Origin of the sequence: Actinophytocola glycyrrhizae, assembly GCF_042653545.1 — a bacterium.
Taxonomy (GTDB): Bacteria; Actinomycetota; Actinomycetes; order Mycobacteriales; family Pseudonocardiaceae; genus Actinophytocola; species Actinophytocola glycyrrhizae.
In genome coordinates this window covers 1-57004 of the sequence record NZ_JBHSIS010000011.1, presented here as the reverse complement: position 1 = coordinate 57004, position 57004 = coordinate 1, and the positions used below count along the sequence as shown (strand labels likewise).

The 57004-nt window shown below is 69.1% G+C and carries 54 protein-coding genes, 2 tRNA genes and 1 other RNA gene (1 of these 57 cut by a window edge); 25 read left to right on the top strand and 32 right to left on the bottom strand.

The annotated features are described in order from the left end of the window. Window positions 1–594, top strand: partial view of a glutamate--tRNA ligase gene (locus tag ACFPCV_RS25230; RefSeq protein WP_378058808.1) — the final stretch only. It extends 1071 nt beyond the left edge of the window; 594 of the gene's 1665 nt are visible here — the last part of the coding sequence; its start codon lies off the left edge, out of view; it ends in the stop codon at window positions 592–594. A gap of 86 nt (window positions 595–680) precedes the next feature. Here the strand turns inward: ACFPCV_RS25230 and ACFPCV_RS25225 are convergent, their stop codons facing one another. Further along, window positions 681–1349 (bottom strand): class I SAM-dependent methyltransferase, encoded by a 669-nt coding sequence (locus tag ACFPCV_RS25225; RefSeq protein ID WP_378058807.1) that lies wholly within the window; start codon window positions 1347–1349, stop codon window positions 681–683. A 317-nt stretch (window positions 1350–1666) separates the two neighbouring features. Between ACFPCV_RS25225 and ACFPCV_RS25220 the strand changes: the two genes are divergently transcribed. From ACFPCV_RS25220 to ACFPCV_RS25185, 8 genes are all read left to right on the top strand, one after another. Next, on the top strand, window positions 1667–2107 hold the full coding sequence (locus ACFPCV_RS25220; RefSeq protein ID WP_378058806.1) for a hypothetical protein: 441 nt from the start codon (window positions 1667–1669) through the stop codon (window positions 2105–2107). Between the two features lie 522 nt (window positions 2108–2629). Beyond that, complete coding sequence (locus ACFPCV_RS25215; protein ID WP_378058805.1) at window positions 2630–3100, top strand: DUF397 domain-containing protein; 471 nt, start codon at window positions 2630–2632, stop codon at window positions 3098–3100. Between the two features lie 178 nt (window positions 3101–3278). After that, window positions 3279–4088 carry a Scr1 family TA system antitoxin-like transcriptional regulator gene (locus tag ACFPCV_RS25210; protein WP_378058804.1) on the top strand — a complete coding sequence of 270 codons (810 nt, stop codon included), beginning with the start codon at window positions 3279–3281 and terminating at the stop codon, window positions 4086–4088. Window positions 4089–4105: 17 nt separating this feature from the next. After that, complete coding sequence (locus ACFPCV_RS25205) at window positions 4106–5053, top strand: SAM-dependent methyltransferase (RefSeq protein ID WP_378058803.1); 948 nt, start codon at window positions 4106–4108, stop codon at window positions 5051–5053. 212 nt (window positions 5054–5265) lie between these two features. Beyond that, on the top strand, window positions 5266–5598 hold the full coding sequence (locus ACFPCV_RS25200; protein WP_378058802.1) for a hypothetical protein: 333 nt from the start codon (window positions 5266–5268) through the stop codon (window positions 5596–5598). Window positions 5599–5666: 68 nt separating this feature from the next. Continuing rightward, a complete protein-coding gene (locus ACFPCV_RS25195; protein WP_378058801.1) occupies window positions 5667–6473 on the top strand; it encodes a hypothetical protein in 807 nt (268 codons plus the stop codon). Continuing rightward, window positions 6467–7297: an ESX secretion-associated protein EspG gene (locus ACFPCV_RS25190; protein WP_378058800.1), complete on the top strand. Its 831-nt coding sequence runs from the start codon at window positions 6467–6469 to the stop codon at window positions 7295–7297. The genes ACFPCV_RS25195 and ACFPCV_RS25190 overlap by 7 nt, the downstream gene beginning before the upstream one ends. After that, window positions 7291–8601: a hypothetical protein gene (locus ACFPCV_RS25185; RefSeq protein ID WP_378058799.1), complete on the top strand. Its 1311-nt coding sequence runs from the start codon at window positions 7291–7293 to the stop codon at window positions 8599–8601. The genes ACFPCV_RS25190 and ACFPCV_RS25185 overlap by 7 nt, the downstream gene beginning before the upstream one ends. A gap of 551 nt (window positions 8602–9152) precedes the next feature. On the opposite strand, the gene ACFPCV_RS25180 is transcribed toward ACFPCV_RS25185, so the two are convergent. The 5 genes from ACFPCV_RS25180 to ACFPCV_RS25160 all read right to left on the bottom strand — a co-directional run bounded on the left by ACFPCV_RS25180 (window position 9153) and on the right by ACFPCV_RS25160 (window position 11612). Further along, window positions 9153–9446: a hypothetical protein gene (locus ACFPCV_RS25180; protein WP_378058798.1), complete on the bottom strand. Its 294-nt coding sequence runs from the start codon at window positions 9444–9446 to the stop codon at window positions 9153–9155. Between the two features lies 1 nt (window position 9447). Further along, window positions 9448–9882, bottom strand: coding sequence for a hypothetical protein (locus ACFPCV_RS25175; protein WP_378058797.1), 435 nt, complete (start codon window positions 9880–9882; stop codon window positions 9448–9450). 38 nt (window positions 9883–9920) lie between these two features. Then, window positions 9921–10637: a WXG100 family type VII secretion target gene (locus ACFPCV_RS25170; RefSeq protein WP_378058796.1), complete on the bottom strand. Its 717-nt coding sequence runs from the start codon at window positions 10635–10637 to the stop codon at window positions 9921–9923. Between the two features lies 1 nt (window position 10638). Beyond that, window positions 10639–10992: a hypothetical protein gene (locus ACFPCV_RS25165; protein ID WP_378058795.1), complete on the bottom strand. Its 354-nt coding sequence runs from the start codon at window positions 10990–10992 to the stop codon at window positions 10639–10641. Window positions 10993–11243: 251 nt separating this feature from the next. Further along, window positions 11244–11612, bottom strand: a complete 369-nt coding sequence (locus ACFPCV_RS25160) for a hypothetical protein (protein ID WP_378058794.1) — start codon at window positions 11610–11612, stop codon at window positions 11244–11246. 659 nt (window positions 11613–12271) lie between these two features. Here ACFPCV_RS25160 and ACFPCV_RS25155 point away from each other — a divergent pair. Beyond that, a complete protein-coding gene (locus ACFPCV_RS25155) occupies window positions 12272–12481 on the top strand; it encodes a hypothetical protein (protein ID WP_378058793.1) in 210 nt (69 codons plus the stop codon). Between the two features lie 27 nt (window positions 12482–12508). Then, the gene (locus tag ACFPCV_RS25150; protein WP_378058792.1) at window positions 12509–12637 is read left to right on the top strand and encodes a hypothetical protein; all 129 of its coding nucleotides are present in this window, start codon (window positions 12509–12511) and stop codon (window positions 12635–12637) included. A gap of 173 nt (window positions 12638–12810) precedes the next feature. On the opposite strand, the gene ACFPCV_RS25145 is transcribed toward ACFPCV_RS25150, so the two are convergent. Further along, window positions 12811–12883, bottom strand: a tRNA-Ala gene (locus ACFPCV_RS25145). Window positions 12884–12974: 91 nt separating this feature from the next. Between ACFPCV_RS25145 and ACFPCV_RS25140 the strand changes: the two genes are divergently transcribed. Next, the gene (locus ACFPCV_RS25140) at window positions 12975–14300 is read left to right on the top strand and encodes a phenylacetate--CoA ligase family protein (RefSeq protein WP_378058791.1); all 1326 of its coding nucleotides are present in this window, start codon (window positions 12975–12977) and stop codon (window positions 14298–14300) included. Window positions 14301–15120: 820 nt separating this feature from the next. On the opposite strand, the gene ACFPCV_RS25135 is transcribed toward ACFPCV_RS25140, so the two are convergent. The 3 genes from ACFPCV_RS25135 to ssrA all read right to left on the bottom strand — a co-directional run bounded on the left by ACFPCV_RS25135 (window position 15121) and on the right by ssrA (window position 17147). Beyond that, entirely contained in the window at window positions 15121–15984 is an 864-nt protein-coding gene (locus tag ACFPCV_RS25135) for a DsbA family protein (protein ID WP_378058790.1), read from the bottom strand. 5 nt (window positions 15985–15989) lie between these two features. Then, window positions 15990–16502 (bottom strand): MauE/DoxX family redox-associated membrane protein, encoded by a 513-nt coding sequence (locus tag ACFPCV_RS25130; protein ID WP_378058789.1) that lies wholly within the window; start codon window positions 16500–16502, stop codon window positions 15990–15992. Window positions 16503–16772: 270 nt separating this feature from the next. Then, window positions 16773–17147, bottom strand: a transfer-messenger RNA (tmRNA) gene (gene ssrA, locus ACFPCV_RS25125). A gap of 166 nt (window positions 17148–17313) precedes the next feature. Between ssrA and ACFPCV_RS25120 the strand changes: the two genes are divergently transcribed. From ACFPCV_RS25120 to ACFPCV_RS25110, 3 genes are all read left to right on the top strand, one after another. Further along, complete coding sequence (locus tag ACFPCV_RS25120; protein ID WP_378058788.1) at window positions 17314–18030, top strand: sensor domain-containing protein; 717 nt, start codon at window positions 17314–17316, stop codon at window positions 18028–18030. 179 nt (window positions 18031–18209) lie between these two features. Continuing rightward, window positions 18210–19292 (top strand): sensor histidine kinase, encoded by a 1083-nt coding sequence (locus ACFPCV_RS25115; RefSeq protein ID WP_378058879.1) that lies wholly within the window; start codon window positions 18210–18212, stop codon window positions 19290–19292. Beyond that, window positions 19280–19924: a response regulator transcription factor gene (locus ACFPCV_RS25110; RefSeq protein ID WP_378058787.1), complete on the top strand. Its 645-nt coding sequence runs from the start codon at window positions 19280–19282 to the stop codon at window positions 19922–19924. The genes ACFPCV_RS25115 and ACFPCV_RS25110 overlap by 13 nt, the downstream gene beginning before the upstream one ends. A 60-nt stretch (window positions 19925–19984) precedes the next feature. Here ACFPCV_RS25110 and lon read toward each other — a convergent pair whose 3' ends face one another. The 7 genes from lon to ACFPCV_RS25075 form a co-directional block, all read right to left on the bottom strand. Continuing rightward, entirely contained in the window at window positions 19985–22354 is a 2370-nt protein-coding gene (gene lon, locus ACFPCV_RS25105; RefSeq protein WP_378058786.1) for an endopeptidase La, read from the bottom strand. Window positions 22355–22482: 128 nt separating this feature from the next. Next, entirely contained in the window at window positions 22483–23397 is a 915-nt protein-coding gene (locus ACFPCV_RS25100) for an amidohydrolase family protein (RefSeq protein ID WP_378058785.1), read from the bottom strand. Continuing rightward, window positions 23394–23870, bottom strand: coding sequence for an SsrA-binding protein SmpB (smpB, locus tag ACFPCV_RS25095; RefSeq protein ID WP_378058784.1), 477 nt, complete (start codon window positions 23868–23870; stop codon window positions 23394–23396). Before smpB ends, ACFPCV_RS25100 begins: the two co-directional genes overlap by 4 nt. Window positions 23871–23902: 32 nt before the next feature. Further along, a complete protein-coding gene (ftsX, locus tag ACFPCV_RS25090) occupies window positions 23903–24805 on the bottom strand; it encodes a permease-like cell division protein FtsX (RefSeq protein WP_378058783.1) in 903 nt (300 codons plus the stop codon). 48 nt (window positions 24806–24853) lie between these two features. Continuing rightward, window positions 24854–25543, bottom strand: a complete 690-nt coding sequence (gene ftsE / locus ACFPCV_RS25085; protein WP_184811623.1) for a cell division ATP-binding protein FtsE — start codon at window positions 25541–25543, stop codon at window positions 24854–24856. A gap of 463 nt (window positions 25544–26006) precedes the next feature. Next, window positions 26007–27110 (bottom strand): peptide chain release factor 2, encoded by a 1104-nt coding sequence (prfB, locus tag ACFPCV_RS25080; protein ID WP_378058782.1) that lies wholly within the window; start codon window positions 27108–27110, stop codon window positions 26007–26009. A 51-nt stretch (window positions 27111–27161) separates the two neighbouring features. Next, complete coding sequence (locus tag ACFPCV_RS25075; protein WP_378058781.1) at window positions 27162–27662, bottom strand: PadR family transcriptional regulator; 501 nt, start codon at window positions 27660–27662, stop codon at window positions 27162–27164. 965 nt (window positions 27663–28627) lie between these two features. Between ACFPCV_RS25075 and ACFPCV_RS25070 the strand changes: the two genes are divergently transcribed. Next, window positions 28628–28704: transfer RNA gene (locus tag ACFPCV_RS25070), tRNA-Met, on the top strand. 342 nt (window positions 28705–29046) lie between these two features. Further along, entirely contained in the window at window positions 29047–29454 is a 408-nt protein-coding gene (locus tag ACFPCV_RS25065; RefSeq protein WP_378058780.1) for a histone-like nucleoid-structuring protein Lsr2, read from the top strand. Between the two features lie 297 nt (window positions 29455–29751). Here the strand turns inward: ACFPCV_RS25065 and ACFPCV_RS25060 are convergent, their stop codons facing one another. Next, on the bottom strand, window positions 29752–32703 hold the full coding sequence (locus tag ACFPCV_RS25060) for a UPF0182 family protein (protein WP_378058779.1): 2952 nt from the start codon (window positions 32701–32703) through the stop codon (window positions 29752–29754). A 135-nt stretch (window positions 32704–32838) separates the two neighbouring features. Between ACFPCV_RS25060 and ACFPCV_RS25055 the strand changes: the two genes are divergently transcribed. After that, a complete protein-coding gene (locus ACFPCV_RS25055) occupies window positions 32839–33363 on the top strand; it encodes a PPA1309 family protein (protein WP_378058878.1) in 525 nt (174 codons plus the stop codon). A gap of 83 nt (window positions 33364–33446) precedes the next feature. On the opposite strand, the gene ACFPCV_RS25050 is transcribed toward ACFPCV_RS25055, so the two are convergent. Further along, window positions 33447–34562 carry a YlbL family protein gene (locus tag ACFPCV_RS25050; protein WP_378058778.1) on the bottom strand — a complete coding sequence of 372 codons (1116 nt, stop codon included), beginning with the start codon at window positions 34560–34562 and terminating at the stop codon, window positions 33447–33449. Window positions 34563–34642: 80 nt separating this feature from the next. Here ACFPCV_RS25050 and ACFPCV_RS25045 point away from each other — a divergent pair, with 80 nt between their 5' ends. Continuing rightward, window positions 34643–35971, top strand: coding sequence for a zinc-dependent metalloprotease (locus ACFPCV_RS25045; RefSeq protein WP_378058777.1), 1329 nt, complete (start codon window positions 34643–34645; stop codon window positions 35969–35971). A gap of 248 nt (window positions 35972–36219) precedes the next feature. Here the strand turns inward: ACFPCV_RS25045 and ACFPCV_RS25040 are convergent, their stop codons facing one another. Next, on the bottom strand, window positions 36220–36750 hold the full coding sequence (locus ACFPCV_RS25040; RefSeq protein WP_378058776.1) for a M48 metallopeptidase family protein: 531 nt from the start codon (window positions 36748–36750) through the stop codon (window positions 36220–36222). Window positions 36751–36873: 123 nt separating this feature from the next. Here ACFPCV_RS25040 and ACFPCV_RS25035 point away from each other — a divergent pair, with 123 nt between their 5' ends. The 3 genes from ACFPCV_RS25035 (at window position 36874) to ACFPCV_RS25025 (ending at window position 40272) form a co-directional block, all read left to right on the top strand. Next, the gene (locus ACFPCV_RS25035; RefSeq protein WP_378058775.1) at window positions 36874–37992 is read left to right on the top strand and encodes a TOMM precursor leader peptide-binding protein; all 1119 of its coding nucleotides are present in this window, start codon (window positions 36874–36876) and stop codon (window positions 37990–37992) included. After that, a complete protein-coding gene (locus ACFPCV_RS25030) occupies window positions 37982–39289 on the top strand; it encodes an ABC1 kinase family protein (RefSeq protein WP_378058774.1) in 1308 nt (435 codons plus the stop codon). Before ACFPCV_RS25035 ends, ACFPCV_RS25030 begins: the two co-directional genes overlap by 11 nt. Window positions 39290–39390: 101 nt before the next feature. Next, on the top strand, window positions 39391–40272 hold the full coding sequence (locus ACFPCV_RS25025; RefSeq protein WP_378058773.1) for a hypothetical protein: 882 nt from the start codon (window positions 39391–39393) through the stop codon (window positions 40270–40272). Window positions 40273–40384: 112 nt separating this feature from the next. Here the strand turns inward: ACFPCV_RS25025 and ACFPCV_RS25020 are convergent, their stop codons facing one another. From ACFPCV_RS25020 to ACFPCV_RS24995, 6 genes are all read right to left on the bottom strand, one after another. Next, window positions 40385–40576, bottom strand: a complete 192-nt coding sequence (locus tag ACFPCV_RS25020) for a hypothetical protein (RefSeq protein WP_378058772.1) — start codon at window positions 40574–40576, stop codon at window positions 40385–40387. A 16-nt stretch (window positions 40577–40592) separates the two neighbouring features. Next, entirely contained in the window at window positions 40593–41480 is an 888-nt protein-coding gene (locus tag ACFPCV_RS25015; protein ID WP_378058771.1) for a class I SAM-dependent methyltransferase, read from the bottom strand. Window positions 41481–41504: 24 nt separating this feature from the next. Beyond that, complete coding sequence (locus tag ACFPCV_RS25010) at window positions 41505–42089, bottom strand: DUF742 domain-containing protein (protein WP_378058770.1); 585 nt, start codon at window positions 42087–42089, stop codon at window positions 41505–41507. Between the two features lie 913 nt (window positions 42090–43002). Then, window positions 43003–43230, bottom strand: a complete 228-nt coding sequence (locus tag ACFPCV_RS25005) for a hypothetical protein (protein ID WP_378058769.1) — start codon at window positions 43228–43230, stop codon at window positions 43003–43005. Then, a complete protein-coding gene (locus ACFPCV_RS25000; protein ID WP_378058768.1) occupies window positions 43227–43598 on the bottom strand; it encodes a WhiB family transcriptional regulator in 372 nt (123 codons plus the stop codon). Before ACFPCV_RS25000 ends, ACFPCV_RS25005 begins: the two co-directional genes overlap by 4 nt. A 452-nt stretch (window positions 43599–44050) precedes the next feature. Beyond that, window positions 44051–46147: an ATP-dependent DNA helicase UvrD2 gene (locus tag ACFPCV_RS24995; RefSeq protein WP_378058767.1), complete on the bottom strand. Its 2097-nt coding sequence runs from the start codon at window positions 46145–46147 to the stop codon at window positions 44051–44053. A 98-nt stretch (window positions 46148–46245) separates the two neighbouring features. Between ACFPCV_RS24995 and ACFPCV_RS24990 the strand changes: the two genes are divergently transcribed. Then, on the top strand, window positions 46246–46974 hold the full coding sequence (locus tag ACFPCV_RS24990; protein WP_378058766.1) for a DUF4191 domain-containing protein: 729 nt from the start codon (window positions 46246–46248) through the stop codon (window positions 46972–46974). A gap of 62 nt (window positions 46975–47036) precedes the next feature. Continuing rightward, window positions 47037–47630, top strand: coding sequence for a Uma2 family endonuclease (locus tag ACFPCV_RS24985; protein ID WP_378058765.1), 594 nt, complete (start codon window positions 47037–47039; stop codon window positions 47628–47630). Here ACFPCV_RS24985 and ACFPCV_RS24980 read toward each other — a convergent pair. Both ACFPCV_RS24980 and ACFPCV_RS24975 read right to left on the bottom strand, forming a co-directional pair. Next, window positions 47608–49623 (bottom strand): sensor histidine kinase, encoded by a 2016-nt coding sequence (locus ACFPCV_RS24980; RefSeq protein ID WP_378058764.1) that lies wholly within the window; start codon window positions 49621–49623, stop codon window positions 47608–47610. The genes ACFPCV_RS24985 and ACFPCV_RS24980 overlap by 23 nt on opposite strands. Before the next feature lie 69 nt (window positions 49624–49692). Continuing rightward, window positions 49693–50169, bottom strand: a complete 477-nt coding sequence (locus tag ACFPCV_RS24975) for an RDD family protein (RefSeq protein ID WP_378058763.1) — start codon at window positions 50167–50169, stop codon at window positions 49693–49695. 174 nt (window positions 50170–50343) lie between these two features. Between ACFPCV_RS24975 and glnA the strand changes: the two genes are divergently transcribed. Further along, window positions 50344–51768, top strand: coding sequence for a type I glutamate--ammonia ligase (gene glnA, locus ACFPCV_RS24970; RefSeq protein ID WP_378058761.1), 1425 nt, complete (start codon window positions 50344–50346; stop codon window positions 51766–51768). A 73-nt stretch (window positions 51769–51841) separates the two neighbouring features. On the opposite strand, the gene ACFPCV_RS24965 is transcribed toward glnA, so the two are convergent. From ACFPCV_RS24965 to ACFPCV_RS24950, 4 genes are read right to left on the bottom strand one after another with little or no spacing between them, the layout of a single operon-like run. After that, window positions 51842–52261 (bottom strand): acyl-CoA thioesterase, encoded by a 420-nt coding sequence (locus tag ACFPCV_RS24965; RefSeq protein ID WP_378058760.1) that lies wholly within the window; start codon window positions 52259–52261, stop codon window positions 51842–51844. Window positions 52262–52269: 8 nt separating this feature from the next. After that, the gene (locus tag ACFPCV_RS24960) at window positions 52270–55233 is read right to left on the bottom strand and encodes a bifunctional [glutamine synthetase] adenylyltransferase/[glutamine synthetase]-adenylyl-L-tyrosine phosphorylase (protein ID WP_378058759.1); all 2964 of its coding nucleotides are present in this window, start codon (window positions 55231–55233) and stop codon (window positions 52270–52272) included. A gap of 3 nt (window positions 55234–55236) precedes the next feature. Further along, window positions 55237–55983 (bottom strand): type 1 glutamine amidotransferase, encoded by a 747-nt coding sequence (locus ACFPCV_RS24955; RefSeq protein WP_378058758.1) that lies wholly within the window; start codon window positions 55981–55983, stop codon window positions 55237–55239. Continuing rightward, on the bottom strand, window positions 55980–56840 hold the full coding sequence (locus ACFPCV_RS24950) for a GNAT family N-acetyltransferase (protein ID WP_378058757.1): 861 nt from the start codon (window positions 56838–56840) through the stop codon (window positions 55980–55982). Before ACFPCV_RS24950 ends, ACFPCV_RS24955 begins: the two co-directional genes overlap by 4 nt. Window positions 56841–57004 lie beyond the last annotated feature (164 nt).

Sequence of the window (57004 nt, the reverse complement as noted above, 5' to 3'; positions counted from 1 at the left end):
AAGCTCGAGGACATCAGCGCCGACCACATCGCCACCCTCACCAGCCGCCAGGTCTTCGACGCCCTGCGCACCTGGGCCAAGGACCACGACCCCGAACTGGTCCCGGTCCTCGACACGGAAACCGACCTCGCACTCCGCGCCATCGCAGTCGAGCGTGAAGGCGTCGACAACCCCCGCAAGGACCTCCGCAAGTGGTCCGACTTCCGGCTCGCCTACGGCTTCTTCTTCCCCCAGCTGTTCACACCTCTCACCGGTGCCGGCGACGAGCGCCTGACCCCTCTCGGGTTGGCCCCCGACGTCGCCACCGCCTTCGCCCGCGACCTCGTGGCCGGCTACGAGCACCACGCCGCCTCCCAGGAGTGGTTCGACCAGGTCCGCGAACTCGCCGCCAAGCACGGCTTCGCCCCCAACGCCAAGGAATACAAGAAGAACCCCGACAGCTACCCCGGCTCCATCCGCGAAGCCTCGCAACTGGTCCGGGTAGCCCTGACCGGCTCCACGCGCAGCCCCGACCTGCACGCCATCGCGCAGGCACTCGGCGCCGACGAGGTACTGAACCGGCTACGTGCCCTCGCCACACCAGCCGAGAAATAGCTGCCCCTGCACAGAACCCAGTCCAAGCCTGGCTCGACACGCGGCATGCGCGGACGACGAGTCGGTCGAAGCCCGTCGAGATGCTGTCAGCGTTCGCGCTGTGCGACGAGAACCACGACAGGGCCACTCTGTCCGTCGGCGGGAAGCCGGAGCTCGGCCGTCGGCCGCAGCCCGGCCTGTTCGACCAGGGCGGCAAGTTGGTCGGGCTGCCACTTGTACGTCGTCCAGCTGACCGGGACCCCTCCGTAGGCCTCGGTCCGACGCACGTCGCCGTCGCCGACGTGCGTCGCGATGATCAACTGCCCCTGCGGCACCAAAGCCCTGGCGAAGGACGACAGCACCTGTGGCAGGACGTGCCGAGGCAGGTTGAACAACGACCACCAGCCGAGCAGCCCACCCCACGAAGCCTCGGCCAGATCGAGGTCAGTCGACGAACCGACGCTGAATGTGCATTCCGGATGAAGGCGGCGCGCGTGCTCGATCATGCGCGGCGACAGGTCCACCCCCGCGACGTCGACGCCACGTTCGGCCAGATAGGCCGTGACCGTGCCAGGTCCACAGCCGACGTCGAGCACAGGGCCCAGTCCACGGACCGCGTCGGCGAACACGTCCACCGCCGCATGCAGCCACGGGTGGGTGCGGATGTCGCCGACGCCCGTGGTCGTCACCATGTCCACATAGTTGTCGGCCACGCGGTCGTAGGAATCGCGAACGACATCAAGATCAGCGGGCTGAGGCACCGGACGCGGATTCACAGCCGCGACCCTAGGGCACGTACGGGCTCTGCGCCCGCACCTCCCCGGCCCCAGCCCCGCAGGAGCCGCCCACGCCTGGGCATGAGCGGTGGACATCTCGCCTGAGATGAAACTGTCGGTTGTGAACGTGGGGCCCGACCAGGTCATGCTCTCCGGCGGCACCACCGATCCCGTGACCGGCACCGACACGAGCACGTTTGCTGGATCTACCGCAAGCCCTGACCCGTCGGTGCGCCGGCGAAGGACCGCGGGATGAGCGATGACGCTCGCCTGGGTGCGGTACGCGGGGTGGCGGCGGGGCAGGCTAGTTTGCCCTGGTGAGTCTTCTCGATGAGGTGGCCGAGCGTGATGGCTGGCGGTGCTGGGTGTGCGACGAGCCGGTCGACCCCGGCATGTCGGTGAACGACTCGCGGGGGCCCAGTGTCGACAGCCGGACCACCGACCGGAAGGCCAAGGTCGCCGAGCGGCTCGCGCACCGCGGGTGCAACACCCGCAAGGGCGCGGTCAAGGTGGTCATCGCCTGGCCGGATCGCCTGCAGGTCGTCGAACCCGCGCCGCTGATCACCGTCGCCGGAAGGTTGGAGCGCAAGGGGGGCCGCGAAATGGTGGCCCGTTGCCCGACCGAGCAGGACGCCCAGGAGGCGGCGGACTGGCTGGTGGACCGGTTCTCCCGACTGGTACCAGGGCTGCCGGTGACCGCCCACATCGAGCCTGGCGGCGGCCAGTTCCTCGTCATCCTGGCCACCGGCCGCCGCTGACCGGGATCACCACGCTCACACTGCCCCCATAGCCATCGGTTCCTCACGCAGGATGTGGCGCTCAGGGCGCACGATTCTTGAGTACCGCCCCCTGCTGTCCCGATCACGGCCGAGTCATCGAGACAGCGAACTGGTCCGGCAGCGCCAACTCCGGATTCGGTCGACGATCCGCTTCGCGCGCCATGCCAAGTCCGCGTCCAGGCTCGTGTGCGGACCCGACGCGGCCTGCCACACCGAAACCTCCGCGACGTCCCGGACAGATCCGTCGGTATCGCCCTGCCGTCGAGCAACACCGGGACGATCAGGACCACCACCACCCGAGCCTGCTTCAATGCCCCACGCATCTCATCCGGGTAGCGCCTCCCCAGCGACATCAAAACATGTTCGAGGAAACTCCGTCACCACCGAACCGACCGACGAGAACCCGATGCGCCGCGGCGGCACCGAACCTGGCGTCGCGCCAGCGGTAGTTCAACGCCTCTCCATCCGTGAGCCGTCCAGCATCCGGTCCCACGACCGCCGATGCCGGACTCACCTCGACGCGACGCCAGCGGCCATGGCACAGCAGATCATCCACCCCTCGCGACCGGGACGAATGGGGTTCTCCCTGGCCACGAGAAACAGGAGAACAGGGCACACGCGGCCGGATGGGGGCCATTGGTCGTCCGAATGGGTCGGCCTGTCCAGGAACTGTCAACAAATTCGCGTTCGGCACGCTTGATGCTGAATATTCAGCGGAGAAGAATATTCAGCGTGCCCCCGTACGGTGAAGTGGCGACCAACCACAGCGTGATACACCGATGTGAATCAAGTCACCCCGGGGATAGACGTTGGCGTCGAGCCAGTGCGTGCATCCCTGCCAATGAGTGCGTGGAGGTGGGACGCGCGCCGGAGGTCGTGATGGTGCGGGATTCCAAGGCCGGCGCCTCGTCCCCGCTCTCGTTCGACCCCTTCGCCTGGGACGTATTCCTTGATCAGCTACGGGCCGACTGAACGTCGTCTTCGCACCGGTGGTCACCAGCAAGGGAACGATCACCCATGCGTGTCCGTTGAGGAAGCAGCGGTGAGTCCACGGTTCGCTTATTCTCACCCGAACGCATGACTTCGAACGGGTGGTCAAGGGGCGATGGTGACGGAGAGACCAAGTCAGGCCAAGCTTGCGCTAGGGCGCATGCTCCGCGAGGCGCGACTCACGGCAGGCTTCGCCAGCCATGCCAGAGTGGTCGAGAAGATCGGATTCAGCCAGCCGACGCTGTCGCGGATCGAACGCGGCCGGAAGATCCCGTCGGAGTCCGAACTCTGCACGTTGCTCACCTTCTACTGTCCCGTGAACCGTGCCGAGATCGAGGACCTCGCGGTTCGCGCTCGCGAGGACACACCGGGCCTGGACCCGGACTTCCAGACCCTTCGCGAGCGGGAGAAGGTCGCCGACCGCGTCCGCAAGTTCACCAGCGAGCGGATCCCGACGGCGCTGCAGTGCGGTCGCTACATCCTCAAGCAGTACGAACTGGCCGGCATTCCCTACGACCTCAACGAAGTGGTGTACGACCACGAAAGCCTGGCCGCCGATCTGAAGCGGGAACAGGGGCCGCTTTTCGAGGTGGTGGCGAGCCTCTCGTCGTTCCTTCGCATGCCAGGAGGTGACCTCGGCGTTGTCGGCGAGCAGGCGATCCACATACTCGGCCTGCTGGACACCGCGCCGCGCCTCTCCCTGCGTGTGCTGATGTACGAAGCGAACGTCCCGTACATCGACACCGATTTCACGATCGTGACCGGCGGTGGCCAACCGGACATGGTCTATGCCCAGTCGGGACAGGACGGGTTCACCATCGCGGGCAAGACGAAGATTCAGGAGCGCGAGCGTTACTGGGATGTGGTCCAGACTGCGGCTTTATCTGTCGAGGAAAGCCGCGTGGTCCTGCAGAAACTCGCCGAGCGCGAACCCGTGCCCCTTGCCGGGTGGTTTTCCATCGCAAAGTAGTAGATCATCTTCGTCGGTTGACGGAACGTTGTGGCCTGTTTCTGCGATACCCTCACTGTTGCCCGCGAAGCAGCAGGAGGCTGTTCGTCGTGTTGGGATCAGCGCACTTACCGCCAGTGGAAGTCCGGCTTGATTCGCCAAGTGTCGCTCGGGTGTACGACTACTGCCTCGGCGGCACGACGAACTGGGCGCTGGACCGAACATTCGCCGATCGGATACTCGACGAATACCCACTGGTCCGGCGGGTGGCCGCGATCGAACGGCTCTACCTGAACCGGGTCGTCCGGTTCCTGCTCGACCAGGGCGTGCGGCAGTTTCTCGATGTCGGCAGCGGCGTCCCCGGCAAAGGTTCCGCGCCGTTCGTCGTGGACGACTGGGTCGACGAGCAGGATCACGCCGTCGACACACGCGTCGTGTGCGTCGACAATGACCCCCTTGCCGTGGCGTACGGGAAGGTCGCGCTCGACCGGCGGGACCAACGGGGTGAGCGGACGATCGTGCAGGCCGACCTCCGGGCCCCGGACGCACTCTGGCGCACGGTGCGGGACACGGGTCTCATCGATCCAGACGAACCCGTCGCACTGCTGTTGATCGCGGTGCTGCACATACAGCAGAAGGACGCCGAGGGCAACGAGGTCGCCGCGCCGTCTGTGACGCGCCTGCGTGGACTCCTCCCCGCCGGTTCGTACCTGGCCGTCTCGCACGCATCGGACGCGAGCCGGTCTCCGGCGACCATGGCCGCCCTAGAAGGTCTCCGCCAAGTCTATGCCGGTACCGGCAGCGACATCACCTGGCGCTCCCGCCATGAGATCGAGTCGATGCTCGACGGCTGTCGCATGGAGGCGCCGGGCTGGACCACCGCGGCGGCCTGGCGTCCAGAGCACACGGGGCTCGGCGCACCGCTCACACCGGTCGGATCGCCGGCGGGTTCGGTCATCTGGTCCGGCGTGGGCAGGAAACCGTGAATCGCCCGACGCAGATGATTGAAATCGGGTGAATATTCATCATCGAATATTCACCCGCTTTCTCTGAATATTCGATAATGAACTCGGCCGCGACATTCCGAGTGCGGTAAGCACCCTTTCGGTGTCCTCTGGTTATGATCTCCGCTATCTGGTGGATTCATAGCCGAAAGGGGCTGGGAATGGAGAATATTCAGCCGCCTGCACCGCAGAACATGCACCGTCAGGCTGGGATAGTCACGGCCGTCATTCCCGGCCTGATCATGGCCGACAAGCAGGCGTCCGACGGGGTGAGCGCGATCGCCCGCGACATGCGGATCACGGCGGCGCCCAAGCATCCCGGTCAGGATCCGGTGAGCGTCCACTTCGTCAACGAGCTGGTCTCGGTGCTGCGTGGCGACGGCGGTTTCGTGTCGCGGCTCACCGCGGTCACCGAGCGCCTGGAGAACAGCGCCGCGCAGCTGGACGCGTCCCGCCGCGGACTCCAGAGCACCGACCAGGACGTCGTCGGCACCTTCGGCCGCATCCAGCGTGGCGGTAGGCCGTGAACGCCGGTGGCGGGCGGGCGATGCCGGCCATCTCATGGGACCACGTGAGCCTCCAGCAGATTCGCGACATGCTGCACCCTGGCGAGTCTGAAGAGGACATGTACCGGCTAGTCGACGAGTGCGGCGAGTGGGTGTTCGCGGCGGAGCAGCGCCTCGAGGAACACGACCAGCACTGGACCGAAGCCGCCGACAGCGGCGTTGGCGACGCGCACGTCGCGGCGGCGGTATACGGCGCGCGGACGCGAAGGGACCTCGCGTCCGCGCTGGACGACATCCGCGGAGTGCAGTCGTCACTGGAGACGGTCGTCGCGAAGTTCACCGACGTGCGGAACAAGGTCGAGGACCAGTACATGGACTTCCAGTCCACTCGGGAGCCGGTGCTCGGTTGGATGCTCGCCCGCGACGACGAGGGCGGCGAGCGGAAGCGGCGCGAAGCCACGTTGCGGGCCAGGGAGCTCATGGCTCAGTACGAGCGGACCACCAACGAGGAGCTGGCGAACTGGCCTGGCACGAGCGGGCCCATGGCGGGGCCCGCGCCCACAGCGCCGCCGATGGACACGACGGAAGCGACGACGACCATGAGCACCACCGACTTCCTGCTCATGAACGGTCCGACCGTGCCGCTGACGGACAGCCCGACCAAACCGATCCGGTCGCACGACACGCAGTCCCCACCGGTCAACACCGGCGGGGCCACCGGCTCCGGCGTGCCCGGTGGGGCGTTCCCCGCCGGCTCCCTATACCCGAAAAACGAGGTCGAGCACCGCAACACGTTTGGATTCGGCGACGGATTATTCAGCGCCGACGGCGAGGCATGTCCACCCGTGATCGGCGAGGACGCCGAGTACCAGAAAGACGAGGACGAATCGTGGTGACGGCTTCCAAACTGCAGAGCACCACGTTGTGGCCGCCGATCGCGCTCGTGGCGTGGCAGGAAATGTGGCGGATGTACAGCAGCACGATTCCTATGCCGGTAGTTCTCGACCTGCCACGCACTGACGGCGTCCGCTCGGCGGCGGACCGAAACCACGAGGCCCTTGGCGTTCATGCGGCGCTCGTCGCGAGCGGGTACGCGGTGCGCGAAGGCTCCGGCGTCCGACTCAGCAGGGACGCGCGCGCCATGCTGCGGGTACTGGCGCGACCGAGTCGTGAGGTCGACCTGCGGATGGATATTCGGGGTGAGTCGGTGCGCGCGCTCGCGGCCGTGCCCCGCAGTGGTGACGTCGTGCGGGTGAGCATCCACGAGTACGACGACATCCGCCGCTCCGCCGTCGTCGTCGAGTCAGTGCGGACCAGCGCCCCAGCTCTAGCGGCGGTGGACCTGCTCCCGGACAGCCCGGGGCCGGGTCGCATCCGGGCGCTCAGCGTTCCGCTGGACCAGCTCGAACGCGCCATCGACGGGTACCGGACCGATCGGTTCATCGACACCCTGAAGGCACACATCGGCAGCGCCGCCGGGGACGTCCAGGACCTGCTGCGGCGCGGTCACACCATGCGAGCCAAATTCGGGCTGGCCGCGCTCAACCGCGACGGCCGCCGTGCCCGCCACCCGTCGGCCGTGATGGTGCACGACTCGACCGCAGGCAGGCACGTCCTCGCGCAGCGGGGCGAATACCTCACGATCGACCGGGTGAACGACCACCAGGTCGCGGCCATGCTCGAGCAGCGCCTCGCAGAACAGGTGGACGGCCGATGCTGACCGTGCCCAACGTCTTCACCGTGCTCGGCGGTTCGTTGGTGATCGTGAGCGGTATCGCGCTCGCGGCGGGTGCCGTCCGGGCCCACCGGCGCAACACGCCGACGCCCGTCCTCGTGACGACGATCCTCGGGGCGTCCGGCTTGCTGCTGCTGTCCATCGGCTGGCTGACCGGTCCCACCGCGCCGGCGAACTCCTCCGAGGCCATCAAGTCTGGCAGCCTCATCTCCGCGGCCGTACTCGCGCTCTACGCACTCTGGTTGAACGACCAGCGCAGGCGAACCGAGCAGGAACGGCTCGAGACGGAGAAGGAACGGGGCGCGGTCGAGCGAAGCAGGCTCGCCAAGGAGCTGGAGCAGCTCGGGCTGGAACGCGTGCGGATCGCGAACGAACGGTTCACCACGGCGATCGAGCTCCTCGGCAACGAGTCCGACCGGGTTCGGGTCGGTGCACTCATCGTGCTCGAGGGACTGGCAAGGAACCAGCCGCACCTCATCCCCGATGTCCTCGACCAGGTCTGCGGCTACCTGCGCAGCCCGCCAGCCGTGGATCCGTCGAGTCCGACCGACCGAGAACGGGGGGTCCGCGCGCGTGCCCAGCGAGTGCTCAGCACCGTGGTGCGGCGGGCCGCGGAGGCGGGCATCGTCGTCGACGTCGACCTCGCCGACGCTGTGCTGCACCGCTTCCACCTCGACAGCGGCAGGATCGGCACACTCCGCCTTGACGGCGCGCACCTCACCGGTCCGACTCGCCTGCGGGGCGTCGTGGTCGACGAACTGGTGATGGTCAACTGCGTCGCGGACGACGACGTGGTGATCGAGCGGGACGACCAGGAGCGCGGCGACGTCGGCAGCCTCCAGCTCAGCGGCAACCGCACCGCGATCGGTGGCAGGCTCCGCTGTCGGTGCGACCTGGGCATGGTCGAGATCGACTCCGTGGACTTCCAGGACAGCGTCGAGCTGACGAAGCTCACCGTGCGCCGGTCGTTCTCAGCACAGGCCGGCTTCACCCGCCTGACGCTCACCGAAGTCACCTTCGCGACACCGCCGGAACCACACGAGCGGAGCATCGACCTGTTCCACTGCACGTTCAGCGGCTTGGTCTCCTTCGACAACGTCGTGGTCTGCGGCGCCACCCGTCTCGACGCCCTCCGCTTCGACGGCGGCCTGGAACTGGTCGCCCGGTTCCACAACCGCGTGACGACCGAACAGGCCCTGGTGTCCACCCCCGATCCGACGCTGCCCCCTGGCTGGCGCCTCGGCGACCACGACGCCGTCTACCGGAAGCTCGTGCCACCCGCCCGATGATCCAAGGTCGGAGGCCGGAGTCGTCAAAGTTGGAACAGCGCCCCCAGTTCCTCAACGGTCGCGACAACTTTGCGTAAGAGACAACCGCCGTCCCCGCACGCGGCAGATCTGGTCGTCCCGTGAACGAATGACTGCACTACCGCCCGCACGGTTCATCGTTCGGTACTGCCGATCTGGAGCAGTTCGTGACCCATTTTCGCGACTGGAACGACGTGCTCCAGTTTTGCTCCACGTCGACGATCCACAGCACGCGAACTGTCCACTCGACACAGTCGGGCAAGATCAACAAAGTCCGCCGACCTGCGACGAATCGCCTGTCAGCGGACTTTGCACGATGTGGAACTGTGGGGTCCGAACCCCTGACCCACACTGCCAGTACAATTTGGACGGTGTCTCTGACCTGGGACTCTACCGCATTACCACGTCAGATATGTTGCGATGACTACTGTTGAGTGCAGTTCGGCGCAGTTCGACCATCATGAACTCTCCCGAATTTCTCCACCCGCAGCCGGTGTGAACCACCCAGAAGTGTTACTCGCCGCCCGACCCTGCTACGTGCCGGTCGCCAGTCCGAACGCGACGAAGGTGGCGATGCCGAGGATCAGCGCGATGATCGCGCCGGCCCAGCCGCCGAGGTCGCGGTCGCGCATCCCGAAGAACGCGGCCACGAGCGCTCCCACGGCGAGTACCAAGCACACGATCCCGGCAACGCTGCCGACACCACCCTGCCAGATCAGCAGGCCAGCACCGAGGCCGGCACCGAGGCCACCGATGATCGCGATCCACTCACGCACGCCGTCGAGCAGCGCACCACCCGCAGCCTTCCCCGCCTTCCGCCAGGACACGTCAGGGCCTGTCCTTCCGTCGACCAGTCCGCTTCTTGAGAATCGTCATCGGCTGCTCGCCACCATCACGCTCACGACGACGTTCGGCAGCCGCACGTTCAGCAGCCACGTCAGCTTCGTCGACATCCCGCTTCACCCGGGCCATCTCGTCCAAGAACGCACTCTGGTTCTCCTGGTACAGCCGAGTCGCCGCCGGATCGGCGGTGCCCACGCGGATCTGCCGCCAGGTCAGCTCACCGCGGTCCACCCGCTCCTGCAGCGCCCGCGCCACCGGGCCGGACCTTCCTGAGCGGAACGACTCGGCCACTTCCCGCTCGAGTCTCCGGTACTCGACGGTTCCGGTCACGTCGGCTCGGGCAACGCCGCGGATCGCCGTACGGGCCTCCTGACTCGTCCGCCGCACCTCGGCGACCGAAGCCCGCAACTCGGCGGTCAACGCGCGTAGCCGTTCGGCGCGTTCCTCGGGTGTGGTCATCACATCGTCCCCGGGGCGTCCGGGCCGCTGTAGCTCGTCGACGGCACCTCGACCTTGGTGTTCGACGCGTTGTCGGGCCGGTCAGCGGCGAGCATCTCGAAGATCGACACGGCTGCCTGGATCGTCTTCTTCACCGCGTCATACACGCGGTAGGCCTTGATCACGCCGTCAGCGATCTCTGCGGCACGCATGACCGCCACGATTGGCCCGCCGCTGCCCAGGATGCTGAGCAACATCTGGATCAGATCGATCGCAGCCTGCAGGAACTCCTTCGCGACAGTCGCGAGATCACGGAGTGTGTCCCGCACCGTCTCACACATGGCCCTGTTCTGCACGAACGCGTAGTGCCACCTGGTCATGTGCGCCTGGAACGCCTGCGCAGCGTTACCATCCCAGTGCGGATCGAGCTCAACCACACCGTTGAGCAGGTTGCCCGCGATGTCGGAACTGGCCCAGGCCAGGCTGTTCCACGCGTCAGCGAGCGAGAGCAGGTCACCCCAGTCGCCACCGACGGTCTCGGTCAGCCAGTGCACGACGTTGACCTCGTGGCCGAACTGACGGGTGATCCACGCGACGGCGTCGTTGATCCAACCCACGACACCCGGCAGCACGTCAGTCACCGAATCGGTGACCAACTCGTCGTAATTGCCCGGCGGATTGAGCCGACCAAGCGGATGCATGGTGTCGGCGAAGCCGACAGGCGCAGTCTGTGTCATCTCAGTTCGGCCCCTGACCCGACCTCGTGCCGCCCTCTGGGCCCTTGGGCGCAATCTTGTCCATCTCCGCCGCACTGGCGGCATCAACGCCGGCGTACTCGTCTGCGGTCTCCCGCAGCCCCCGGATCGTCCCACTGAGCTTGGTCAGCATTGTGAGCAGCGTGTCCCGCTCGGCCACCGCCATCTCCTCGACCAGGTTCTGGAACTGGACCATCAGCCCCATCAGACCCTCGGTCTGGCTGCCCGCTCCGTCGAGATACACCCGCATCTCCCCGACATACCCATGATTACGCTCCAACAGCCCCGCATACCCCCGCAGCGCATCCGGACGCACCATGAACTGCTCCTCCGCCACCGCTCCCCTCCCCCTTGGTCAACGACGGCCCGATCGCCACCAAGCAGCAATCGTAACCGTCCGATCACCCCGCGTCAGCGAAACCACAAACAACGCTCTGCACGACCAGCACCCGACGGTGAGTCCCCACGGCCGACCAGCCACCGCGATCTGCCTCGACCAGCCAGCGACGAGGGCGAGACACGACGGGCAGGCGGATGCTGCCGCGCCCTCCGGCCCCGAGGTGACCGAACCGGTGCGGTGGACCCCCGCTACGGCAGCCGCTTCGCCGTCACCGCACCCATCACCACAGCAGACGCAGTCTCGGCGACGAAGTCGTCCGGGTCATCGGTGGTCTCCACACCGCGCGGGGTGATGGTCTTGGTGCGGTAACCGACCTCGTCGTAAACGAACTTGGTGGTGCGAGTGACGCCGGTCTTGTGCGGGACCCGGGCCTCCACCAGAGCCGTGCGTTGGTCGTAAACCAGGGTGGTGGTGTTGTTCCTCGGTGAGTAGCAAGAGCGCTTGGCCTTGCCCCGCAGCTTGCTGCTGCCGCCGCTGCGCCAGCTGGAGCGCGGCGACGGCCAGTGGCCCCGGCGGCGCCGCCGTTGCGGGAAGGGCGGCGAGGGCTGCTTCTGCATCCTGCGGCCGGCGCGCGGGGTCCTTGTCCAGGAGACGCAGGATCCAGCGAGCAAGGGTCGGACCGACCGGGGTGGCAGGTGGTGGCATGTGCAGGTGCTGATACTGCTGCTCGGCAGTGTCGCGGCCACGAAACGGCCAGTTCCCGGTGCCAGCTCGTGAGCTAGGCATCCGAGGGCGTACAGATCGCTTTTGTGGGGTCGCCGGCTGTCCCCGCCATCGTTCGGGCGCCCAGTACGGCAAGGTTCCGCCGTACTGGAAGGTGACTGTCGCGGTGCGCTCGAGTGGCACCTCGGCGAGGCCTTCGGTGTGCAGGTGTGGGCCGAACCCGGTCGCGCAGGACACTCGTCGGTCGTGCTCGAGGTGACAGACCTCGACGCCGCCGCCTCGCATACGACCGAGGTCGTCATTCAGCACGACGGCCCACAACCCGGCAGCGGCCCGCATCCTGCAACTCACCGACCCGGACGGCAACACGGTAGCGGCACCGCTACCCCACCCCGCTACCACCCACAACACACCTCACCAGGCCCTATTTCCGCAGGTAGCGAGTAGCGGCCCTGGTACCTCCTGCCCGAAAACCACCTCTCAGGGGGCATCCATGCCTTTCCATGCCGCTACCACGACTCCCGATGCCGCTACCCACAGTCACTTCGCGGATGTGCTGGTCGGACTCATCCCGGCCGCTGTCCTGCTCGTGGTGCTCGTCGCTGTCGGCTACCTCGCCTGGTGCTGGGTCTTCCCGTTCACCCGCTGCCGCCACAGCAGCGAACGCCACTTCCTGCGCTGCCGCCGCTGTCAGAGCACCGGCACCCGGCTCCGTGCCGGACGCCGCCTGCTCAACCACATCCGCGCCGCCCGCCGCCACTGACCACACAGGACCCGAGGAGCAACCGCCATGACCAACGACACCAGCGCTCTGCTCGGCGCCGCGCTCGACGCCGCCGCCCACGGGTGGCACGTGTTCCCGCTGCGGCCCGGCGCGAAGGTGCGCGTATCGGGCACAGCAGCACTCGCGCCGCCATGATCTACCAGCACGCGACCAGGGAGCGCGATCACGCGATCGCGGTAGCGCTGGACCTCATGATCCAGGAAGCACGGGGAGAACCTGCCGCCTGATCTGGCACGACAGCGGTTTAGGGGCGGACAAGACAAAAGCAGCAGGTGAGGGCATGCACCCTCACCTGCTGCTTTGTGTTGTGGAGCTGAGGGGGTTCGAACCCCTGACCCCCACACTGCCAGTGTGGTGCGCTACCAGCTGCGCTACAGCCCCTTGTGCACGTACAAGATACCCCGGCGTTCGTGGGGTGTTGCAGCGGGGTCGGTCCTTCCGCGACGGGCTGGTCACGTGCTACACCCACACCGTGGTCGCTGATGCCCTCATGGTGCCCCTCGTCGAGCCGGACGCGGAGGGGATCGATCCCGCGCGTCGCCGGGAGCTGCAGGAACGGCGGTTGCGGGGGCTGGTGGACCGGCTGCTCGCGGCGGGCGGGCTGCAGGCGGCGAGGCTGACCGACGCGGGGGTGCGGGCGGGCACGGACGTGTCGCTCGACGACCTCGATCGACTACCGACGGTCATGAAGCGTGACCTCTGGGATCACTATCCGGACGGGCTGCGCGCGGTGTCCGCCGAGGACGTCGTCTGTGTGCACGGGTCGTCGGGCACCGGCGGCAGGCCGACGCTGGTGCCGTACACGGCCGCTGACGTGGACATCTGGGCGCAGGTCATGGCCCGTGCGCTGGGTGGTGCGGGTGCGACGCGGCGCAGTCTGGTCCACAACGCGTACGGCTACGGTCTGTTCACCGGCGGGCTCGGCGTACATCACGGCGGGATGCGGCTGGGTGCGACCGTCCTCCCGCTTTCGGGTGGGATGACGGACCGGCAGGTGCGGATGATCGTGGACCTGCGGCCGGACATCCTGACGTGCACGCCGTCGTACGCGATCTTCCTCGGGGAGGCGCTGGCGGCGGCGGGGATCGAACCGGCGAGTCTGCGGGCGGGCCTTTTCGGCGCGGAGCCGTGGACGAACGGGATGCGGGCGCAGATCGAGCGGCTGCTCGGGCTTCGGGCGCTGGACATCTACGGCCTGTCGGAGATCATCGGCCCTGGTGTGGCCGCGGAGTCGCTGGACTCGGACGGCATGTTGAACGTCGCGGAGGACCACTTTTTCGTGGAGGCGGTCGACGCGGACGACAGGCCGGTGCCGGACGGCACGCCGGGTGAGCTGGTGTTCACGACGCTGACGAAGACCGGCATGCCGTTGCTGCGTTACCGCTCGGGTGACGTGGCCACGCTGGCAGGTCCGGTGCCGGGCGCGCCCAGGACGTTGCGGCGCATGTCGAAGCTGCTGGGCCGCACCGACGACATGCTGGTGGTGCGTGGCGTGAACGTGTTCCCCACGGAGATCGAGGCGGTGCTGCTCGCGGACGGCCGCGTCAGCCCGCACTACCTGGTGGTGGAGGACCGGCGGTCGGCGGCGCGGCCGGAGCTGTGGGTGGCGGTGGAGCAGACCGGCGGGGACGCCTCGCTCGCCGCCGACCTGGACACGGCGCTGCGGGAGCGGCTGGGCATCACGTGTGTGGTGCGGGTCGTCGCCGCGGGCAGTGTGCCGCGTACCGAGGTCGGCAAGGCGAAGCGGTTCGTGCGCTGGTCGGAGGGCCCGGCGCCGGTGGCGGGGCTGGATGGTTGAGTCCGGCGCATCGCTCGGCGGGACATCCGCGGGGTGGCCCGGTGCCGTGAAAGTCGTGAATCAGCCGCTCATCTTATGGGTGCGCGGGCTTGGTTTCGGGACGGTGGCGAGGCTGAAAGAGGCAACCGTCCTGCCGTCAACGCGTCTTTCACAGCACCAGAGCCCGGACGCTCCGCGCCCGACCGCGAAGCGGGGGCCTTGCCCACGCAACCCTGACGGTGGAGCACTCGTCTGGACGATTGATTCCGTGAAGATCATGTGACGTGGCTTTGGCGTACGGACCCGTCATCAGGCACAACCCCCACCACGCGGGCGCCCGACGGGGCTGGGCCGATGCCGTGAAAGGGGCGCGTTCACGGCACAACGAGTGCCGTGAATGGGCCGTTCAGGGCGCCCAGCGCCCTGAACGCGCCTTTCAGGGCATTGCCACGCCGTCAACCAGCACCAAACCCCCGGGTGCTACGCGCCCCGGGCCCGCGAAGCGGGGCCCTGCCCGCGCAACTCCGACGGTGGCGTAAGCCCACCCCATAAGGGCTCCCTGCCATCCCGTCGACCTGGCGTAGCCCGATCACGCCGTGTCAAGGGGGGCCAAAAGCCCGAATCACATCAAGCACGAATCGGCCCCCCTTGGCGCGGTGTGATAGCCCCTGGGAGGTCGACGGGATGGCAGGCAGACCCGAACCCAACCGCCGCCGACCCGCCCCTCCGCCACCCCCGAGACCTGCCCGTCCGGCGAGGACAAACCCACAACACCAACCGCAGCCAGCACACCCGGGCCGAAACGACGCGACCAGCACACGACGACCACGGAATCAATCATCTAGTCGGCTGACTTGACCAGCTGGTCGAGCCAGTCGGCCTTGGCGGTGTCGACGACCTTCTCCCCCGACGCGATGGTGGGCGTGCCGAAGCCCTTGGCCCCGTCAGGGAACTCCTGCTGCAGGTAGGGCGCCGCCTTGACCTCGTCGAAGTTCTTCTGCACGAGGTCCTCGTACTTGCCGCTGGTGACGCAGGTCGTGAAGTCGTCGTCGGTGATGCCGAGGTCGATGCCGAGCTTGGCGAGCTGCTGGCGGTCCCACCCGCGGCTGCCTTCCTCCGGCTGCTGGTCGGAGAACAGCGTCTTGTGGAACGCCGGGAACCGGCCTGCGTCGGCGGCGCACAGACCGGCGTTGGCGGAGTCCATGGAGTAGCCGGGCGGGTCGGAACGGTCGTTGAGCATGGGCAGCATGTGGTAGCGGACCTGCACGGTGCCGTCGGCGACGTGCTCCTCGATGTCCGGCCCGAAGGTCTCCTCGAACTGGCGGCAGGCCGGGCAGAGGAAGTCCTCGTAGACGTCGAGGGTGACCTTGGCCTCGTCGCTGCCGACGACGACGATCCCGCCGTCGCGCCGCACCGGGTAGTCGGCGGAGGCGGTGGACTGCTGGGTGGTCTCCGGGTTGGCGACCTGGATGTCCTTGCCCTCGGTGGCGTTCTTCTGGTTGTTGTAGATCAGCAAGCCGCCGACGACGGCGATGGCCAGCACGACGACCACGCCCACGCCGACCACGATCCGCTTGCGGTCGGCGCTCTTGCGGGCCGCGGCGACCGCCGTGTTCTGGCCTGGTGTGTTCCGGCGTGGCGTGTTCTGGCCTGTGCCCTGCGCCTGCTGCCGCTTCTTGCGAGCGTTGCGCTCAGCTCCACCCACCGCGATCAAGTCCTTCCCTGCGTGTCCACGGTCTCCACCTCTGGCCCGCGGTCCGTGAGCCAACCGTCGAGTGACCCGAGGCTGCGCGGCCGCACGGTCAGCCACACGGCGAGCAGCAGGAACCCGATGTCCCGTGCGAGTTCCTGTGGGTACTGCGTTTCTCCGGCCGCGACCTGTCCGCCTCCACCGAAGCACCCGCAGTCGATGGTGAGGCCCCGCGCCCACGACTGCGCGACCCCGCCGATGAACGCGAGCAGCACGACCCCGGACGCGATCGCCACCACCCGTGTCCCGAGCCCGGCGAGCAGCAGCACCCCGAGCACCAGCTCGAGGAACGGCAACCCGGCCGCGACGACGCTGACCACGCCGGCGGGCAGCAGGTCGTACGCCTGCACGGCGATGTAGGTCTGGTTGAGGTCGCTGACCTTGATCGCCCCGGACACCAGCCACACCGCGGCCAGGCCGAGCCTGACGAGCAGGCCGATCACGTCGAGCGCCCGCACGGACGGACGAACCACCCCAAGAAGCTACCGAACGCGCCTTAGCGCAACCTGAGAACCCACCACCACAGGCAGACCCCACCCCAGCAGCGGAACCGCGAAGCGGCAAAGCGGCCAAAGCGGCAGGAGCCGCGAAGCGGCAGACAGGGAACGAAGCGAAGCGAGTCCCCCAGCAAAGACCCACGCTGGGTCGGCAACCAACCGCACCGTGGGGGGTTTGGGGGGCTCGGCCCCCCAACGTGATCCGAAAACGAGCCGGCGAGCGCTCTCCGCGAGCACTCGCCGGCCGAGTGGAGGTGCCGGGAATCGAACCCGGGTCCTCTGCCGTCTCAACAAGACTTCTCCGTGCGCAGTTCACTGTGTCTCTACTTGGCCCCACCGGTCACGTGAACAAGCCGGTGTGACGAGCCCAGCCGCTGTGAGTGTCCCGTCGCAGGTCCGCGGCCAACCCGCGACGGTGAGCCTCCTAGCTGATGCCGGCAAACCGGGTCGGAGGCGACCCCGGGCCGACAGACATCACTACTCGCTCAGGCGGCGAGTGCGACGTCGCGCTGGTTATTAACCTTGGCGCTTATTGGTTTGCAGCGACGCTTGAGGTGGTCATCTGCCTGCACCTGCACGCTTCCCTTGAATCAACGTCCAGAGTCGAAACCGTTCACCCCCTCGTGGTGACTGTGTCACGTACAGGATAACGCGCGAGCGGCCCCGGATCATCCCGGTTTCCCGGGGGTAGGGAAAACCCCACCCTGAACTGTGCGGTCCTCCTCATGGTCCCGGCCCCTCCCGTCGCGGGATGCTGGTCTGGCGACACCGACGAAGGAGACCTGAGATGACCACCACCACCGAGCGCGACGGCACCCGGCCGAACCCTCCGCTGCTGGGCGCGCTCGCCTACCTGGTGATGAACCTGCCGATCGGCATCGCGTCGTTCGTGTTCGTCGTGACGACGGTGTCGGTCGGTGTGAGCACGGTGATCATCTGGGTGGGGCTCGCGGTGCTGGCGCTCGCGGTGCTGGGCATGCGGGGCATGGCCATGCTGGAGCGGCTGCGGGTGCGCACGATGCTGGGCACGTACGTGGCCTCGCCGTACCGTCCGGCCGGGGAGAAGTCCCGCTGGCTTTCGCGCGCGAAGGACCCGGCGACCTGGAAGGACATGGCCTACCTGATCCTGATGTTGCCGATCGGCATCGCGGAGTTCACGGTGACGGTGGTGCTGTGGTCGGTGTCGCTGTACCTGACGCTGCTGCCGCTGTACTGGGCCTGGATCCCGAGCGACTGGCAGCTGGTGCTGTGGGACCACCAGGTCGTGCACATCGACTCGTGGCTGGGCACGTTGCCGTTCGCGGGGCTCGGTGTGCTGGTGCTGGCGCTGGCGATCATCGTGACGAGGGGCCTCGCCACCCTGCACGCCGTGTACGCGAGGGCGATGCTGGGCCCGAGCGAGCGGCACATCGCGAAGCTGGAGGGCCTGTCGACGGCGGGCGCGATCGACTGGTCGAACGAGTGGCCGTCGAGCTCGGTGAACTACCGGCCGGTGACGCGATGAGCAGCCCGGCTCCGGAGCAGCAGCCGCTGTACCTGGTCCCGGCCGAGGACGGGGTGGATGCCGGCACCGTGGCATCGCCGACCCAGAACCAGCCCGTGGTTTCGCCGTCGGCTCCTGCGCGGGACCAGGAGACCGAGGTGCCGACGCTGGTCAGCCGCGGTTTCCGCGCCGCGGGCTTCATGATCGCCGGGTTCCCGGTCAACCTGCTGGCGTTCGTCCTGATCGTCACGTTGTTCTCGGTCGGTGTCGGCACGCTGGTGGTCTGGCTCGGTCTGGCGGTGCTGCTGCTGGCGGCGAAGGTGGTGTTCGGTTTCGCGGCGGCGAACCGGTCGCTGATCCGCGGCACGCTGGGCGTGGACATCCCGACGCCGAGGATCACCTACGACGGGACGGGCTCGTTCTGGCAGCGCTACCTGCGCAGGTTCACGCACCCGCAGATGTGGCGGAACCTCGCGTACCTGCTGATCTCGTTCCCGCTGGCGTGTTTCGAGCTGCCGCTGGCGCTGGTGGGCATCGTGGTCCTGCCGGTGGGTCTGTTCGTGCTGCCGGTGGTGGCCGCGCTGCACATCCTGCTGGCGAAGTGGCTGCTCGGCCCGACCGAGACCGAGGAGCTGACGGAGAAGGCGGAGCGTCTGCAGGCGTCCCGTGCCCGCGGTGTGGACGCGGCGGAGGCTGAGCGGCGGCGCATCGAGCGTGACCTGCACGACGGCGCGCAGCAGCGGCTGGTCGCGGTGGCCATGGGTCTTGGCAGGGCGAAGACGAAGATGGACGCCGACCCGGACGCGGCGAAGGCGCTGATCGACGAGGCGCACGCGGACGCGAAGCTCGCGGTGTCGGAGCTGCGTGACCTGGCCCGCGGCATCTATCCGGCGGTGCTGGGCGACCGGGGCCTGGACGCGGCGCTGTCGTCGCTGGCGGCGAAGTGCCCGATCCCGGTCGAGGTGAACGTGCGGATCGAGCCCCGGCCACCTGCGGCGGTGGAGTCGACGGCGTACTTCATCGTCGGCGAGTGCCTCACCAACATCGCGAAACACTCGGGTGCGACGGAGGCCAGGGTCAACGCGTGGCGCGAGGAGCGGCCGACGGGTGACCTGGTGATCGTGGACATCACCGACAACGGCAACGGCGGTGCGTCGCTGCGACCGGGCGGTGGCCTGTCGGGCCTCGCGGACCGGGCTGCCACGATTGACGGTGTGATGACCGTGGTGAGCCCCATCGGCGGGCCGACAGTGATCAGGGCTGACCTGCCATGCGTGTGGTGATCGCGGAGGATTCCGTGCTGTTGCGGGCAGGGATCCAACGGCTGCTGGCGGACGAGGACATCGAGGTGGTCGCCGCGACGGAGGACGGCGAGGGCCTGTTGGTCGCGGTGAGCGAACACCGCCCTGACCTGGCGATCGTGGACGTCCGGATGCCGCCCACGTTCACCGACGAGGGCCTGCGGGCGGCGTTGAAGGCACGTGAACAGCTGCCGGGCCTTCCGGTGCTGGTGTTGTCGCAGTACGTGGAGGAGCGCTACGCGGTGGAGCTCCTGTCCGGCGGCGCGGGCGGTGTCGGCTACCTGCTGAAGGAGCGGGTGGCCGACGTCGCCGAGTTCGTCGACGCGGTGCAACGAGTCGCGAGTGGCGGCACGTGCATCGACCAGGAGGTGATCGCGCAGCTCATGGCACGAGGCCGACGAAACCCGATCGACGTGCTCACCCCCAGGGAACGCGAGGTGCTGGGGCTGATGGCGCAGGGACTGACCAACGTGGCCATCGCGAAGTCGCTGACCGTTTCGGACGGTGCCGTGGAGAAGCACGTCGGCAACATCTTCTCGAAGCTGGGCCTGGAACCGAGCGCGGAGGACCACCGTCGGGTCCGGGCGGTGTTGACGTTCCTGGAGCGGGCCTAGCTCTGCTGCACATGCGGAAGGGCCCTCGCCCGGGGGATCGGCGAGGGCCCTTCCTGTTCGTCAGGCGGCTGCGGTCGCCGCGGTGCGGGTGGGGGCCAGTGCCACCGCCAGCACCTCGCGCACGTCAGTCGCCAGGTGGACGGTCAGTTCGTCCAGCACGGACTCCGGCACGTCCTCCAGGTCCGGCTCGTTGCGCTTCGGGAGCACGATGTCTGTGATACCGGCCCGGTGCGCGGCCAGCAACTTCTGCTTCACGCCACCGATCGGCAGCACCCGGCCCGTCAGCGACACCTCACCGGTCATCGCCACGTCCGGCCTGACCGGGCGGCCCGACAGGAGCGACGCCAGCGCGGTCGTCATGGTCACGCCCGCCGACGGGCCGTCCTTGGGGACCGCGCCTGCCGGGACGTGGACGTGCACGCCCTGCTCGGCCAGCGAACCGACCGGAACGCCCAGGTCGGCACCGTGTGACCGCAGGTAGGACAGTGCGATCTGCGCCGACTCCTTCATCACGTCACCCAGCTGCCCGGTCAACGTGACGCCCGTGGCGCCGGAGTCCTTCGACGCCACCGACGCCTCCACGAACAGCACGTCGCCGCCGGCGCCGGTCACCGCGAGACCCGTCGCCACGCCCGGCACCGCCGTGCGTTCGGCCGACTCGGGGGTGTGCTTGGGCTGACCGAGGTAGGTGCGCAGGTCACCGACGTCGACCGTCAGCGGCAGCACGACCGAACCCAGCGCCAGTGCCGCGGTGATCTTGCGCAGCACCCGCGCGATCGACCGCTCCAGTTGCCGCACCCCGGCCTCACGGGTGTACTCGCCGGCCATCAGCCGCAGCGCGTCGTCGGTCAGCTTCACCTCGTCCGCGGCCAGGCCCGCGCGTTCCAGCTGCCTGGGCAGCAGGTGGTCGCGGCCGATGGTGACCTTCTCGTCCTCGGTGTAGCCGTCGAGTGCGACCAGTTCCATGCGGTCGAGCAGCGGCGCCGGGATGGCCTCGATGACGTTCGCGGTCGCCAGGAACACCACGTCCGACAGGTCGAGCTCGACCTCGAGGTAGTGGTCGCGGAACGTGTGGTTCTGCGCCGGGTCCAGCACCTCGAGCAGCGCGGCCGTCGGGTCGCCCCGGTAGTCCGAGCCGACCTTGTCGATCTCGTCGAGCAGCACGACCGGGTTCATCGAGCCCGCCTCCGAGATGGCGCGGACGATCCGGCCGGGCAGCGCACCGACGTAGGTGCGCCGGTGGCCGCGGATCTCCGCCTCGTCACGGATGCCGCCCAGCGCGACCCGCACGAACTTACGGCCCATCGCCCGCGCGACCGACTCGCCCAGCGACGTCTTGCCGACCCCGGGCGGGCCGGCGAGCGCCAGCACGGCACCGCTGCGGCGGCCGCCGACGACACCGAGACCGCGCTCCTCGCGGCGCTTGCGCACCGCCAGGTACTCGATGATGCGGTCCTTCACGTCGTCGAGCCCGGCGTGGTCGGCGTCGAGGATCTCGCGGGCGCCCGCGATGTCGTACGCGTCGTCGGTCCGGGTGTTCCACGGCATCTCCAGCACCGTGTCGAGCCAGGTGCGGATCCAGCCCACCTCTGGCGACTGGTCGGACGTGCGTTCCAGCTTGTCGACCTCGGCGAGCGCCGCCTCCCGCACCTTCTCGGGCAGGTCGGCGGCCTCGACGCGGGCGCGGTAGTCCTGTTCCTCGGTGTCGGGTTTGCCGTCCAGCTCGGCGAGCTCCTTGCGGATGGCGGCGAGCTGCTGGCGCAGCAGGAACTCCCGCTGCTGGCGCTCCATGCCTTCCTTGACGTCCTTGCGGATGGTCTCCGCGACGTCGAGTTCGGCGAGGTGGTCGCGGGTCCACTCGAGCAGCTTCTCGAGCCGCTCGGTCACGTCCGCGGTCTCCAGCAGCCACAGTTTCTGCTCGTCGTCCAGCCAGGAGGCGTAACCGGCCATGTCGGCGAGCGCGGACGGGTCGGCCTCGGACTGCACCGAGTCGACGACCTGCCACGCGCCCCGCTCCTGGAGCATGGTGATGACGAGCGCCTTGTACTCCTTGGCCAGCTCACGGGTGCGGTCGGTCACCGGCGTCTCGTCCGCCACCTCGACCTCGACCCACAGCGCGGCACCCGGGCCGGTGGTGCCGGCCCCGATGCGGACGCGTTGGGTGCCACGGACCACGGCGGCCCGCTCACCGCCGGGCATGCGGCCGACCTGCTCGACGACGCCGAGCACACCGGCGCGGGCGTACTTGCCCTCCAGGCGCGGCACCATCACCACGCGTGGCCTGTCCCCCTCGGCGACCGCCTGCGCGGCCTCGACCGCCGCCCTGACTCCGGCGCCGTCGGTGCCGGCCATGCGGATCGGCACGACCATTCCCGGCAGCAGCACCGTGTCGTCCAGCGGCAGCACCGGGAGCGTCAACGACTCTGCCATCAGTTCACCCTCCAAAGTTGAGTCTGTCCTACTCAACCCGGAGGGTGGTCAGGATGTTTCCGTCGGCTGTTCGCCGTGAGCGGAGCCAGCGGAGCGGCCCCGAGGGCGCGGGACGACCACGGGCGGGGTCACCGCGCCTGCGAGGGGACGTCGGTCGAGAGCAGGCGGCGGGGTGTGTGCCACAGCACCGCACGCAGGAAGGACTCGCCAAGGCGTTCGTCGGACGCGGCCCAGCCCGCGATGGCACGCAGCTGGGTGGCGTAGTCGTACGGGATGGACGGGAAGTCGGTGCCGAGCGCGACGCGGTCGGGGTGCCCGGCGAGGCGGGCGGCCCAGTCGCGGGGCAGCAGCTCGTCGGCGCGGTTGAACGGCACGCCGACCATGGTGGTGTCGAGGTGCACGCCCGGATACCGGTCGAGGAGGTCGAGCGCGAGCGTGAACTCGGGCGCACCGGCGTGCGCGAGCACCGCGACCAGCCGGGGGTGGCGGCTCAGCACGTCCTCGAAGACGTCGAGACCGGTGTACCTGCCTGCGACCGGCCCGTGCCCGCAGTGGACCACGACCGGCACACCAGCCTCGGCGAGCAGCCCCCACACGGGTTCGAGCAGCTCGTCACGCGGGTCGTAGGCACCGACCTGGACGTGCGACTTCACGCACCGAACGCCCTGGTCGAGCGCGTCGGCGAGGTAGGCGGCGGCGCCTGGTTCCGGGAAGAACGTCGCGGTGGGCACGGCCTGCGGGGTGGCCGCCGCGAAGTCGCGCACCCACTCGTTCAGCCACGCCGCCATGCCCGGTTTGTGCGGGTACACGAGCGGCGCGAACCGCACCACGCCCAGGTCACGCAGGACGCCGAGGCGCTCGGCCGACGGCAGCCGGTAGTGGATGGGCCACTTGGTGCCGTACTCGGCGCCGGCCCGGTCGAAGAACTCCCACACCTTCCGCTGCACGGACTCGGGCAGGAAGTGGACGTGCAGGTCGGTCAGCCCGGGAAGGCCCAGCGCGTGCGTGAACGCCGGGACCTCCGCGTCGGACCTGGGAGTCAATACCGGCCCTTCATCGCCCGGCCGTGGGCACGCGAGATCTCCCGCTCCGCGTCCCGCTTGGCGAGCGACTGCCGCTTGTCGTACTCCTTCTTGCCCTTGCCGAGCGCGAGTTCGACCTTGACCTTGCCGTCCTTGAAGTACAGGGACAGCGGCACCAGCGACAGGCCGCCCTCGCGGGTCTTGCCGATGAGGCGCTCGATCTCGCCCCGGTGCAGCAACAGCTTGCGGGTGCGGCGCGGCGTGTGGTTGGTCCACGTGCCGAGCACGTACTCCGGGATGTGCAGGTTCCGCAGCCACACCTCGCCGTCGTCGACCGTGGCGAACGCGTCCACGAGCGACGCCCGGCCAAGGCGCAGCGACTTGACCTCGGTGCCCATCAGGGCGATCCCGGCCTCGTAGGTGTCCAGGATCGTGTAGTTGTGCCGCGCCTTGCGGTTCTGCGCGATCACCTTCTGGCCACGTTCCTTCGACATGACGACAACTCTACGTGTCAGCGCACGCCGTTTTACTGGCGCACGTACAGGCGGAGCGTGACGTAGCCGGTGACGGCCGAGATGCCGACGGCCGTGAGCAGGAGCCATGGCGACACCAGCAGGATGTCCAGCCCCTCGATCGGTCTGATCACGCCCGCGGCGAACGGCCCCTCCAGCAGCCGGTCGAGGAACCAGAGTTTCGCCAGCACCAGCAACCCGATCGCGAGGACCGCGCCGATGACGCCCGCGACCACCGCTTCCAGGAGGAACGGCAGCTGGGTGTACCAGCGGGTCGCGCCGACGAGGCGCATGATGCCGACTTCCGTCCGCCTCGTGAACGCGGACACCTGGACGGTGTTGGAGATCAGCAGGAGCGCCGCGACCGCCTGGATCAACGCGACGACGAAGGTCAGATCTCGTACCCCGTTCAACGCGTCGAAGAACCGGTCGAGGAACTCACTCTGGTCGGCGATCGAGTCGACGCCCACCCGCCCGGAGAACGTCTGGATGATCACTTCCGGCCGGTCGGGGTCGTACAGTTTGACGTTGAACGACGCGGGCAGCGCCTCGGGACGCGCGAGCTTCACCAGCTCGGGCTGCGACGCGAAGATCTCCTTGAACCGGGCGTACGCCTGGTCGCGGTTCTCGTAGGCGACCGACTCGACCGCGGGGTCGTTCTCGAGGTCCGTGCGCAGGCTGCGGCACGGGTCCTTCTGGCATTCCTTGTCGTTCTCGCTGATGTCGTTGGTCAGGTAGACGTTGACCTGCAGCTTGTCCTCGTAGACCGCCTGCGTCTTGTCGATCATGCGCACGACGAGGAGACCGCCACCGAGCAGCAGCAGCGAGACCATCGTGGTGAGGATCATCGCGACTGTCATCGTCACGTTCCTGCGGAGGCCGGTCAGGACCTCGCTGAAGACAAAGCTGGCACGCATCGGGGGAAGGCGTCCTTGTGTCGGGAGGGCGGGGGTGCGGGGGTATTTCTAACGGCCTACGCCGTAAACCCCTCGTGAGTCGTCGCGCACGACCTGGCCGAGCGACAGTTCCACGACCCGGCGCCGCATGGAGTCGACGATCGAGTGGTCGTGGGTCGCCATCAGCACGGTCGTGCCGGTGCGGTTGATCCGCTCCAGCAGCAGCATGATGTCCTGGCTGGTGTCGGGGTCCAGGTTTCCGGTCGGCTCGTCGGCGAGCAGCATCAGCGGCCGGTTGACGAACGCGCGGGCGATCGCCACGCGCTGCTGCTCACCACCGGACAGCTCGTGCGGCATCCGCGCCGACTTGCCTTCGAGGCCGACGAGTTCGAGCACCTCGGGCACCACCTTGCGGATGGTGTTGCGCGGCTTGCCGATGACCTCGAGCGCGAAGGCGACGTTCTCCGCAACGGTCTTGTTGTGCAGCAGCCGGAAGTCCTGGAAGACGCAGCCGATGGACTGGCGCAGGCGGGGGACCCTGCGCCGGGACATTCGGACCACGTCGAAGTTCGCTACGTAGACGCGTCCCTTCGTGGGCACCTCTTCTCGCAGCAGCAGGCGCAGGAAGGTCGACTTACCCGACCCCGAAGCACCGATGAGGAAGACGAACTCACCTTTGTCCATCTCGACGGAGACGTCCTCCAGCGCAGGGCGCGTGGAGGTCTTGTACACCTTCGAAACGTGTTCGAGCCGGATCACGAGGCGCGAGTCTACATACGTCCGTTATCGACCTGTTGCCTTGGGAGCCGAACACGCTGACCAGCCAAGATCGACAACGGCCCCGGCGATGGCGGCCTCCGGCCCCCCGAAACCCAGCGTAACGGCAAGGTCCGACGGAATCGGGGCCACAGAACCGGACCTGTGGACAACCACCCCGACTGTGGACAACCCCACATCCAGGCGCCGCGCACAAACCGGCTCCGTCACCCCTGAGCCGTAGGCTGGAGAACGGGGGCCGGCGGCCGCCCAACGCACAAATTCCCAGCGTCAGGCCCGTGGCAAAGGCAGGAATTCCCCCGCCCCCGGGCGATTCACGCACAGCGACCGGGTCGTCACCACAAGCCCGCATAGTCGTCCACAGCCACCGAACACGGCACCGAGAACTGTCAGACCCACGCCGTAGGCTGGAAACCAGGGGCCGGAGGCCGACCCCCGTCCACGATCACGCCGGCTGCGTCCGCCGCCAGCGGATGCCCGCTTCGAGGAAGCCGTCGATCTCCCCGTCCAGCACGTTCGACGGGTTGCCGACCTCGAACTCGGTCCGCAGGTCCTTGACCATCTGGTACGGGTGCAGCACGTAGGACCGCATCTGGTTGCCCCACGACGACCCGCCGTCGCCCTTGAGCGCGTCCATCTCGGCGCGCTCCTCCAGCCGCTTGCGCTCCAGCAGCTTCGCCTGCAGCACTCGCATGGCGGCGGCGCGGTTCTGGATCTGCGACTTCTCGTTCTGGCAGGACACCACGATGCCGGACGGGAGGTGGGTGATGCGCACGGCCGAGTCGGTCGTGTTCACGCTCTGCCCACCGGGGCCCGACGACCGGAACACGTCGATCCGGATGTCCTTCTCCGGGATGTCGACGTGGTCGACGGCCTCGACGAACGGCAGCACCTCGACCCCCGCGAACGAGGTCTGCCGCCGCCCCTGGTTGTCGAACGGCGAGATGCGCACGAGCCGGTGCGTGCCCTGTTCCACCGACAGCGTCCCGTAGGAGTAGGGCGCGGTGACCTTGAAGGTGGCCGACTTGATGCCGGCCTCCTCCGCGTAGGAGATGTCGTACACATCGGTCGGGTACCCGTGCCGCTCCGCCCAGCGCAGGTACATGCGCAGCAGCATCTCGGCCCAGTCCGCGGCGTCGACCCCACCTGCCTCGGACCGGATGGTGACGATCGCGTCGCGTTCGTCGTACTCGCCGGACAGCAGGGTCCGCACCTCGATGGAAGCGATGTCGGAGTGCAGCCGTTCACGCTCCGCTTCCGCTTCGGCACGGGCGTCGGCAGACCCCTCCTCATCGGCGAGCTGGTACATCACAGCGAGGTCGTCGAGCCGCTGTCGCAGCTCCTCGATGCGCCGCAGCTCGCTCTGCTTGTGAGAGAGCTGGCTCGTCACCTTCTGTCCCGATTCGGGGTCGTCCCACAGGTCCGGACGGGCCGCCTGCTGCTCCAGATCCGCGATCTGGGCACGCAGGGAGTCCAGGTCCGACACGGCCTCGACGCTCGCAAGGGTGTCGGACAGTTCTTTCAGGTCAGCTACGACGTCCGGGTTCACGTCTTCAGAATCTACCGTGAACCCGCACGCCGTCCGCTTGAGGCGAGAGTTTCAGGAGGTGGGAATGGAGTCGAGCAGCTTCAGAACTGCCTTCGCCCTCGCCACCCCGAACTCGGCGACCGCCTTCGAGTAGGCACCGTCCGCGGCCTTGACCGCCGCCTTCGCCGCCTCGTGTTCTTCCGAATAGACCTTCTTGGCCGAGTCGATCAGCGCGGCCCGCTGTTTCACCGTCAGCGCGTCCGCGTGGACGAGCCTCAGGATCAGCGGGCTGCGGAGATGGTCGGGACCGGGCTCACTGCCCAACCACCCCTTGAACGCCTTCTTGCCCGCGGCGGTCACCAGGTACTGCTGGCTCGACCGCGGTCCCTGCTTGCCGAGCCGGACCAAGCCGGCGTCGGCGAGAGCGGGGAGCTCGCGGTAGACCTGACTCCGCGTGACACTGAAGAACGACCCAAATCGATCACGGGCGGCCGAGACCAATTGCCCACCAGTAGCCGGACCTTCGTGCAGCAGCCCCAGAAGGGCAGCGGCAGTTGCATTCAGTTCAGACACCTTACCACCGTGCCACGAACAGCAGCCGGTGTCCACAGTGGCACAGTCCTCTGTCCACTGTGGCTGGTCGGGTTTCTGCCGTTGCCACGGGGAGTTCCAGTCGCACAGTACGCCGGGATTCCGGATGTCGCTGGGAGCCAAGGAATCCTTCGCACCGCGAAGCATTTTCACGATTCGCCGCGGCCGCCAACCCTTGTACCAGGGGAAATGGCGAAGCGGTCGGGCGTGACAGGTGCTCACACCATCGTCCTGACGACACTCGCCACCACCGCGACAGGGCCGTGGAACCGCACTTCTCCACCCGGATTCCCGCGTTCGCGGGCCGCGAAGAAGGCCACTACTCCATCCGGGTAAAACATGCGGAGAACACCCTCGACAATGCTCGCGCTCATGCGGAACACGACCGGCCGACAGCGACGGTCGCACACGCACATCGGCCTCCAGTCCTGTGTGGACGACCGGACAGCCGGGCCGCGACAGCCATTCGCACACTCAAGTGCACGTGCAGGTGCCGCGTGCACTCCATCTTGTCCGTTCCGGCCGGAATCTCGACCACCGAATTCGCTGCCGCACCGAAACTTCCGGCACTCCGAGTGACGGGATCCGTTGTGCGCCGGTGACATCCGGCGCCGCCCCGCCGACGTCGAGCGCCAGTGGTTCAGACCTACGCCAAATGGCGGAACGAACTCCTCCGGACCCCCGAGCCGATGATCGACGATCACCTTCGCGATGACCGCCTCCGCGGCGCCCCACCCCCGGCTACGACCCCTCGGCGACCTCGCCGGCACCGGGTTCACCCCGCCACGGCGACATCCGGCCACCAATTTCACCGATTCCGGGCCGGAGCCCACTGGACCCGATCCGGCCACCAGATCGCCCAGAAGCACCTTTCCGCAGGTCAGAGCGTAAATGACCCCCCGGTGAAACCCCCTCTGAAGCCGTGCGTATAGTTACAACCACAACGACGCGGGGTGGAGCAGCTCGGTAGCTCGCTGGGCTCATAACCCAGAGGTCGCAGGTTCGAATCCTGTCCCCGCTACCAGGGACGATGGCCCCTCGGAGATCCTCCGAGGGGCCATCGGTCTATTGTGCCACGTCCGTAATGCGGATCACACCCACCCCCGGCCCCACCCTCTCGTGTGGACACCGCCGCAATTGACCGTTCGGTCATCGACCGAACGAATTCAATCCGGTAAGACCGCTTGCAGGGCCGGAAATGAACACGGAAGTCCCTCGCGTCGGCCGAGTCGCGTTCGGACAGACCGGAACCTCGACCACCACTGGTTCGTTTCGGACTCAGGCCGGTTATTTGCTAGTGTGCCGACACAAACCAACGGGTGTGCACGCATGTCTCGTGCAACGGCGTCCAAGGGAGAGCAGCCAGATGGCTCAGAAGGTATTGGTACAGCTCGTCGACGACCTGGACGGCACCAGCTCGCAGGACGTCTCGACCGTCCTGTTCGGTCTGGACGGCGTTAGCTACGAGATTGACCTCTCGGATGCCAACGCGGAGCGGTTGCGGGAAAGCCTCACCGAGTACGTCGAATCGGCGCGGCGCATCGGTGGTCGGATCAAGCGGGGCACCCGTCCGGCCCAGCCCGGCAAGTCCGCGAACTCCGGCGAGGCCGGTCAGATCCGCGAGTGGGCGCTGGAGAGCGGATACGAACTCGCGGGCCGCGGTCGTATTCCATCGCACGTCGTCGAGGCCTACAAGGAGGCGCAGGCCGAGTCGAAGGCGAAGGCGGCGGCGAAGCCGGCCGCGAAGCGCAGGACGCGCGCGAAGAAGAGCTGACCCGGTGTTCCTCGGGGCACGAATCCGCTCGGATCCCGTGTCCCGCCGCAGACGGGGAAATTGACGCAAGACGTCGCATTGTCACTGTACGGCGCTCATGCGTCCACAGTGGATAACTGGCTCTCCTGGCTCTGTTCGTCAAACCCGACGTCCTTCAGGCGTGACAAGCACGGCCTCCGCAGCAGCGGGGGCCGTGCTTTTCGTTTTCGGGGACGGACGCACCGGCCCTGACAGACGAAAACGCGGCCTCCCCGGAACAGTCCCGGGGAGGCCGCGCCTTCGGTCGGATCAGCCTGGTCAGCCGCCGCCATTCGCCGGCGGGTCCGCCTTGGCCGCGTCGTACTCGTTGACCGCCTTCTCGAGGGCGGCCAGCGCCTCGCCCTGCGCGGCGAAGTCACCGCTCTGCTGTGCGGTCCTCAGCTGCTCGAGGGCGGCCCCGATGTCCTGCACGGCCTGGTCCATCGCCGGGTTGTCCCCGTCGCTCGGCGGCGGCGGTGTGGACGTGCCGGGCGGGGTCGTCGGTGTCGACGTGTCCGGCGGCTGCTCGCCGCCCTCTTCCTCCTCCGGTGGCGTCACCGCACCACCGACGTCCTCACCGAAGATCTCCTCGAGCGCGTCCTTCAGCGTCGGGGCGAACCCGACCCGGTCACCGAAGTACACCAGCACGCGGGCGAGCTGCGGGAACGCGTTCTCGTCCTTCTGCTCGATGTAGATCGGCTCGACGTAGAGCAGACCGTTCGCGACCGGCAACGTCAGCAGGTTCCCGTAGATGACGTTGACGTTCGGGTTCTGGAACAGCGTCCGGTTCTCGGTCACCTCGTCGGTGGTCTCGAACTCGTTCTGGACCTGGCCGGGGCCCTTCGTCTGTTCCTGGGTCGGTAGTCGCAGGACCTTGAACTGGCCGTAGTCCTTGGGATCGGACGACACCGACACCCACGCGGCGAGGAACTGCCTTCGCAGCAGTGTCATGGCGCTGGTGAGCTGGAACGTCGGTTCTGCCTGGCCGGGTGCCTGCGCGAGGACGTAGTAGGGCGGCTGGTTCGGCGCCGCCCCGCCCGCCTCGTTGTTGCTGCCCGTCGGGTCGGCCGGCACGTCCCAGAACGTCTGGGTCGAGAAGAACTGTGCCGCGTTCTCCACGTGGTACTGCGCGAGCAGCTCGCGCTGCACCTTGAACAGGTCCTCCGGATAGCGGAAGTGCTTCTCGAGCGCCTCCGGGATCTCGCCGTGCTTCACGGTGCCGGGGAAGACACTCTCCCAGGCCTTCAGGACCGGGTCCTTGTCGTCGATCGCGTGCAGGGTGACGGTGCCGTCGAACGCGTCGACGGTCGCCTTCACGGAGTTCCGGATGTAGCTGATGTCCCGGTCCTCCTGCCGCGCGACGCCGGTCAGCGAGTCGTTGGTGACCTCACCGAGCGGGGTGCGCTGCGCGTACGGGAAGTTGTCGAGCGTGGTGTAGCCGTCCACGATCCACGTGATGCGGCCGTCGACCACCGCCGGGTACGGGTCGCCGTCGACGGTCAGCCACGGTGCGACCTTGCTGACGCGGTCCCGGGGGTCGCGGTTGTACATGATCTTCGAACCGTCGCGGATGTCACTGGAGAAGAGGATGTTCCGCTCGCCGTAGTGGGCGAAGAAGACGAACCGGTTGAACCAGTCGTCGACGGCGACGCCGCCATTGCCGGTGTAGCTGTATTCCTGGTTGACCGGGGTGTCGTACTCGCCGCGCGCGTTGACGATCGCGTAGTCGGTGGCGAGCTCGCCGAAGTAGATCCGCGGCTCGGTGACCGGGATGTCCATCTCCGCGTCGTTCTCGAGCGCCTCGATGTCGCTCACGGTGAACACCGGGTAGCCACCCTCACCGCTGGACTCGCTTTCCGACAGCGCGCGGTTGATGCGGTTGGCCGGCGCGGCGACGAACCCGTTGCCATGGGTGTAGACGAGGTGCCGGTTGATCCAGGAGGTCTGGTTGGCCGCGAGCCGCGTCGAGTCGAGCTCGCGTGCCGCCACGATGTAGTCCTGGACCTCACCGTCGACCTCGTAGCGGTCGACGTCGAGCTTCGTGGGGAAGCCGTAGAAGTTCTCGCCGCCCTCGCGCTGGGTGAAGGTGCGCGACAGGATGCTCGGGTCGAGCAGACGGATGTTCTGCATCGTGCCGGTGGCGGCCTTGACCTTCTCGGTGGTCTCGGCGGTCACCGACGCGTCGCCCTCGTAGTCCTCGATCTTGATCTTGTCATCGGTGAGGCCGAACGCGTACTTGGTGGCCTCGATGTTCCTGTCGATCGACATCGACTCCTTCTCCGCCTCGTTCGGCTTGACGGAGAACTGCTGCAGCACGGTCGGCCACGCCCAGCCGACGAGGATGCTCGAGAGGATCAGCAGGACGATCGCGATGGCGGGCAGCTGCAGGTTCCGCACGAACGCGCCGACGAAGAACGCGACGGCACAGAACCCGGCGATGAACATCAGGATGAGCTTGGCGGGCAGCACCGCGTTGAGGTCGGTGTAGGTGGCACCGTCGAACAACCCGTTGCGGGTGGAGAACAACAGCTCGTAGCGCTCGAAGAAGTAGTCGACGGCGAGGATCACGACGAACAGGCCCGCGGTGACGGACAGCTGCACGCGGGCGGGGACGGAGAAGTTGTCGCCCTTGGTGCCCAGGCGGATGCCGCCGAAGATGTAGTGCACGACGACCGCGCCGATGCCCGCGATGGCGATGGCCACGAACAGCCAGGTGATGAGCCAGGTGATGAACGGCAGCGTGAACGCGTAGAAGCCGACGTCCTTGCCGAACTCGGGGTCGGTCTGCCCGAACGGCTGCGCGTTGAGCATCAGCTGAACGGGCTGCCACTCGCCCTGACCCGCCGCACCCGCGATGGCGCCGACGACAAGGGGGACGCCGATCCCGAACAGCCGCACCCGCTGCACGATGGTCGACCGGTAGCGGGCGAGCGGGTCGTCCGCGCCGGAGACCGGCACGAACACCGGCCGCGACCGGTAGGCGATGGCGAGGCTCACCGCCAGCAGCCCGCCGACCAGCAGCCCGATCGCGAAGAACAGGATGAGCCTGGTGACGAGCACGGCGGTGAACACCGACCGGAAACCGACCTCGCCGAACCAGAGCCAGTCGACGTAGGTATCCAGCAACCGGGCGCCCACGATCAGCACCAGGATCAGTACCCCCGCGATACTGAGCAGGAATTTGGCGCGTCGGGACAGTTTCGGCATACCGATCGGGGGCCTGGTGGCCACGGTGCACTCCCTGTGTTGACCAGTGTTCGCTAGGACCGCCGAGGCTGTCCTAGATGTCCAACTCTATTCCGGGCCTCCCAGGTTCCCGTTCGGGGTCGAAATAGTCGACCGCGAGGGTAGGTGAGGATGACAGGTATGTCCGCGAGCCATGCCCAGCACCTGTCCGCAGCGGCCCGAGAGGTCGACGATTTCGTGTCCACCGCGGGGTGGGACCAGCCGCCCCAGCTGTTCGCCCTGGTCCCGACGTCCGAGCTGGTGGAGTCCCAGCCCCACCTGGCCGCCCAGGTCGACGCCGGCGCGTTCCTCACCCCGGTGGCGCAGGACCAGCTACCCAGCGAGGACCTCGCGGAGGCGCTGGCAGCCATCATGTGGCCGGAGGTCGTCCAGGGCTGCGCCATCGCACAGGAGATCGTGGTGCTGCCCCCGGAGGCGGAGGACGCCCTGCCCGCCGGCGAGCACAGCGGCGACACGGACGTGCTGCGCCGCATCGCGTCGGAACACCCCCGCCGCCGCGAGGCCCGCCTGGTGGCGGCCGTGCTGCGCGACGGCACCGCCGCGTGCGTGCTGCGCCTGAGGAACGACGAAGGCGCGGACGAGGTCGTCGAGCACCCGGAGCTGGCCCCCAACCTGACCGACGCCCTGCTGGACACCCTCCGCTGACCGGCTTCGTGCCCTGAAAGGCGCGTTCAGGGCGGTGAGCGCCCTGAACGCGCCTTTCAGGGCGGTCCGCTCGGCACCCGGACCTAGCAGCGGGGCGGGGTGCGTCCGGCGTCCAGGTCCTCCAGCGCCTCGACCGCGCCTTCGAGGGTCTCCACCTTCACGAGCTCCATGCCTTCCGGCGCGTTGGACCTGGCCTCGGCGCAGTTGTCGGCGGGCACCAGGAACGTGGTCGCCCCGTCTTCCTTGGCCGCGATCAGCTTGAACGGGATGCCGCCGATCGGCTGGACGTTGCCCTTCACGTCGATCGCGCCGGTGCCCGCGACGGTGCGGTCGCCCTCCATCTCGCCGGGCGTGAGGGTGTCGACGATCGCCAGCGCGAAGATCAGCCCGGCGGAGGGGCCGCCGACGTCCTCGAGGTGGATGGTGGTCTCGAAGTCGACGTCCGCGCGGTCGGCGGGCGCGAGACCGAGGAAGCCTTCTGGCCGTTCGTCGCTGCCGAAGTCGCTGGCCTTGCCGAGTTCGATGTCGACGGTCTTCTTGGGCTCGTCCTCGTGCTGGAAGGTCACCGATACCGTCTGGCCCGGCTTGGTGCCCCGCAGCGCCTCGCGCACGTCCTCCTGCGCGGTGATGTCCTTCCCGTTCACCACCCACAGGCGGTCACCCGGCTGGATTACTTCGTCCGCTGGCGCGCCGCGGGTGATCTCCTGCGCGATGACCTTCACCGGTTTGTCGAGCAGCCGCAGCGCCGCGGTCTCGGCGGCGCTCTGGGAGTCCTGGAACATGACCTTGTTCTCGCGTTCGAGGTCCTCCTGGGTCTGGCCGGGCCCGAAGTACTCGTCGCGCGGCGCGAGCGCGTAGCGGCCGCTGACCCACCTGCCCAGCGCGTCGAACAGCGTGACCTCGTCGTTGATCGACACGGTGGTCATCCGCAGCTGCCCGCTGGTCGGGTAGGTCTTGGTGCCCTCGACCTCGATGACCTCCTGGCCGTTGACGTCGCCGAGCGTGTCGTAGGTCGGGCCGGGGCCGATGGAGACGTACGGGACCTTCACGAACCCGCCGACGAGCGCGAGTGCCGCAACCACGACGAAGCTGACCGCGACGGTCCATCCGCGCCGGGTCAGCCCGCGGGGACTGCCGGTGCCCGGTTCGTAACCGATTGTCCGGGGGGCCTCGGTCTGGGGGCGCGGAGAGTCACTCACGGGTTGACAGGGTACGGCGTGTTCTCGACGAGCGAATCACCGCGCGTTACTGGCGTGGCGTGCCCGCGTACCGTGGACACATGACCGAGTTTCCCTTTGGCTTCGGACCGCCGGACCCGGACGACCGTGGCAAGAAGGAGCCCTCAGGGCAGGGCGAGAACCCCGCTGAGGCGTTCAACCAGCTCGGCCAGATGCTCAGCCAGCTCGGGCAGATGCTCAGCCAGGCCGGCACCTCGGCCGGGCCGGTGAACTACGACCTGGCGAAACAGATCGCGATGCAGCGCCTGACCTCGGGCGACACCGGGTTCCGGACGTCGACGGAGTTCCAGGGCGCGGTGACCGACGCGGTGCACCTCGCGGAGATGTGGCTCGACCCGGTGACGATCCTCCCGGCGGGCGCCACGGCCGTGAAGGCGTGGACACCGAGGGACTGGGTGGAGAACACGCTGCCGACGTGGCAGCGCCTGTGCGATCCGGTCGCCCGCAGGGTGTCGGGCGCGTGGGTGGAGGCGCTGCCCGCGGAGGCGAAGCAGGCGGCGGGGCCGCTGCTGTCGATGGTCAGCCAGATGGGCGGCATGGCGTTCGGTTCGCAGCTTGGCAACGCGCTGGCCCAGCTGGCCTCGGAGGTCCTGACGTCCACGGACATCGGCCTGCCGCTCGGCCCGCCCGCGACGGTGGCGCTGCTGCCCCAGAACATCGAGGAGTTCACGGCCGGTCTCGAGCGCCCGAACAGCGAGGTGATGGTGTTCCTCGCCGCGCGGGAGGCGGCGCACCAGCGGCTGTTCGCGCACGTCCCGTGGCTGCGGCAGCGGCTGCTGGCGACGGTGGAGGAGTTCGCGAGCGGCATCCGCGTCGACACCGCGGCACTCGAACAGCTGGCCACCCAGATCGACCCGGCGAACCCGGCGTCGATCGAGGAGGCCATGCAGTCGGGCATGCTGGAGCCCCAGACCACCCCGGAGCAGAAGGCGGCCCTGACCAGGCTGGAAACGCTGCTGGCCCTGGTGGAGGGCTGGGTGGACGTGGTCGTCGGCGACGCGGTGACCGACCGTCTCCCCGGTGCGGACGCCCTCCGCGAGACCCTGCGCCGCAGGCGCGCGAGCGGTGGCCCCGCCGAGCAGACGTTCGCGACCCTGGTCGGCCTGGAACTCCGCCCGAGGCGTCTCCGCGCGGCCGCAGCTCTGTGGCGCATGGTCGGTGACCAGCAGGGCATCGAGGCCCGCGACGGCATCTGGGCCCACCCCGACCTGGTCCCCACCGCGGAGGACCTGGACGAGCCGATGGACTTCGCCGAGCGCGTCGGCCGCAAGCCTGCCCTGGACGACGACCCGATCGCCGCGCTCGAACGCGAGGAGCAGGCCGAGCGTGACCGGGAGAACCCGGACAAGGGCACCGACGAGCAGGCCTGAGACCACCGAGGCCGAGCATCCGCCTGAAGGGTCCTTCGAGACGACATGTCCCGAAGGACCCTTCAGTGCTTTCACACCCCATGGCGAGGTGGCTTCCGAAGCCCACCACTCCGGAAGCCGCCCGCCAAGCCCAGCTCATGCGCGGCCCACCGCCGCACCAGTACGGGTCACCACTGCCGACCGGCCCCACCAGACCGGCGACCGTGCCAACCCCTCCCCCGGACCCCCAGGCCCGGCCACGGACCAGATCAGTCCTCGGTCACCATCCCCAGCCCGGCGGCAGCCGACAACCCCTCCAGATATCCGATGGCCCGATCGGTCCGCGGGTACTCCCGCACCAGCTCCCAGAACCTGGCGTTGTGCGAGGGCACCAGCAGATGCGCGAGCTCGTGTACGAGCACGTAGTCCAGCACCCATCCGGGCACGGACCTCAGGTGCTCACTCACCCGTATGGTCTTGTCCGCGGGCGTGCAGGACGCCCACCTGGTCCGCATGGGCGGCACCCACCGGACACTGGCGGGCGCGGCCCGCCCGTGCAGGTGTTTGGCCGACAGTTCGGCACAACGACGTAACAGCGCCTCGTCCGACGGTTTCGCCGGCTGGAGCTTCCGAGGCTCGCCCTTGAGCAGCTTGCGCTGCATCTCGGCGACCCAGTGCGCCTCCTCGGCCTTCGACAGCCGGGCAGGGATCAACACGACCAGCGTGTCGCCATCGCGATACGCGGTCACAGTGCGCGTGCGGCGTTTGCTGCGCCGCACCTCGACTCTGGATTCGGCCACGGCTGTCACGTTACGACTCCGCACCGACAATTCGGAGTGCGTTCCCGGACGGGACCTCGGTCACCTGGGCAAGCCTGTGGATAACGATTTCGTCGCCGTCCCGGAGTCCGCGAACCTGTCCACATGACGAAACGACCACCGGTCCGGCCACGCGTCGTCGCGGGCCTTCCCGTCCTGCGGCGCAGGGGCGGTGAGCTGCAGATAGGCCTCGATCCCCGGCATGCGGTCGTGGTCGACGGCCTGCCCGACCGGGTGGTGGCGGCCGCGGGAAGGTTCACCGGTGACCGCACCACCGACGAGCTGGCCGACGGCCTCGACGCAACCGAGCGGAAGACGCTGGCGAACCTGCTCGACAGCCTTCGCGACCACGGTCTCGTCGAGGACGCGACCCCGGCGCCCGCGCGGCTGGCGGGTGAGCGGTCGGCGGCCCAGGTGCACGCCCTGATGACGGGTCTGCCACCGCACGACCACCCGATCGGGCGAGCCGACCTGGCGGTCGCCGTGCAGGGCGAGAGCAGGCTGGCGGTCGCCACCGGTTGTCTGCTCGCGGCGGCGGGTGTCGGCTGGGTACACGTGGCGGCGACGGGCGTGGTCCGCCCGGAGGACGTCGGCACCGGCTACCGGGAGGAGGATGTCGGGACGCCGCGGCTGGTGGCGGCCCGGCGGGCGCTGCGCAGGGCGGAGCCGACCGTGCGTGCCGCCCAGTTCGACGTGACAAGAGCGCCTGACCTGGTCGTTCTCACCGATGCGCTGGTGCCGAGACCGGAACTGGTGGACATGGTGATGCGCGCGGCGATCCCGCACCTGCTGGTGCGGGTGCGGGACACGATCGGCATCGTCGGCCCGCTGGTGGTGCCGGGCCTGACGAGCTGCCTGCGGTGCGCTGACCTGCACCGCAGCGACCGCGACGCGTGCTGGCCGCAGATCGCCGTCCAGCTGGCCGGGCAGACGCAGCTCACGGACCTGACCAACACCCAGGCGACGGCCGCGTTCGCGGTGGCGCAGGTGCTGGAGGCCGCCGGGTGGCTGCGGGGCGCCGGGGAACGGCCCACGACGTGTGAGACAAGTGTCGCACTGGAGCCACGCATGGCAACCGTGCGGCATCGTGCCTGGTCGGCGCACCCGCGGTGCCCCTGTGGCGCCGCTCGGCACCAGCTCGACGAACAGGCATACCGCACCGAAGTTGCTGCGCATACCGGCGCGGAGTTGAGACAATCGGATCGTGACGGAGATGCCTCGTAAGACCGCGGCACGAACTGCGCGGCTCGCCAGCATCCCGCTCGGAGTCGCCGGCCGAGCGGTCGGTGGCTGGGGGAGGCGCCTGGCCGGGCAGAACGCCGAGCAGGTGAGTGCCGAGCTGTCCGCGAAGACGGCGGAGCAGCTGTTCGCCGTGCTCGGCACCCTCAAGGGCGGCGCGATGAAGTTCGGGCAGGCACTGTCGGTGTTCGAGGCGGCGGTGCCCAACGACATGGCCGAGCCGTACCGGGAGGCGTTGACGAAGCTGCAGTCGGCGGCGCCGCCGATGAGCAGCCAGACGACCCGGCGCGTGCTCGCCGAGCAGCTGGGCCGCCGGTGGGAGGAGCGGTTCGCGTCGTTCGACGACAAGCCGGCGGCGGCCGCGAGCATCGGTCAGGTGCACCGCGCGGTGTGGCACGACGGCCGCGCGGTGGCGGTGAAGGTCCAGTACCCGGGCGCTGACCAGGCGTTGATGTCGGACCTGCGGCAGCTGCAGCGGTTCAGCAAGCTGTTCCAGGCGGTGGTGCCGGGCACCGAGGTCAAGCCGCTGCTCCAGGAGCTGTCGGACCGGATGAGCGAGGAGCTCGACTACCGGTCGGAGGCCGACAACCAGCGGGCGTTCGCGAAGGCGTTCGCCGGTGACGAACACGTCCTGGTACCGAGAGTGGTGGCCAGCGCCCCCAAGGTGCTGGTCAGCGAGTGGGTCGAGGGCAGGCCGCTGTCGTCGGTCATCCGCGACGGGTCGCGCGAGGAGCGTGACCTTGCCGGTCGTCGGCTGGCCGAGTTCCACTACTCGTCCCCTGCGCGGGCGGGGCGGCTGCACTCGGATCCGCATCCGGGCAACTTCATGCTGACCGAGGACGACCGCCTGTGCGTGATCGACTTCGGCGCGGTCGCGCACCTGCCGGACGGTCTGCCGCCCGCGCACGGCCGGATGATGCGGCTCGCGCTGGAGGGCAGGTCGGATGAGCTGCTGGACCTGTTGCGGGAGGAGCAGTTCATCCGCGCGGACGTGCGGCAGCAGCCGGAGGCCGAGCACGTCTACGCGTACCTGGCGCCGTTCGTCGAGCCGTTGAAGGCCGAGACCTTCCACTTCACCAGGCAGTGGATGCAGCAGCAGGCCATGCGGGTGAGCAACATGCGCGGGCAGGACTTCCGCACGGGCAGGACCCTGAACCTGCCTCCGCAGTACTTGTTGCTGCACCGGGTGCTCGGCGGTTCGACGGGCATCCTGTGCCAGTTGGACGCCCAGCTGCCGGTGCGGGAGCTGATCGTCCGCTGGCAGCCGGGTTTCGCGGACTGAGGCCGGTCCGGGCGAACGAAAGTCCCATTCGCTCGGACATGTTGTCCCCAACTTCGTCCCCACCCATTCAGCTCGCCGCCCCGCACGCCGAACACCCAGGCATGCACCACATCTCCGCCCCCGACAACGTCGCGACGATCACCGAACTCCGCGCGCACGGCGTGACGAACCACGCGATCACGACCCGCTGCCGACCCTCCGGTCCGTGGCAGCGCGTACTGCCGGGCGTGGTGCTGATGAGCGCCGCCCGCCCGACGAGGCGGCAACGGTTACGAGCCGCGATCGCCTACGCGGGCCCGGATTCGGTGGTGTCGGGTGTCGACGCGATGCGTGCACACGGCATCGACGTCCCCCTGTTGCCGGACGTGCTGGTGCTCGCTCCTGCCACGCGTCGGCTGGCGAGCCGCGCCTACCTGACGGTGGAGCGCACGACCCGGCCGCCGCGACCGACGCCGCACGCGGGTCTGCCGTACGCACCGCTTGCCAGGGCCGTGCTGGACGCGGCGAGGCGCGCGGCGGACCACGAACAGCTGCGTGTGTTGCTGACCTCGACGATCGGTCCGTGCACGGTGGGCGAGCTGCGCACGGAGCTGGACGCGGGCAGCCAACGCGGCTCCGCGGCGGTCCGGGCGTTGCTGACACCGGATTTGGCGAGCGCGGACGAGGTGGTCCCGGAGGAGGTCACGCTGGCCCGGCGGCTGTTGCGCGGGACGGCGTTGCCCGCACCGCAGTGGCACGTGCCGGTCCACGACGACGTGGGCATGCTGCTCGGTGTCCCGGACGCCTGGTGGCCGGAGGTGGGGCTGGCGTTGGACGTCGGCCCGCGCACACGCCACCACGACCCGCGTGCCTGGTTGGCGGCGGGCCGCACGCTCTTCCGCACGGACCAGCACCGCCTGTCCACCGCGCCGACCGCGGTGATGGACGAACTGGTCGCGGCGTTCGCGGCAGCGGCGGCGAACGGTCACCGCCGCGCGGGCTGACCCACCGGATCACGAACTCAGGAGCTCAGACCATGAACCAGCACAGGATTCTCGCCTGTCCACGCACCGTCCGAGGTTGGCCGGGCAGACGACTCTGGGACGTCGCCAGGACTCACCAGTACTCGTCGGGCAGTTTCCCCTCGATGTCCCGCACATGGGCGCGTGCGCAAGCCGGGCACAACCAGCTGCGACCTCGCTCGTCGTGGGTCATGACCCAGGCGAGCGCGTCCGCAGGTGGTGCCTCGGCACGGGACCGGCCGCAGCGCGTGCAGTGCGCGGCGGCCGGTTCGGGATCGTCGACCATGGCGCGAAAGCCTACGTCAGAACGGTTTCCGTCCGAGGTAGACGGTCGAGGCACCGAGGACGAACACGTCGTCCCGTGCGCCCGCGTACGCCTCGTCGCCCGGGTCGAGCAGACGGGCGACGGTCTGCCGGTCGGTGTCGGACAGCTGGTCCTCCCCCACGTCGGACATCCACGCGATCCAGTCCACGACGGACAGCCGGACCGCTTCGGAAGCGGGCGCCGGGTGGTCGATCAGGTAGCTGAACGAGAACACGCCGGTCAGTCCGGCCGCCTCGAGCGCCTTGTTCCAGCCGACGGGCAGCGACCGGACACCGGGTATCTCGGCACGCATGCGGACGAACCAGTCGCCACGTGCCGCGGTCAGCCGGTCGCCGAGCCCCGGCTCGCCGACACCGAGGTCCCACGGCAGGCACCGGGTCGCGAGGCCGCCCTCGGACAGCGCCAGCCAGCCGCCGGGCGCGAGCACCCGCGCCAGCTCGTCGACGGCCGCCTGCTGGTCGGGGAGGTGGTGGACCACGCGTGATGCCCACACGAGGTCGGCGGGCGGGAGACGGTCCGCGAGTTGCCCACCGGCGGCATCGGCCTGGACGGCCTCGACCTCCACTGCGGTGCCCTCGGCGACGTCCCGGACGAGCGCGGTGGCGGGGTCGAGCAGCTCGTCGACCGCGTCGCTGAGCACGACCCGGCCACCGCCACGTGCCGCGAGGGCCTGGGCGAACGCGGCGCTCATGCCACCACCACCGGACCCGATGTCGACGACCACCGGTTCGGCGGTCGCGTCGAGGAGATCGACGAGCCGGTCGGCGACACCACGACTGAAGGGAGCGTCAAGCTCGTCAGCACGACGAAGGGAGGAAAGCCGCGCAGGCCAGTCGATGTTGTCGTGGGTGTGCTTGTGCGCCATGGGCACGACGCTATCGGCCGAGCGTCACAAGCGCCGCAGTCCCACGAGCACACGTCGCATGAACGCGAGGTCGGGTTCACCGTCGCCGCTGGTACCGGCGGTGGGGTGGACGAAGACCACGCCCGCGGTGGCGAGGTCACCGAGGAGGACCCGCGCGACGCCGAGCGGCACCGACAGCAAGGCCGCCACCTCGGCGACCGATCGCGGCTGGACACACAGGTCGACGATCATCCGCCGGTGGTGGCTGGTGAGCGCGGCGTCGCCGACACCGGGGCGCCAACTGCTGGAGACCAGTGCCTCGATCGCGAGCATCCGGCTGGAGCGGGTCCGGCCGCCGGTGTGCGCGTAGGGCCGGACGAGGGCACCCGCCCACGGTTTGACGAGCGGCTGGGTTCGCTCGGCGGACTGTTCGGGCGTTGGCTCACCGGGCACCGTCTCGACGACGGAGTCTTCGACAACGTGGGTGCTCCCGGTGTCGAACTCTCTGGCACGCTTGGTTTTGCGCACGGAGTACGGCCCGAACCGAGCACCGGTGCGCCCGACGACCGGGGTGTCGTCGTCCACGTCCTCGGCGCGCGAGGCGACCTCACCCCGCCCGTCGGCACGCACGCCACCATCGGCCGAACCGTAAATGGGCACACCGTGGTCGGTTGGGCCGTCGACGGGCACGCCGTAATCGGGCAACCCAGCGACAGGCACCCCATAGCCGGGAAATCCCTGGCCAGACAACCTGTTGTCGTGCTGCCCATGGTCAGGCGACCCATGTTCGGTGCGCCCGTAGGCGGTAGACCCGTAGTCGGCCGAGCCCCGGACAACCGGCGCGGGGGCGGGCGAACCGTGAGCGGCCGACGCGTGGGCAGCCGAACCAGGGGCGGCCGACCCTCGGGTGCGCGAAGCGTGGGCGGGCGAAGCGTGCGCTGATGAGGGGTGGGGAGAAGACGAGGAGGTGGAGGCGGCGGGTGGGGAGGGGGCGGGGGCGGGGCCCGGTGCTGATGGTTGTGTTGCCTCGGGGGCGGGGGCCGGGGTGGGGTCGGTTGTCGTTTCCGGTTCTTCCGGTTCTTCGTCGTGGGTGGCGGGGAAGCGTGCGCCGGTGCGGCCGACGCCTTTGGTTCGCTTGCCTTTGTCAGGCCGCCGCCTGCCGGTGGTGGCCGTGTTCTGCGAACCGTCGTCTCGTGTCATCTCCGCCCCGTTCCGGGGAATTCCGGGTCGAACCAACCCAGCACGATACGACTGATGCGTTCGCCGTCGGTGACAGCGATGTTTCCGGCACGTTCCGTGCCCGCTGACCCGGGTTGCGTGTGGCGTTCCGCGCGCTTGGTCGCCGCGACATCGATGTGACGCGAACCCATTGTGCGGCAACGGTTCCTGTCGACACACGGCAAGCCCGAGGAGGAAGTCGTGATGTCGCGTGCTTTCGCGAAGGAATGCCAGGCCGGAGCGTTCCGGCGCAATGCCGCCGGGACGCGGCATCGCCCGCTCCGGCGGGGCCGGGGCGGGCGATGTCGTCGTTGTGCTGGTTGAACTAGAGCAGGTCCTGCGCGCGGCTCGCGCGTCTGGCCGCCCACGTCGAAAGACGCTCCCAGCGGCGTGCCGAGTTCAACCGGCGGACCAGGCGCTGCTCGGCAGCCTCCTGCTCCGCCTCACGCATTCGTTCTCTCGCGAGATTTTCGTAGAGCAACATTGTCTTGGTTCCCTCCGGAACGATCAGGTCCACATGGTTGGTCGGCTTGTCGAGCAGGTACTTGGTCATGCCGCTGCCTCCTGTGCACGGGCAGCACGCTCGGCCGCCTCACGAGCGACGTCCTCCTTGCGCGGACGGCCACGGGGCCGCTTGCGTGCGATGACCGCACCGCGCTCGAAGATCTCGCCACCCCACACGCCCCACGGCTCCTGCCGTGCCAGCGCGCCGGCCAGGCACTCCGAGCGGACCGGGCAGTCCACGCAGAGCCGCTTGGCCTGCTCGAGCTCCGCCGGGGTGTCGGCGAACCACAGGTCGGGGTTGTCGCCCGAGCGGCATGGCAGGTCGAGCCCGGCCGAAGGTGCCACGTCGAGCAGGTCGCTCACGCCGAGAAGGTCCGGTGGTGCCCCACTCTCCAGTGGGACCGTCGCGGTACTCATCAGGGTTTACTCCTTGTTCAGTGTTCTCTTGTCGCGGTTCTGACCTGAAAAACACGAAGGCCGCGGATCCGTTTCCGGGTCCGCGGCCTTCGTGAGCCTTGGTTCTTGACCTGTCGGTCAAGTCCTTCGCTCGTGAGGTGGAGCGGACACAATGCACGGAAGATCGATGGTCTGGGTCTGCACGCGCGCGGCGTCGGCCGTCGGGACGCCGACGGACCGCTTGCGCTCGACAATGACCGGCAGGTGCGCCGAACGGGCGCCGCGGAAGACAGAGAGGTGCCCCGTCATGGACATGGGGTAGCCCGGGGTGCACTTGATCAGAGTCAAGTTCCTCACGATGGCCACCTCCCCACTGTCCTTGAGAACTTCAGGCCCTTCCGACCTGACCACTGCAGGCTATTAGGCCCGATCAGAGCGGCGCAACAGGTTTTTCGGGACTTCTTCCCGATGGGTCAAACGTCACCCGATGGGGCGGTGCCCGCGAGCAGCGCGAGCACCTCCGAACCGAACTTCTCGAGCTTGCTCGCGCCGATGCCCGCGATCGCGACCAGGCCGGCCGAGTCCATCGGCCGCTGCTCGGCGATCGCGGTGAGGGTCGCGTCGGTGAACACCACGTACGCAGGCACTTTGAGCATCCGCGCACGCTTGGCGCGCCACTCCCGCAGACGCGCGAGCAGTTCATCGTCGATGTCGGCCGGGCAGTTCGAGCAGCGGCCGAGCTTCGTCGCGACCGCCCCGACGAGCTGCCTGCCGCAGACGCGGCACAGCGTCGGCGCGACACCGGCCTGCTGACGGGCGCGGGTGAGCCTCGACGTCGGGTGGTCCTCGGGGATCAGTCCGTAGAGAAACCGGCTGCGGCGGCGTGGACGGCGGTTGCTCTCCGACCGTGCCGTCGCCCAGGAGAGTGACAGGTACTGCCGCGCACGGGTGACGCCGACGTAGAGGAGCCGCCGTTCCTCCTCGATCGCCGCGTCGTTGCCGTCGGCGTGCAGGATCGGCATCGTCCCTTCGACGAGGCCGACGAGGAACACCGCGTCCCACTCCAGGCCCTTCGCCGCGTGCAGCGACGCGAGTGTCACGCCCTCCACGGTCGGCGGGTGCTGGGCCCGCGCCCGCATGTCCAGCTCGACGATGTACTGCGGGAGGTCCGCGCCATCTACCGTCGTTGCCAGTTCCTCGGCCAGCTCGACCAGCGCGAGCAGCGACTCCCACCGTTCGCGCGCCGCGCCGCCGCTGGGCGGGTCGGCGGTGAGGCCGAGCGGCGCGAGCAGCTCACGCACCAGCTTCGGCAGCTCACCGGTCGGCTTGTGCACGGCCGCGGTGCGCAGCGCGGCCGTCGCCTGCCGGACCTCGGTGCGCATGAAGAACCGTTCGCCGCCCCGAACCAGGTAGGGGATCTCCAGCTCGGCCAGCGCCTGCTCGAAGGCCTCCGACTGGGCGTTCACCCGGTACAGGACGGCGATCTCGCTGGCGGGCGTGCCGGCATCGATCAGCTCGGAGATCTTCCTGGCGGCCGCCGCCGCCTCCGCGGGCTCGTCCTCGTGCTCGGCGAACGCCGGGGCCGGGCCGGGTGCGCGCTGACCGACCAGCCGCAGCCGCGACCCGGCGGGCCGGTCGCGCGCGGCGCCGATCACCCGGTTGGCGAGCGTGACGACCTCGGGGGTGGACCGGTAGTCCCGTTCGAGCCGGACCACGGTCGCGTGCGGGAAGCGGCGGGTGAAGTTCAGCAGGGGCCTGGCCGACGCGCCCGCGAAGGAGTAGATCGTCTGGTTCGCGTCGCCGACCACCGTCAGGTCGTCCCGCTCCCCCAGCCACGCGTCGAGCACGCGCTGCTGCAGCGGCGTCACGTCCTGGTACTCGTCGACGACGAAGCAGCGGTAGCGGTCGCGGAACTCCTCGGCGACCGCCGAGTGCTCCTCCAGCGCGGCCGCGGTGTGCAGGAGCAGGTCGTCGAAGTCGAGCTGGTTGGCGCGCGTCTTCATCGACTCGTACCACCGGTACACCTGCGCGACCTGCTCGGCGGGCGCGGGTGGCTGCCTGCGCAGCTTCGCCACCTCCGCGGCGTAGTCGTCCGGGCCGACCAGGGACGCCTTCGCCCACTCGATCTCGGAGGCGAGGTCGCGCAGCACCTCGGACTCGGTGCCCGCCCCCGCCTTGTGCGCGGCCTGCCCGACCAGCCGGAGCTTGCCTTCGAGCAGGTCCCACTGCTGCCCGCCCACGACGCGCGGCCAGAAGTACCGCAGCTGGCGAAGGGCGGCGGCGTGGAAGGTGCGTGCCTGCGCGCCGTGGATGCCGAGCCCGCGCAGCCGGGTCCGCATCTCCCCCGCGGCCCGCGCCGTGAACGTCACGGCCAGTACCTGACCTGCGGCGACGTGCCCCGAATGGATGAGGTGGGCGATGCGGTGCACGATCGTGCGGGTCTTGCCGGTGCCCGCACCCGCGAGGATGCAGACGGGCCCCCTCGGCGCGTTGATCGCGGCCAGCTGCTCGGGGTCCAGTCCGGTGGCGCCTGCGTTGCCCTCGGAATCATCGACAGCCACGACACCCATGCCCGGCATCCTGACAGATCGGCGCGGGGAACCGTTCGACGGACACGGTGCACGGCCGCCCGAGTCCGGTGTTGGGTGCGCACCGTATCCTGGGGTTTATGGCTCAGAAGGTGGACAAGGCGGCGGCCGCCGAGGCGAAGAAGGCTCGGAAACAAGCGTCCAAGGCCAAGCGCAAGCAGATCTTCCAGGCGTTCAACATGCAACGCAAGGAGGACAAGGCGCTCATCCCGCTGATGCTGGTCGCCTTCCTGGTGGTCGCGGGGGTGTTCTTCGGCCTTGGCCTCATCTGGGGCATCCAGTGGTTCCTGCTGCCGGTCGGCATCGCGTTCGGCCTGCTCGCGGCCGTGATCCTGTTCGGCCGCCGCGTGCAGAAGAACGTGTACACGAAGGCCGACGGCCAGCCGGGTGCCGCGGCGTGGGCGCTGGAGAACATGCGCGGCCGCTGGCGGGTGACCCCGACGGTCGCGGGCACCACGCAGCTCGACGCCGTCCACCGGGTACTGGGCCGTCCCGGCGTCGTCCTTGTCGCGGAGGGCGCGCCGCACCGGGTGAAGACGCTGCTCGCGCAGGAGAAGAAGCGCGTGGCGCGCGTGGTCGGCGACACCCCGATCTACGACTTCACCGTCGGCAACGAGGAGAACCAGGTCCCGCTCCGCAAGATCCAGCAGACGATCATGAAGCTGCCGAACAACCTGAAGCCCGCGCAGATCGACACGCTGGAGAAGCGGCTGTCGGCGCTCGCGGCCCGCGGCACCCAGATGCCGAAGGGCCCGATGCCCCAGGGCGCGAAGATGCGCAACGTCCAGCGCACGATTCGCCGCCGCTGACCGGACGCCCCAGAATTGTCGGTGCCTCGTGAGAACGTGGCCGGCACCTGGAAGGAGACGCGATGACCGTTCATTCGCTGGACGAGTCAGCCGACGACTCCGTCCACCTGCTGACCATTGGGGAGTACGCCGCGCTCGGTGAGACCGAGCACGGCTACACCGAACTCATCGAAGGCCGCCTGATCATGTCGCCGAGTCCTGTCCCGGACCACAACAATGCCGGGTTCGAACTCGGTGTCGAGCTGCGGTCTCTGGTACCGGCGGACTTCGAGGTCCAGCTGAACATGGATGTCGACCTGGACCTGGTCTCCGCCGACGAGCCGGGTTCGAGCCGACGCCCAGACCTCATGGTCGTGCACAGCGGTGCTCGCAAGCGAGTACGCGCCGAAGGCGGGCTGATCCGGGCATCCGAGGTGTTGCTGGTGGTGGAGATCGTCTCGCCCAGCTCGAAGCGGATCGACCACGTGCACAAGCGCAACGACTACGCGGATGCCGGGATTCCGAACTACTGGATCGTCGACAGCGACGATCCGGTCTCGTTGACGGCGTGCCGGCTGACCGAGCAGTTCGGGTACCAGAACGACCAGACGGCGACCGGGACCTTCCGGACCGACGTGCCGTTCCCCGCGGAGATCACCCTCGACCGGCTGGTGTGACCGCGGGCAGCACGGCCCGCACGGCGGTGCCGCCTTCGTCGCTCTCGCAGGAGAACTCGCCGTCGATCTCGCGGGCTCGTTGTGCCATGAAACGCATGCCCATGCCGTTCTTGCCGGTCCCCGCGGCGACGCCCACACCGTCGTCGCGGACCTCCACCGCAAGGCGGCCGTCGGTCAGGGTCACCGTGATCTCGGCGCGGGTGGCCCGTGCGTGCCGGACCACGTTCGTCAGCGCCTCGGCGACGATGCGGTACGCGGCCACCTCCACCTGCTTCGACAGCGGGCCCAATTCGGTGGGCAGTGTCGTGTCCACCTTCAGCGACGGGCCGGACAGGAACACCGCCAGCTCACGCAGTGCGCCGGACAGCCCCAGCGCGTCGAGCTCCGGGGGCCGCAGGCCGTGCACGACCCGGCGCAACGTGCGGAGCGCGTCGTCGATGCCCTGCATCGCGCGGTCCACCAACCCGGCACCGCCGAAGTCGGCAGGCAGCAGGGGACGCACGGCCTCGATCTGCATGCGGGTGCCCGCCAGCGTGGGGCCGACGTTGTCGTGCAGTTCGCGGGACAGGCGGGACCGTTCCTCCTCCCGCGCCGTCACCACCTGCTCGCGGGAGCGGAGCAGCTCCTCGTCCAGCCGCAGCGCCGCCACCACCGGCGCCACCTGGTCAGCGAGGGCCGCAAGCGCTTGCGCCATGCGTTCGTCCAGGTAGGGATGGCCGTCGGCGGGAAGGACCATCAGCTGCCCGACCCGCACACCCCGGTACCAGAGCGGGAACCGCTCCGGGTTCGCGCCGCCGGACCGGTCCATCGAACCGACCTGCGCGAGCCGCCGCAGACCGCTGTCGGTCGCCAGGTCCAGCTGCGCCATCCGCAGCCGTAACGACCGCACGAGCTGCTCGCACACCACGGCGGGCACCTTGGCCGACTCGAGCTGGTCACGCATCCGGTTGCCGAGGCCGACAACCAGCTCGACCACGTCCACCCGCCGCCCCCACAGCAGCGACCGAACCCGCCGGACCAGCAGCAGCGTCACGGGGAACAGAGCCGCGCCCGCCACCGCGACCGCCAGCACCGAACCCGGCACGACCGACGGCGGCAGCACGGCGGCCAGCACCGCGTACCCGCCGAGATAGCACGTGAGCACCGTGCCCGCCGACGCCACCCCGACGACCGCGTGACGCACCGCCTGGTCCAGGTCGTACAGGCGGTCCCTGGTCACCGCCACCGCGATCGCCAGCGGCACCAGCGCGAACGCCAGCACCTCCAGCCCGCGCTCCAGCACGGCGGGCAGCTGACCGGGGATGCTGTCGCGCACCACCGCCTGCACCGCGCCGAACGCGAAGGCGCACAACAGCAGTGTGATCCGCCGCCGGTGCACGCCGTTGGCCCGCAGCCAGCGCCACACCAGCCCGCCGACGGCAAGGATCGTCGCGCCGAGCAGCAGGTACTCGCCTGCCGCGAGCAGCGGGGCCGCCAGCGACGGGCGCGCGAACGGGTTCTCGACGGTGCGCCTGCCGACGAACAGGGCGTCGTCGAACGCGAGGCCGGTGCAGTAGACGACCATGCCGACACCGGTCAGCGCCACCGCCCACCGCCAGCGGCGGCCCGGCATCCTCCCGTCGGGGTAGATCATCGGCAGCAGCGCGGTGACGGCCCAGATCGGCGGCGCCCACAGCCACGACTGCAGCCACCCGAGCACCGGCGAACCCGACGTCCCGGTCAGTACGGTCAGCAGCACGCCGACGCCGGCCCACGCGGCGATCACCAGCATGGTCCAGCCGAGCACGTTGCCAGGTGCGTGCCAGATGACCAGCACCCCCATGGCCGAGAAGAACACCGCGACCGCGATGTTCAGCGGCACCGGGTCATACGCCGAGTACCCCCACGCGTCGTCGACCTGCGTGAACACCGCCGACGCGATCGCGGTGCCGACACCGGCCACACCGAGCACGACGGCCAAGGAGAGCGCCTGCCCACGCCGGCGGCTGCGCATGTCCGGCTCCTCGGGCGGTCTGGCCAGTAGATCGACGAATCCTAATCGGCCTGACCGGGCACCGAGGGCCTAACGGGTACGGACGACGACGGTTCCGGTGACCTTGTCGTGCAGTCCGCGGCTGTCGGCGTCACCGATCACCGCGGGCAGCAGCAGCGCGGTCAGCAGGGTGCGCGGCACCGCGCGCAACGGCCCGACCATGGGCTTGCCGTCCAGGCGCACGACCCGCAGCCCGAACAGCGCCTTGCCCGCCGTGAACCCGAACAACGCGACCATGCCCGAGGTGGTCACGAACCACACCGCGACCGAGATGTAGTTGAACCTCTGCATCACGTCCGGCCGGTTGACGTCCATCTCGACGAACAGGCTGGTCACCAACGTCATCAGCACGAGGTCCACCAGCAGCGCGAGCAGCCGGACACCGCGCGTGGCGACCGACCCCGGCCCGTCCTTGGGAAGGCCGAGCCGTTCCCCCGGCCACTCCTGCGGATCGCCACCGGTCTCGCCGATGCCGCCGGAAAGCCACGAACCCGTCACTCTGCTCACGGTCTCCAGGGTAGGACCAGTCGCGCCGGGCCATCGAGGCTGGCATGCTCGACATCGGCCCGTGTCCGCCGCGCGTCGTTAACACCGGCGAAACATCGGGGTGATGGCCGGGCAACACCGCCCTCATAGCTTGACCGCGAGCGCCCCCGGAGTACAGGTAAGGAGCCAACGAGCGTGTTCAAGAATTCCGACGAGGTCCTGAAGTTCATCTCCGACGAAGAGGTGAAGTTCATCGACGTCCGGTTCTGTGACCTCCCGGGCATCATGCAGCACTTCACCGTGCCGTCTCAGTCCTTCGACGAGGGCACCATCAACGACGGCCTCGCGTTCGACGGCTCCTCGGTGCGCGGCTTCCAGGAGATCCACGAGTCGGACATGCTCCTGCTGCCCGACCTGGCGACCGCGCGCGTGGACCCGTTCCGGGTCGAGAACACGCTCATCCTGAACTTCTTCGTGCACGACCCGCTCACCCGCGAGGCCTACAGCCGTGACCCGCGCAACATCGCGCGGAAGGCGGAGCAGTACCTGGCCGAGTCCGGCATCGCCGACACCGCGTTCTTCGGCCCGGAGGCCGAGTTCTACGTGTTCGACTCGGTGCGGTTCGACTCGACGGAGAACGCCTCCTTCCACGAGATCGACTCGGTCGAGGGCTGGTGGAACACCGGCGCCGACGAGGAGGGCGGCAACCGCGGCTACAAGACGAAGTACAAGAGCGGCTACTTCCCGGTGCCGCCGGTCGACCACTTCGCCGACCTGCGCGACGAGATCTCCCTCAACCTGATCAACGCCGGGTTCACCGTGGAGCGCGCGCACCACGAGGTGGGCACCGCCGGTCAGGCCGAGATCAACTACAAGTTCAACACGCTGCTGCACGCGGCCGACGACCTGCAGCTGTTCAAGTACATCGTCAAGGGCACGGCGTGGGAGTCGGGCCGCACCGCCACCTTCATGCCGAAACCGCTGTTCGGTGACAACGGCTCCGGCATGCACTGCCACCAGTCGCTGTGGAAGGACGGCGAGCCGCTGTTCCACGACGAGTCCGGCTACGCGGGCCTGTCCGACACGGCCCGCCACTACATCGGCGGCCTGCTGCACCACGCGCCGAGCCTGCTGGCGTTCACCAACCCGACTGTCAACTCCTACCACCGGCTGGTGCCGGGCTACGAGGCGCCGATCAACCTGGTGTACTCGCAGCGCAACCGGTCGGCGTGCGTGCGCATCCCGATCACCGGCGCGAACCCGAAGGCCAAGCGCATCGAGTTCCGCTGCCCCGACTCGTCCGGCAACCCGTACCTCGCGTTCTCGGCGATGGTGATGGCGGGCCTCGACGGCATCAAGAACAAGATCGAGCCGCCGACGCCCATCGACAAGGACCTCTACGAGCTGCCCCCGGACGAGGCCAAGGACGTCGCGACCGTGCCGGCGTCGCTGGACGCGGTGCTGAACAGCCTTGAGAAGGACCACGAGTTCCTGCTGGAGGGCGGCGTCTTCACGCCGGACGTGATCGAGACCTGGATCGCCTTCAAGCGCGAGCACGAGATCGACCCGCTCCGCCTGCGCCCGCACCCGTACGAGTTCGCCCTGTACTACGACGTGTGATCGCCGACCCCACGGACACAGGCCGGCGGTCGAGGGGAAACCCCGACCGCCGGCCTGTTCTCTTGCGCGGCCTCTAACCCGCCAGCAGCACGTCCACGTCGACACCGGCGGACGCCAGGGCCGCGCGCGGGTCGGCGAACAGCTTCCGCGCGGTCAGGTCCATCACCCCGTACACGCCGTACACCTCGGCGGACAGCGTGCCGTCGACCTTCACGATCTCCTGCTCCAGCGTGAACGTCTTGCCGGTGCCGAACTTCGCCGCGCACGACGCGTCCACCACGTCACCACCGCGCAGCTCGCTGCGGAAGTTCACCGTCGTGCTCAGCAGCACCGGGCCGATCCGCCGCCGCACCAGCTCGTCCCACTCACAACCGGCGGCGACGAACGCCTTCATCCGTGCCACCTCCGCGTACTGGTGGTACACGGCGTGGTTGACGTGACCGAGCGAGTCCAGCTCGTAGCCACGCACCTCGATCCTGGTGCCGAACCCCATGCGTCACCTCAGTCGTCGTAGAAGATCCGTTCCACCACACCACGAGCGCGGCGCAACGTGCGACGGTATGAGTCGAGGAACTCACCCGGATCCGCCTCGACGTCGGCCCGGATCACCGCGGCGACCGCCGCCAGCTCCCGCCCGGACGTCGGCGGCTGGTCGGTCTGCTTGCCACGCACCAGGGTCGCCGCGTTGCGGACGCGGGTCGCGAGCAGCCACGCCTCCCGCATCTCCGTCGCGTCCACCTCATCGACCAGATCCGCCTCGGTCGCGGCGACCAGCGCGTCCACAGTGGAGGTCGTGCGCAGAGCGGGATGCTCGTGCGCGTACCGCAACTGCAGCAGCTGCACCGTCCACTCGATGTCGGCGAGCCCGCCCCTGCCGAGCTTCGTGTGCATCGCCGGGTCGGCACCACGCGGCATCCGCTCGGTGTCCACCCTGGCCTTGATGCGCCGCACCTCACGGATCCGGTCGGCGTCCAGACCGTCGGCCGGGTAGCGGATCGGGTCGACCAACGCCATGAACCGCGCACCGAGGTCGTCATCGCCCGCGATGGGGCGGGCACGCAGCAACGCCTGCGCCTCCCACACCTGCGACCACTGGGCGTAGTAGGCGCGGTAGGAGTCGAGCGTGCGGACGATCGGCCCCTGCCGCCCCTCCGGCCGCAGGTCGACGTCCACCTGCAGCGGCGGGTCCTGGCTCGGCGACGACAACAGCTTCCGCACGCTCTGCGCGACCCGCGACGCGTACTTCACCGCGTCCGCCTCGGACGCGCCACCGGCCGGCTCGCACACGAACAGCACGTCCGCGTCCGACCCGTACCCGAGCTCGGCACCGCCGAGGCGCCCCATGCCGATCACCGAGATCGTCGCCAGCCGACCACCGGCGGCCACCGCCTCCGCCCGGTCCACGGCCGCCAGCACCGACTGCAACACCGCCGCCCACACCGTCGACAGCGCATGGCACACCGACAGGGTGTCCATGAACCCCAGCAGGTCCGCCGACGCGACCCGCAGCAGCTCGTGCCTGCGGAACGACCTGGCCGCGGTGACCGCGTTCGGCAGGTAGCCGTGCCGGTTCACCGCCTGCCGCAACGACCGCGCCACCTCATCGGGGTCGCGCCCGGCGAGCTTGTCGACGTCACCGAGCATCTGCAGCACCTCGGGTGCCCTGGTCAGCAGCTCCGGCACCATCTTCGACGTGCCGAGCAGGTGCGCGAGCCGTTCGACGACCGCGCCCTCGTCCCGCAGCACCCGCAGATACCACGGGGTCGCAGCCAGAGCCTCCGACACGCGCCGGTAAGCGAGCAGACCGGCGTCCGGGTCCGGCGTGTTCGCGAACAGGTCCAGCAACGCGGGCAGCAACGCGCTCTGGATGGCGGCCCGGCGCGACACCCCGGTCGTGAGCGCCTGGATGTGCCGCAGCGCACCGTCCGGCCCGGCGAACCCGAGCGCGGCCAGCCGCGCCTCGGCCTGCTTCGCGGTCAGCCGCAACGCGTTCGTCGGCACCCTGGCCACGGCCTCCAGCAGCGGCCGGTAGAACAGCTTCTCGTGCAGCCTGCGGATCCGGCGCACGTGCCTGCGGAAATCGTCGAGGAGCACCTGCCACTCCGGTTTGCCGCGCGCAGGTTTCACCCCGGCGCCCCGCGCGAGCCAGCGCAGCTCGTCAACGTCGGTGTCGGCGGGGAACAGGTGGGTGCGGCGCAGCCGCTGCAGCTGGAGCCGGTGCTCCAGCGTGCGCAGGAACCGGTAGCTCTCCCCCAGCTCGGCGGCGTCGGTGCGGCCCACATAGCCGCGGTCGCCGAGCATCGCGAGCGCGTCGACGGTCGACCCGAGCCGTAGCGCCTCGTCGTTGCGGCCGTGCACCAACTGCAGCAGCTGGACGGCGAACTCGACGTCCCGCAGACCGCCGCGGCCAAGCTTCAGCTCACGGTCGGCGATCTCGGTCGGCACGTGGTCCTCGACCCGGCGGCGCATGGCCCGCACGTCGTCGACGAAGTTGTCGCGGTCGGCCGCCGTCCACACCATCGGCCGGACCGCGTCGAGGTACTCCTGCCCCAGCCCGGGATCACCCGCGATGGGACGAGCCTTGAGCAGCGCCTGGAACTCCCACGTGCGGGCCCACCGCTTGTAGTAGCTGGTGTGCCCGTCGAGCGTGCGGACCAGCGGGCCCGCCTTGCCTTCCGGACGCAGCGCGGCGTCCACCTCGAAACAGGCGCGGGTCGCGACCCGCATCGTGGTGGTGGCGAGCCGGGTCGCGACATCGAGGTCACCGTCGGCGACGAACAGCACGTCCACGTCGGACACGTAGTTCAGCTCACGGCCACCGGTCTTGCCCATCGCGATGACCGTGAACCGGCACTTCTCGCTCGCGGCCCCGGCCTCGGTCTCGGCGACCTCGAGCGCGGCGCGGATCGCGGCCTCTGCGAGGTAGGTGAGGCGGGCGGTGGTCTGCTGGTAGTCGAGTGCGGGCAGGTCCGGCTCGATGAGGTGCGCGAGGTCCTCGGCGGCGACCTCCAGCAGCAACCCGCGGTAGACGGCCCGCAGCTCACGGGTGGCCGCCGCGGGTGTGACGTTCTCGACGGCCGCCAGCAACGCGCCCGGATACCGCACCGGCGAGGTCTGCCGGTCGGTGAGCAGCCTGCGCCACTCACCCGGCCGGGCGATCACGAAGTCACCGAGCGCGGTCGACGCGCCGAGCACCGACAGCAGCCGCGCCCGCAGCCCCCGGTCGGTGGCCAGCGCCTGGTTGAGCCCGGACCAGCCCGCCTCGTCACCGGCCCGCATGCGGTCCACGGCACGCAACGCGAGGTCCGGGTCCGGGCTGCGCGACAACGCGACGAGGACGGGCTCGAACTCCTTCACCGGGGCGCCATCGACCCACCAGCCGGCGGCACGCAGCTGCTCACCTGCCCGGTCGTCGGTGAGCCCGTAGCGGGCGACGGAGACGACGGAACGCACGCGGTCGCCCATGGCTCAGTGCTGGATCAGCGGCAGCGGCTTGCCGGCCGAAGCCAGCTCACCGGCGACGAGCCGGACGAACTTGGCCGCGAACGGCCGCCACGTCTCCTCGAGGTCGGCGTGCGCCTGGACCAGCCGGTCGTGCGACAGCTCACCGGGCCGCGCGAACTCGGCGGTGTCCGGGTTGTTCGCCGCCCAGCGCTCGACGAGCTCCGCGGTGGTCTCGATGTGGAACTGGAGACCGTAGACGGCGCGGCCGACGCGGAACGCCTGGTGCGGGTAGAGCGTCGACGCCGCCAGCAGGGACGCGTTGGGCGGCAACTGCTCGACGATGTCGGAGTGGAACTGCATGACGTCCGGCATGAACGGCAGATCCGCGAACAGGGGGTCGTTCCAGCCGACGTCCCGTTTCGCGACGAGCAGCGGGCCGACCTCCGGCCCGTCCGGCCCCCTGACCACGCGGCCACCGGTGGCGACGGCGAGGAGCTGCGCACCGAGGCAGATCGCCAGTGCGGGCAGCCCCTTGGTGGTGGCCTCGGCCAGGAGCCGGCGGACGTCCGCGAGCCACGGATGGTCGAGGTCGTCGTAGGCACCCATGTGACCGCCGAGACACACCAGCCCCTGGTAGCCGTCGGTGCTCTCCGGGATGGCCCCCGGCAGGCGGGTGTCCAGTTCGGCGCCGGCGCCGGTGAGCCAGTCGCCGAGCGGGCCGATCGGATCTTGCTCGTCGGGCTGGATGACGAGCAGGCGTGGAGGTGTCACATCGTCGAGGGTAGCCGGGTGAATTCGAGCTCCGTCGAGTCGTACACCGGGCGGTAGCCGATCTTCCGGTAGATGGAGTTCGACGTCGGATTCGCGAGGTCGGCGAAAAGGATGACATCGGTCGCACCGGCGTCCACGGCCTGCTGGGAGACGGCCGCGGTGACCGCCGAGCCGTACCCGTGCCCGCGGTGCCCGGGCGGGGTGTAGACGGGCCCGACCCGGGACATGCCGCCGATGGGCCTGCTCGCGTTGGCCCACGCGACCGGTTTGCCGCCGTCCTCCCAGAGGGTGACGACGTCACCGATCTCGAACCTGCGCCGGATCTCGGACGGCACGTCGGCGGCGCCCCGCTGGAACCCGATGGCCTCGATCTCGAACTCGTTCCGCCACGTGACGAGCAGATCGACATCGTCCTCGGTGGCGGCCCTGGCATGCCCGGTCGTGGTGGGTGGTGCCAGCTCGCCGAGCCGGAAGAGCCTGGAAGCGAGTGTGACATTGGTCGTACCGCCGGTCCGCCTCGTCCAGACGTCGGCGACCGCGTGCGCGTTCTCGGCCGGACCGCTCACACCGGGCAGCTCGGGGTCGGCCTCGAGCCACTGGGTGAGGAAGCTGTCGAGAACGTCGGGATCCGTCGGCAGACCGGAGACGATGACCGGCCACGGCGGTGTGCGAAGTGCCACACCGATGAGTTCACCGTTGTCGTGCAGCGTGCCCATGATCGACGCCTGCGCACGGGACATCCCGAGGAAGCGGGCCATCACGGTGAGCGCCATCGTGTGCCGAAGAGGGTCAGTACCGAAGAACGGACCGGCGAGCGCCTTGAACGCCCGCGGATCCTCGTGCAGCCGCAGGTCCATGCCCTAGGGTCACGCCAATCGGCAGCCAGGTCCACCGAATTAACTGGAGACGCCAAAGAGGCCTCGCTGTTGCCAGCGAGGCCTCTTGGAAAGAATGTCCGGCGGTGTCCTACTCTCCCACACCCTGTCGAGTGCAGTACCATCGGCGCTGGTGGGCTTAGCTT

Excerpts from the sequence above, each read along its gene's own strand:
- ACFPCV_RS25150 (WP_378058792.1), top strand. The coding sequence starts at position 12,509 with ATGACCAACGACACCAGCGCTCTGCTCGGCGCCGCGCTCGACGCCGCC.
- ACFPCV_RS25185 (WP_378058799.1), top strand. The coding sequence starts at position 7,291 with ATGCTGACCGTGCCCAACGTCTTCACCGTGCTCGGCGGTTCGTTGGTG.
- ACFPCV_RS24960 (WP_378058759.1), bottom strand. The coding sequence starts at position 55,233 with ATGGGCGACCGCGTGCGTTCCGTCGTCTCCGTCGCCCGCTACGGGCTC.
- ACFPCV_RS25000 (WP_378058768.1), bottom strand. The coding sequence starts at position 43,598 with ATGAGTACCGCGACGGTCCCACTGGAGAGTGGGGCACCACCGGACCTT.
- ACFPCV_RS24990 (WP_378058766.1), top strand. The coding sequence starts at position 46,246 with ATGGCTCAGAAGGTGGACAAGGCGGCGGCCGCCGAGGCGAAGAAGGCT.
- ACFPCV_RS24985 (WP_378058765.1), top strand. The coding sequence starts at position 47,037 with ATGACCGTTCATTCGCTGGACGAGTCAGCCGACGACTCCGTCCACCTG.
- ACFPCV_RS25115 (WP_378058879.1), top strand. The coding sequence starts at position 18,210 with ATGATCGCCGGGTTCCCGGTCAACCTGCTGGCGTTCGTCCTGATCGTC.
- ACFPCV_RS25045 (WP_378058777.1), top strand. The coding sequence starts at position 34,643 with ATGACCGAGTTTCCCTTTGGCTTCGGACCGCCGGACCCGGACGACCGT.
- ACFPCV_RS25200 (WP_378058802.1), top strand. The coding sequence starts at position 5,266 with ATGCACCGTCAGGCTGGGATAGTCACGGCCGTCATTCCCGGCCTGATC.
- ACFPCV_RS25030 (WP_378058774.1), top strand. The coding sequence starts at position 37,982 with ATGCCTCGTAAGACCGCGGCACGAACTGCGCGGCTCGCCAGCATCCCG.
- ACFPCV_RS25035 (WP_378058775.1), top strand. The coding sequence starts at position 36,874 with ATGACGAAACGACCACCGGTCCGGCCACGCGTCGTCGCGGGCCTTCCC.
- ACFPCV_RS25110 (WP_378058787.1), top strand. The coding sequence starts at position 19,280 with ATGCGTGTGGTGATCGCGGAGGATTCCGTGCTGTTGCGGGCAGGGATC.
- smpB (WP_378058784.1), bottom strand. The coding sequence starts at position 23,870 with ATGTCGAAGGAACGTGGCCAGAAGGTGATCGCGCAGAACCGCAAGGCG.
- ACFPCV_RS24965 (WP_378058760.1), bottom strand. The coding sequence starts at position 52,261 with ATGGGGTTCGGCACCAGGATCGAGGTGCGTGGCTACGAGCTGGACTCG.
- ACFPCV_RS25015 (WP_378058771.1), bottom strand. The coding sequence starts at position 41,480 with ATGGCGCACAAGCACACCCACGACAACATCGACTGGCCTGCGCGGCTT.
- ACFPCV_RS25170 (WP_378058796.1), bottom strand. The coding sequence starts at position 10,637 with ATGACACAGACTGCGCCTGTCGGCTTCGCCGACACCATGCATCCGCTT.
- ACFPCV_RS25005 (WP_378058769.1), bottom strand. The coding sequence starts at position 43,230 with ATGACCAAGTACCTGCTCGACAAGCCGACCAACCATGTGGACCTGATC.
- ACFPCV_RS25055 (WP_378058878.1), top strand. The coding sequence starts at position 32,839 with ATGTCCGCGAGCCATGCCCAGCACCTGTCCGCAGCGGCCCGAGAGGTC.
- ACFPCV_RS25120 (WP_378058788.1), top strand. The coding sequence starts at position 17,314 with ATGACCACCACCACCGAGCGCGACGGCACCCGGCCGAACCCTCCGCTG.
- ACFPCV_RS24980 (WP_378058764.1), bottom strand. The coding sequence starts at position 49,623 with ATGCGCAGCCGCCGGCGTGGGCAGGCGCTCTCCTTGGCCGTCGTGCTC.
- lon (WP_378058786.1), bottom strand. The coding sequence starts at position 22,354 with ATGGCAGAGTCGTTGACGCTCCCGGTGCTGCCGCTGGACGACACGGTG.
- ACFPCV_RS25160 (WP_378058794.1), bottom strand. The coding sequence starts at position 11,612 with ATGCAGAAGCAGCCCTCGCCGCCCTTCCCGCAACGGCGGCGCCGCCGG.
- ACFPCV_RS25195 (WP_378058801.1), top strand. The coding sequence starts at position 5,667 with ATGCTGCACCCTGGCGAGTCTGAAGAGGACATGTACCGGCTAGTCGAC.
- ftsX (WP_378058783.1), bottom strand. The coding sequence starts at position 24,805 with ATGCGTGCCAGCTTTGTCTTCAGCGAGGTCCTGACCGGCCTCCGCAGG.
- ACFPCV_RS25025 (WP_378058773.1), top strand. The coding sequence starts at position 39,391 with ATGCACCACATCTCCGCCCCCGACAACGTCGCGACGATCACCGAACTC.
- ACFPCV_RS24950 (WP_378058757.1), bottom strand. The coding sequence starts at position 56,840 with ATGGACCTGCGGCTGCACGAGGATCCGCGGGCGTTCAAGGCGCTCGCC.
- ACFPCV_RS25210 (WP_378058804.1), top strand. The coding sequence starts at position 3,279 with ATGCTCCGCGAGGCGCGACTCACGGCAGGCTTCGCCAGCCATGCCAGA.
- ACFPCV_RS25215 (WP_378058805.1), top strand. The coding sequence starts at position 2,630 with ATGCCGGACTCACCTCGACGCGACGCCAGCGGCCATGGCACAGCAGAT.
- ACFPCV_RS25020 (WP_378058772.1), bottom strand. The coding sequence starts at position 40,576 with ATGGTCGACGATCCCGAACCGGCCGCCGCGCACTGCACGCGCTGCGGC.
- ACFPCV_RS24995 (WP_378058767.1), bottom strand. The coding sequence starts at position 46,147 with ATGGGTGTCGTGGCTGTCGATGATTCCGAGGGCAACGCAGGCGCCACC.
- ACFPCV_RS25065 (WP_378058780.1), top strand. The coding sequence starts at position 29,047 with ATGGCTCAGAAGGTATTGGTACAGCTCGTCGACGACCTGGACGGCACC.